Here is a 55,667-nt window from a genome sequence, read left to right on the forward strand (position 1 = left end):
CAATTACAAGACGGCGTTGAAATGGTTATGCCAGGCGACAACGTTGAAATGTCAGTAGAATTAATCCACCCAATCGCAATGGACCCAGGTCTACGTTTTGCGATCCGTGAAGGTGGTCGTACTGTAGGTGCTGGTGTTGTTGCGAAAGTAACTGCATAAGCATATTATAGTGACGGATTACGTCTCAGGTTGAGGGCTTTGGCTCTCAACTTGCATTATAGGTCAGTAGTTCAATTGGTAGAGCGTCGGTCTCCAAAACCGAATGTTGGGGGTTCGAGTCCCTCCTGACCTGCCATATTTTGAAATAAAAAGCTTGATGCTGGCTTAGTTGTTCATATAATAAGTCGCGAGTTCTACGACGAGTACAAAAATGTCGAATGATAAATCGCGTGACGCATTGAGCGACGCGCCAATTCCTCAAAGAAATAATTCTGCTGAAGTTGTTCGTTCTGGTTCGCCTTTAGATATTGTTCTATGGGTGATTGCAATAGCATTGTTGCTTTTAGCTACCATGGTGAATCAACATTTGCCAGCGTATTGGGCACCTGCAAATAATGTTTGGGTGCGCGTTGGGGCAATTTTTGCTTGTATCGTTGTGGCTTTAGGTTTATTATACGCCACCCATCAAGGTAAAGGCTTCGTTCGCTTGCTAAAAGATGCACGAGTCGAATTGCGTCGAGTAACTTGGCCAACAAAACAAGAAACAGTCACTACATCGTGGCAGGTTCTATTGGTTGTAGTTGTCGCATCATTGGTTTTATGGTGCTTTGACTATGGTTTGGGTTGGTTAATTAAGTTGATTATCGGGTAAAAGAGCTATGAAACGTTGGTACATTATTCATGCCTACTCTGGCTATGAAAAACAAGTGATGCGTTCACTTACAGAACGAATCCAGCGTAGCGCTGTTGCCGATAGCTTTGGTGATGTCCTTGTTCCTACCGAAGAAGTGGTGGAAATGAAGGATGGTAAGAAACGTAAATCTGAGCGTAAATTCTTTCCTGGCTATGTGTTAGTCGAAATGGAAATGAATGATGATACTTGGCATATCGTTAAAGAATGTCCAAAGGTTCTAGGTTTTATTGGTGGCACACCTGAAAAACCAGCACCAATCACTCAACGTGAAGCAGATGCGATTCTTGCGCGTGTACGTAATACTGGTGAAGCGCCACGTCCTAAAACGATGTTTGAGCCAGGTGAAGAATTACTTGTTATTGACGGTCCATTCACAGACTTTAAAGGTGTGGTGGAAGAGGTTCAATACGATAAGTCACGTTTAACGTTGACGATTAATGTATTTAATCGACCAACTCAGGTTGAACTCGAGTTTCGCCAAGTCGAAAAAACGATTTAATCTCAATTGGTTGAAAAGCGCCCGATTTTATCGGGCATTGTTGTTGTAACAGTAGTGTTGCGTAAAGATTGGGGAGCCTAGCGGCGTTTGTACCCAGAGGTATTTTAAAATGGCTAAGAAGATTGACGGCTATATCAAGCTGCAAGTTCCAGCTGGTAAAGCAAATCCATCTCCACCAATTGGTCCTGCGTTAGGTCAACGTGGTGTAAACATCATGGCATTCTGTAAAGAATTCAATGCTGCTACACAAAAAGTTGAACCAGGTCTTCCAATTCCTGTAGTGATTACTGTGTACAACGACAAGTCGTTCACATTCATCATGAAAACTCCTCCAGCTTCTATTCTTCTTAAGAAAGCTGCTGGTATTCAAAAGGGTTCATCTGTACCAAACAAAACTAAAGTTGGTAAGTTGACTCGTGCTCAGTTAGAAGAAATTGCGACTACTAAAGAACCGGATTTAACTGGTGCTGATTTAGACGCACGTGTTCGTACCATCGCTGGTTCTGCACGTTCTATGGGCTTGGAAGTGGAGCTATAAGACATGGCAAAGTTAACTAAACGTCAAAAAGCCATTGCTGCTGCTGTTGAAGCAAACAAAGTTTACACTTTGGAAGAGGCAGTACAAGTTCTTAACAGCCTACCTGCTGCAAAGTTCAAAGAATCTTTGGATGTAGCTGTAAATCTTGGTGTAGACCCACGTAAATCTGACCAGGTTGTTCGTGGTGCAACTACATTACCTGCAGGTACTGGTAAAACTGTACGTGTAGCTGTATTTGCTCAAGGCGCGCAAGCAGAAGCTGCTAAAGAAGCTGGTGCTGATGTTGTAGGTTTTGATGACCTTGCTGAAAGCATCCAAGGTGGAAACCTTGACTTTGATGTTGTAATCGCTGCTCCTGACGCTATGCGTGTTGTTGGTAAGCTCGGTACAATTCTTGGTCCACGTGGTTTAATGCCAAACCCTAAAGTTGGTACTGTAACTCCTGACGTAGCGAATGCTGTTAAAAACGCTAAATCTGGTCAGGCTCGTTACCGTGTAGACAAAGCGGGTATTATCCATGCTGCGATCGGTCAAGTAGGCTTTGATGCTGCTGCTATCCGTCAAAACGTTGAAACTTTAGTTGCTGACTTGAAAAAGTTAAAACCTGCAACTTCTAAAGGTGTATACATCAAAAAGATCACTTTGAGCTCAACTATGGGTCCTGGTCTTACTGTTGATGTAAACAACGTTTCTAACTAAGTTTAGACTTAGTAAAGAATTTTAAAGTCCTGATTGGGGACAGAACTTAAATAGAAATATTTTTCTATTTGGTTGGGTAGGGCAAAGCTTTATCCCTTACTCATCAGGCGGACTTTGAATTGATAAATGAGAATTTATCAGCGTCAAAGACCTCAGGCGAAAAGATGTCATTTTCGAATAGCACTTTTCTTAATAAACCAGCCTGCGTAGACGCGGTGGTGTGATTTGTTCCTCCTCCGCGTGTAAGTCGAAAGGCTTACGAATTGGGAGTGTGCCCATTGGGTACATAAATCACCTTAGGAGGTTTTACAATGGCTCTTCTTATTGAAGACAAAAAACAGATCGTTGCGGAAGTAAGTGAAGTTGCTTCTAAGGCGTTTGCAGCCGTTGTTGCTGACTACCAAGGTTTAAGCGTAGAGCAATTAACAACACTTCGTGTTGAAGCTCGTAAGTTAGGTGTTTCTACACGTATTGTACGTAACACTTTAGCTAAACGCGCACTTCAAGATACTCAATTCAATATCTTGAACGACAACCTTGTTGGTCCAACAATTCTAGGTTTTTCAACTTCTGAAGATGACATGGGTGCAGCTGCACGTTTGTTCGAAGATTTTGCTAAAACTAACAAAGCATTTGAATTAAAAGCTGCTGCATTTGACGGCAAAGTTTATCAAGGTGCTGACGTTAGCGTAATTGCAAACCTTCCGAACCAAGAGAAAGCTCTTACTATGCTTGCCTCTGTCCTTCAAGCTCCTATTTCGAAATTGGGTCGCCTTATTACAGCGCTCAAAGAGAAAAACGAGTCAGAAGCTGCTTAATCAATTTTACACACCATTCAATATCCATTTGGAGTTATTCTCATGGCTTTAACTAACGAAGAAATCTTAAACGCAGTTGCTGAAAAAACTGTTCTTGAACTTGTTGAATTAATTTCTGCTTTCGAAGAGAAATTCAACGTTTCAGCTGCAGCTGTTGCTGTTGCTGCTCCAGCTGGTGGCGCTGCTGCTGCTGCTGAAGAACAATCTGAATTCAACGTTGAGTTGACTTCTTTCGGTGCTAACAAAGTAGCTGTAATTAAAGCAGTTCGTGAAGCAACTGGCCTTGGTCTTAAAGAAGCTAAAGACCTAGTTGAAGGTGCTCCTCAAGTTCTTAAAGAAGGCGTTTCTAAAGAAGAAGGCGAAGAACTTAAGAAGAAACTTGAAGAAGCTGGTGCTACAGTTACACTTAAGTAATTGTAAAAGGAGTCGGTTTTTAAATCGGCTCCATAAAATGGCTGATGGCTCTTGGGTCATCAGCCTTTTTGCGTTACAATAATCGGCTCGATTTTTGTTAGTTTTGTTTGATTTTTGAGAAAATCAAAATAAGACAAGTAATTTCAAATGTTTACCAATATTTTTCTTTTTTAAAAATATTGTTAAGCGTTTTTATACCACTAAAAATTGCAGCATTTGTAAACAGTGGTGGCCATATCGGCCTGCGTAATTCCTTCTGAGCCCGTTCTGCAGGCGGGCTTAGTTTACTTTCCGAGGACTCCAGATGGCATACTCATATACCGAAAAGAAACGGATCCGTAAGAATTTTGGTAAATTGCCCCAAGTAATGGATGCACCGTACTTACTTTCGATTCAGGTCGATTCGTACAGAACATTCTTGCAAGATGGCAAAACTCCAAAAAACCGCGAAGATATCGGTCTCCAAGCCGCATTTCGTTCAGTTTTTCCTATCGAAAGTTATTCTGGCAATGCTGCTTTAGAATTTGTTGAGTATAGCCTTGGTAAACCTGAGTTCGATGTACGCGAATGTATTCTTCGTGGTTCGACTTATGCGGCACCAATGCGCGTTAAAATTCGTTTGATTATTAAAGATCGCGAAACTAAATCAATTAAAGACGTAAGAGAACAAGAAGTCTATATGGGTGAAATCCCACTCATGACTGAAAATGGTACATTCGTCATTAATGGTACTGAGCGTGTAATCGTATCTCAATTACATCGTTCACCAGGCGTTTTCTTTGATCACGATAAAGGTAAAACCCACTCAAGTGGTAAAGTGTTGTATTCAGCACGTATCATTCCTTACCGTGGTTCATGGTTAGACTTTGAATTTGATGCAAAAGACTTAGTTTACGTACGTATTGACCGTCGTCGTAAATTACTTGCTACTGTTGTGTTACGTGCACTAGGTTATAACAACGAACAAATCTTGAATTTGTTCTATGAAAAAGTACCTGTGTATCTTGATATGGGCAGTTACCAGATTGACCTAGTCCCTGAACGTTTACGTGGGGAAATGGCTCAATTTGATATTGCTGATAATGACGGTAAAGTTATTGTTGAGCAAGGTAAACGTATTAATGCTCGTCACGTACGTCAAATGGAAGCTGCTGGTTTAACAAAACTTTCAGTTCCTGATGAATACTTATATGAGCGTATCACTGCTGAAAATATTACTTTGCGTGATGGTGAAGTAATTGCTGCGAATACTTTGTTAAGCCATGAAGTTATGGTGAAGTTGGCAGAAGGTGGTGTTAAACAGTTCAATATCTTGTTTACGAACGATATTGACCGTGGTTCGTTTGTTGCTGACACTTTGCGTGCAGATACAACAGCTGGTCGTGAAGAAGCATTAGTTGAAATTTATAAAGTAATGCGTCCAGGCGAGCCGCCAACAAAAGAAGCTGCTGAAAACTTATTCAATAACTTATTCTTCTCTTCTGAGCGTTATGACTTATCTCCAGTAGGTCGTATGAAGTTCAACCGTCGTTTGGGTCGTCCATACGAAGTTGGTACTGACCAGAAGTCACGTGAAGTAGAAGGTATTTTATCGCACGAAGATATCATTGATGTATTACGTACATTAGTTGAAATCCGTAACGGTAAAGGTGAAGTCGACGATATCGATCACTTGGGTAACCGTCGTGTACGTTCTGTTGGTGAAATGACTGAAAACCAATTCCGTGTTGGTTTAGTTCGTGTTGAACGTGCAGTTAAAGAACGTTTAAGCCAAGCAGAAACAGATAACTTGTCTCCACAAGATCTAATTAACGCTAAACCAGTTGCAGCTGCAATCAAAGAATTCTTTGGTTCAAGCCAATTATCTCAGTTCATGGACCAAAACAACCCATTATCTGAGATTACGCATAAGCGTCGTGTATCTGCGCTTGGGCCTGGTGGTTTAACACGTGAACGTGCGGGCTTTGAAGTACGTGACGTACATCAAACTCACTATGGTCGTGTATGTCCAATTGAAACGCCGGAAGGTCCAAACATTGGTTTGATCAACTCGCTTTCAGTATATGCAAAAGCAAATGACTTTGGTTTCTTGGAAACACCTTACCGTAAAGTTGTAGATGGTCGAGTAACTGATGCAGTTGAATACCTTTCTGCGATTGAAGAAGTAGGTACTGTTATTGCACAGGCCGATTCTGCAGTAGATAAAGATGGCAACTTAACAGAAGAGTTTGTTTCTGTTCGTCATCAAGGTGAATTCGTACGTATGCCACCAGAAAAAGTGACGCATATGGATGTTTCTGCTCAGCAGGTTGTATCTGTTGCTGCATCACTTATTCCATTCCTTGAACACGATGACGCGAACCGTGCACTTATGGGTTCAAACATGCAACGTCAGGCAGTTCCTACTCTACGTGCGGATAAACCGCTTGTAGGTACAGGTATGGAAGCGAACGTTGCACGTGACTCAGGTGTGTGTGTAATCGCAAACCGTGGTGGTGCAATTGAATACGTAGATGCTTCTCGTATCGTTATTCGTGTAAACGAAGATGAAATGATCGCTGGTGAGGCTGGTGTAGATATCTACAACCTCATTAAATATACGCGTTCTAACCAGAACACTTGTATCAACCAAAATATTATCGTGAATTTGGGCGACAAAGTTGCTCGCGGTGATATCTTGGCAGACGGTCCGTCTACAGATATGGGTGAGCTTGCGCTTGGTCAAAACATGCGCGTTGCGTTCATGACTTGGAATGGTTACAACTATGAAGACTCGATCTTATTATCTGAGCGCGTACTTCAAGAAGACCGTTTAACTTCTATTCATATTCAAGAATTATCTTGTGTAGCGCGTGATACTAAGTTAGGTGCAGAAGAAATTACTGCCGATATTCCTAACGTTGGTGAAGCTGCACTTTCTAAACTTGATGAATCAGGTATCGTTTATATCGGTGCTGAAGTTACAGCAGGTGACATCCTTGTTGGTAAAGTAACGCCTAAAGGTGAAACTCAGTTAACTCCTGAAGAAAAATTGCTTCGTGCAATCTTTGGTGAGAAAGCAGCTGACGTTAAAGATTCATCTTTACGTGTTCCATCTGGTACAAAAGGTACAGTTATCGATGTTCAAGTCTTCACTCGTGATGGCTTAGAGAAAGATGACCGTGCATTAGCGATCGAAAAAGCACAACTTGATGCTTACCGTAAAGACTTGAAAGAAGAATACAAGATCTTTGAAGAAGCAGCTCGTGAGCGTGTAATTCGTTTGCTTAAAGGCCAAGAGTCTAATGGTGGTGGTTCAACTAAACGTGGTGACAAACTCGTTGAAGAAGTGTTGTCTGGTTTAGAGCTTGTTGATTTACTTGAAATTCAACCGGCAGATGAAGCAATCGCTGAGCGTTTAACTCAAATTCAAGTGTTCTTAAAAGAAAAGAGCGCAGAAATTGACGAGAAATTCGCTGAGAAGAAACGTAAGCTTGCAACAGGTGATGAATTAACAACTGGCGTATTGAAAGTTGTTAAAGTTTACTTAGCTGTTAAACGTCGTATTCAGCCTGGTGATAAGATGGCTGGTCGTCACGGTAACAAGGGTGTTGTATCTAACATCTTACCTGTTGAAGACATGCCACACGACGCTAATGGTGTACCAGTAGATATCGTATTAAACCCGTTGGGCGTACCATCTCGTATGAACGTGGGTCAGATTCTTGAGACTCACTTAGGTATGGCGGCTAAAGGGCTTGGTGATAAAATCGAGAAAATGTTGAAAGAACAGCGTACAGTTTTAGAACTGCGTGAATTCTTAGACAAGATTTATAACAAAGTCGGTGGTGAGCAAGAAGATCTTGATAGCTTAACTGATGCTGAAGTCTTGGCACTTTCAGGCAACTTACGTGCTGGTGTACCTTTGGCTACTCCTGTATTCGATGGTGCTGAAGAAAGTCAAATTAAAGACTTGCTTGAGTTAGCTGGTATCTCTCGTACAGGTCAAACAGTATTGTTTGATGGCCGTACTGGTGAACAGTTTGATCGTCCTGTAACTGTAGGTTACATGTACATGCTCAAATTGAACCACTTGGTTGATGACAAGATGCATGCGCGTTCAACAGGTTCTTACTCTCTTGTTACACAGCAACCGCTTGGTGGTAAAGCACAATTCGGTGGTCAGCGTTTCGGTGAGATGGAGGTCTGGGCACTCGAAGCTTACGGCGCAGCATATACTCTCCAAGAGATGTTAACTGTTAAGTCGGATGACGTTGAAGGTCGTACACGCATCTATAAGAATATTGTAGATGGTAACCATTATATGGATCCGGGTATGCCTGAATCGTTCAACGTATTGACCAAAGAGATCCGTTCTTTAGGTATCAACATTGAACTGAAAAATGGTGATTAAGTCGTAAGACTCACGATTTTTTAGGTAAAAACAATATTTGTGACCCAGTCGGGTAAGCGTTGCTTCCCGACACACGGAGAAAAAAATTGAAAGACTTGCTCGATATCATGCGTAAGAAAACGGACTCAGATGGTCATGCACCAATTGAGTTTGACCGTATCCGTATTGGTCTTGCGTCACCAGAAATGATTAAGTCATGGTCTCATGGTGAAGTTAAAAAACCTGAGACAATTAACTACCGTACTTTTAAACCAGAACGTGACGGTTTGTTCTGTGCCAAAATTTTTGGTCCAGTAAAAGATTACGAATGCTTGTGTGGTAAATACAAGCGTATGAAATACAAAGGCGTCATTTGTGAAAAATGTGGCGTTGAAGTAACTACAGCGAAAGTTCGTCGTGAACGTATGGGTCACATTGAACTTGCTTCTCCAGTTGCACATATCTGGTTCTTAAAATCGTTACCGAGCCGTATCGGTTTATTATTAGATATGACACTTCGTGATATCGAACGTGTATTGTATTTCGAATCATACGTTGTAACTGACCCAGGTATGACTCCGTTTGAAAAGTATCAACTTTTAACAGACGAAGAATACTTCAATGCACTTGAAGAACACGGTGATGAATTCACTGCGAAAATGGGTGCAGAAGCGGTTCAGGACTTGTTGAAAGATATCGATCTTGAAGCTGAAATCGCACGTTTACGTGAAGAAATTCCTCAAACAACTTCTGAAACGAAGTTGAAAAAAGCGTCTAAACGCTTGAAATTGATGGAAGCATTCAAAGATTCAAACAACAAGCCAGAATGGATGGTGATGAATGTACTTCCAGTACTTCCACCTGATTTACGTCCATTAGTTCCACTTGAAGGTGGTCGTTTCGCGACTTCTGACTTGAACGATTTATACCGTCGTGTCATTAACCGTAACAACCGTTTGAAGCGTCTTCTTGACCTTGCTGCTCCAGATATCATCGTACGTAACGAAAAACGTATGTTACAAGAATCTGTAGATGCATTGCTTGATAACGGTCGTCGTGGTCGTGCAATTACTGGTTCTAACAAGCGTCCATTAAAATCTTTGGCAGATATGATCAAAGGTAAACAAGGTCGTTTCCGTCAGAACTTATTAGGTAAGCGTGTTGACTATTCTGGTCGTTCGGTAATTACTGTAGGTCCTACTTTACGTCTTCACCAATGTGGTCTTCCGAAGAAAATGGCACTTGAATTATTCAAGCCATTCATTTTCGCGAAATTACAAGCTTCAGGTCAGGCAACAACCATTAAAGCTGCGAAGAAAATGGTTGAGCGTGAAACTCCGGAAGTTTGGGACGTTCTTGCTTCTGTAATTCGTCAACACCCAGTAATGTTGAACCGTGCGCCAACACTTCACCGTTTAGGTCTTCAAGCATTTGAACCTATTCTTATTGAAGGTAAGGCAATCCGTCTTCACCCACTCGTTTGTGCTGCGTTTAACGCCGACTTCGATGGTGACCAAATGGCGGTACACGTTCCATTGACACTTGAAGCACAGTTAGAAGCTCGTGCATTGATGATGTCAACAAACAACATCTTGTCACCAGCAAACGGTGAGCCAATCATCGTTCCTTCTCAGGACGTTGTCTTGGGTCTTTACTACATCACACGTGATGCTGTAAATGCCAAAGGTGAAGGCATGGTGTTTGCGGATACTCATGAAGTAAACCGTGCACTTGCTACTGGTCAGGTTGCGATCCATGCGCGTGTTAAAGTACGTGTACACCAAACTGTTATCAATGAAAATGGTGAACGTGAACACCAAACTATTATTGTTGATACAACACCTGGTCGTTGTTTGCTTTGGGAAATTGTTCCACAAGGCTTAAGCTTTGACATGATCAACCTTGAGATGACTAAAAAGAACATCTCTAAATTGATCAACTCTTGCTACCGTAAACTTGGTTTGAAAGATACAGTTATCTTTGCTGACCAATTAATGTACTTGGGCTTCCGTCAAGCGACTCGTTCAGGTGTATCTGTAGGTATGGAAGACATGCTCATTCCACCTACTAAGCACACAATTATTGATAAAGCAGAAACAGAAGTTCGTGAAATCGAACAACAGTTCGAACAAGGTTTCGTAACTGCTGGTGAGCGTTATAACAAAGTTGTCGATATCTGGGCGCGTACAAACGACCAAGTTGCTAAAGCAATGATGGATAACTTGTCTTATACACTTGTTAAAAACAAACAAGGTGAAGACGAGAAACAAAAATCATTCAACAGCATCTATATGATGTCTGACTCTGGTGCCCGTGGTAGTGCGGCACAGATTCGTCAGCTTGCTGGTATGCGTGGTTTGATGGCAAAACCGGATGGCTCAATTATTGAGACTCCGATTAAAGCGAACTTCCGTGAAGGTTTAACAGTACTTCAGTACTTTATTTCAACACACGGTGCGCGTAAAGGTTTGGCCGATACAGCATTGAAAACTGCGAACTCTGGTTACTTGACTCGTCGTCTTGTAGACGTAGCGCAAGACTTGGTAATTACTGAACCTGACTGTGGTACAGCGGGTGGTTTAGTAATGACTCCATTCATTCAGGGTGGTGATGTCATCGAGCCATTACGTGACCGCGTATTAGGTCGTGTAACTGCTGAAGACGTACGTCGTGCATCTGATGATGAAGTTGTATTACCTCGCGGTACGTTAATTGACGAGAAAATCGCAGCTCAGCTTGAAGAAGCTGGTGTCGATGAAGTTAAAGTACGCTCAGTAATCGCATGTGAATCAACATTCGGTGTTTGTGCCCGTTGTTATGGTCGTGACCTCGCACGTGGTCACTTGGTGAACCCAGGTGAGTCAGTCGGTGTAATGGCTGCACAGTCAATCGGTGAGCCAGGTACACAGTTAACGATGCGTACGTTCCACGTTGGTGGTGCTGCGAGCCGAACTTCTGCTGCGAACAGTGTTCAAGTACGTAACAAAGGTACTGTACGTTTCCATAACGTGAAAACTGTACAACATGCAAAAGGCCACTTGGTTTCAGTTTCACGTTCAGGTGAAATTGGTATTGCCGATGATTTAGGTCGTGAGCGCGAGCGTTATAAACTTCCGTACGGTGCAAGCATCTTGTTGAAAGATGGTGAAGCTGTAGAAGCTGGCGGTATCGTAGCGACTTGGGATCCGCATACACATCCATTAGTAACAGAAGTTGCTGGTAAAGCGCGCTTCAGCCAAATCGCTGATGGCGTAACTGCAACATCGAAAACTGATGATGCAACTGGTATGACTACTGTTGAAATCTTGCCTGTAACAGCTCGTCCTGCTTCTGGTAAGGATTTACGTCCTGCAATCGTGTTGGATACAACAGATGGCGGTGAACAGTTCTACTTCTTGCCACAAAATACAATCGTAACTGTTCGTGATGGCGAAACGATTGGTGTGGGTGACGTTATTGGTCGTGTACCACAAGAAACATCACGTACTCGTGATATTACCGGTGGTCTTCCGCGTGTAGCTGACTTGTTCGAAGCGCGTAAGCCAAAAGAGCATGCAATTCTTGCTGAAGTATCAGGTGTTGTAAGCTTCGGTAAAGAGACTAAGGGTAAAAACCGTTTGGTAATTACTCCTGATGATGGTTCTGAGATTTACGAAGAATTGATTCCAAAATGGCGTCAAATCAACGTATTCGAAGGCGAGCATGTGAACCGTGGTGAGACTATTTCTGATGGTCCACAAAACCCACATGACATCTTGCGCTTGAAAGGTGAAGTTGCATTAACTAACTACATCGTGAACGAAGTTCAAGACGTTTACCGTCTCCAAGGTGTAAAAATCAACGATAAGCACATTGAAGTTATCGTACGTCAAATGTTGCGTAAAGTTGATATCACTGATGGCGGTGATACAAGCTTCATTAAAGGCGAGCAAGTGGATTACATCCGCGTTGTTCAAGAGAACCAAGCTGTCTTGGCTCAGAACAAGTTCCCTGCGAAGTTTGAACGTCAATTGATGGGTATTACGAAAGCATCGCTTTCTACTGACTCGTTCATCTCTGCTGCATCGTTCCAGGAAACAACTCGTGTGTTAACTGAAGCGGCTGTAACAGGTAAAGAAGATGATTTACGTGGCTTGAAAGAAAACGTTGTAGTAGGTCGTTTGATTCCAGCAGGTACTGGTCTCGCGTACCACTTAGAGCGTCGTCGTCAAGAAGCAGAAGCTGCAGAGCATGAGCTTCATAATGACTTCAGCGAAGTAGACCAAGCATTTAGCCAAGCATTAAACTCTGAACAATTCTAAGTTTAGACTGGCACTAAAAAAGGCACCTTAGGGTGCCTTTTTTATATACATTTATTTATAACAATTTTAAATTGTAATTACATAAACATATTAAAGAGCCATTATTTTATTACTTAAGCGGGATAAATACTCCACAAAAACACACTAGGCTACCTGCTTATGAAGACTGGAGTAAATCTAATGAAAAAAATGATGATGATTGTTAGTGTTGGCCTGATGTCTACAACTTTGTTTGTTGGTTGTCAGAATGCAAGCCCAGAAAGTCAACGTATTGGTTCAGCTGCTATTGGTGGTGGCGCAGGTGGTGCAGTAGGAAAACACGTGGGCGGTAATATAGGTGCAGGTCTAGGAGCGGCACTCGGTGCAGGTGTTGCGGCTAATGCAAAAGGGTCTAGCAGTAAAACCGTACGTAATAGTGCAATTGGTGCTGGTGTCGGCGCTGTATTAGGTGGAGCAATTATTGGTGGTGACGCTGGTGCTGCTACAGGTGGAGCATTGGGTGGTAGTGCCGGTGCAGCCTATGAAGAGAAGAAAGGGAAGTACTAAAAGTATCCTTAATAATTGTTAAACTATAGAAGTCTTTATGTGATTAAAGACTTCTTTTTTATAATTAAAATTTTGCTTAATAAATATAAAAGGCAGAGCTTTACAAAATATCAATCGATTAGGACAGACGGATAACACAATCTGATCAAATTCCTCATAAAAGGGGATTATTCTTTTCTCTAGAACAGATCATTGTGAGAACGGTCATGAAAAAAACAATTGGATTAGTTTCTGCTTTAATGTTGTCTACACTTATGTTCACAGGCTGCCAAAATATGAGCCCATCTGACCAACGTATTGGTGCAGCAGCAGCAGGTGGAGCACTTGGTGGTGGTTTAGGTAACCATGTAGGTGGTGGTATTGGTGCAGGCTTAGGCGCAGCGGTAGGTGCAGGCGTAGGTTCTAATACCCAAGGCGGCAGTAAACAGACAACGACTAAGAGTGCGATTGGTGCTGGTATCGGTTCAGTCGTAGGTAAAGCACTGATTGGTGGTGACTCTGGTGCTGCAATTGGCGGTGCGATCGGTGGTGGTGCTGGTGCTGCGATTGAAGAGAAAAGATAAAAAATTAACAAATAAAAAAATAAGCGCTTTTAGCGCTTATTTTTTATTGAGGAAAAGGTTTCGCTTTTTTACGTCTGATATAAAGCGTTTTTTGAACCTCTGCAATTCTTACCCCAGATTCATCAAAAATGTTTAGATGATATGTTCTTAAAACAGGTTCATAGTTCTCGGCAAGTTCACGAATTTGTTCTATTTCAGCTAAATCAACTCGAATATCTGCATGTACAGTACTGCGTCCTGGAGAAAGAAAATTGATTTCGGCAGCTTTGTCCCAAACAATATATTTTGATCCGAGATGATGCATAAGAATCATCATATAAAATGGGTCAACCATTGAATAAAGGCTTCCACCAAAATGTGTACCGACTAAATTTTGGTTTTTCCACGTCAGCGGCATTTTTACACGCACATGGCAAAGTTCTAAATTCATGATTTCAATATAAATCCCTGCGCCACGATAAGGGGGATAGTGATTAAATAGAAATTTTGAAATCGTAGGATTGTTCTGAAGTCTTCTTAAAATAGCCATAATAGTCAATTTTTTTTATTGCAACAGTATTCATACTAGATAAGTATCATCTTTTTTATATTGATGGCAATGCTCTATCCGACTAACGACATGATCGATTGAAAAACAAGATAGGAAATGATTATGCAGCCAAAAGTTCATACAGTAACAACAAGTGATCAACAAACGCTTTGTGCTAAAACATGGGGTGACGAAAAAAATACTCCCTTGGTTTTAGTACATGGCTATCCAGACAATCAAGAAGTATGGGAATCAATCATTGAGCATTTGATTAATGACTTCTACATTGTTACTTACGATGTACGTGGAGCTGGTTTGTCATCTATACCAAAACGTATACGTAATTACCGTTTAGAGCGTTTATCTCTAGATCTCCAAGAAGTTGTTGATGAGTTATTACCAAATCGTCAATTCCATATGGCTGCACATGATTGGGGATCAATTCAGTCTTGGGAGTCTGTCACCGAGCCTAAGTTCAAAGGTCGTTTATTATCATATACCACCATTTCTGGACCATGTCTTGATCATGCTGCTTTATTTTTACGTGATAAATTTAAATCTTCACCAGCTCAAATCTTAAAAATATTAACCAAATCTTGGTATATCGGGGCATTTCATCTTCCGTTATTAGCACCCACCGTATGGTCTCTATTTAGTCCTGAAAAATGGGGTAAAGTTCTTACTCAGTTGGAAAGGAAAAGTAATTTACCTTTAAATAATAATATTAATGCTGATGGTAAATATGGCATTAATTTATATCGTGCCAATTTTATTCCTCGCTTAACTGGCCCACGTCAACGTTATGCACAGTGTCCAGTTAAGGCTGTTATTTTAAAATATGATACTTTTGTGAGTCCTGAATACATCACTGAGGCTATGCCAAAGTGGGTTGAAAAATTTGAATATGTAGAGCTTAATGCAAATCACTGGGCAATTCTGAGTGAGCCAGAGAAAATAGCAACTCATATTCGTGAGTTTATTAAATCTCAAGCTTAACAGTGAAATAACTGCATAAAACTGTTAATTAGGCGATATTTTCGGCTTCATAGATATGAATCTGCTAGAATATCGCCTTTTGTTTTGCTCTGAACTTATTCATGAATGCTGTCGTTATTGCGATTGCAGTGATGTTCTTATTATCACTGGCGCGCGTTTCTGTCGTACTGACTTTAGTGGTTTCTGCCATTGTGGGCGGCCTCGTAGCAGGTTTAAGCCTTTCTCAAACCGTTGAAGCTTTTAACGCTGGTCTTGGCGATGGTGCTGAAGTTGCACTTGCCTATGCAGTGTTAGGGGCATTTGCTCTGGCACTTTCAAAATCTGGATTACCTGATTTACTTGCCCATAAGCTGATTGGTCTATTGGGAATGGAAGCTGGAAAAAGCCGTCAGACTAAAGTGAAATATCTCCTCTTAGGTATTTTATTAATTTCTGCTATTTTCTCTCAAAACCTTATTCCAGTTCATATTGCCTTTATTCCTGTACTGGTTCCGCCACTGTTACGGGTAATGAACCATTTAAAATTAGACCGCCGCGCCGCAGCCTGTGTACTTACGTTAGGTTTGGTTGGTACTTATATTTTTCTTCCGGTTGGATTTGGTGCAATTTTCCTTGAACAGATTCTGATGGGAAATATCAACAAAATTGGGGCAGCGTATGGCTTGCATGTTGATCGGGCAATGATGCCAATTGGCATGGCCATTCCTGTTTTAGGTATGGTGTTAGGCACCTTGGTTGCTGTATTTATTAGCTACCGTAAACCAAGAATTTATGCTGATCGTGCGATTACACCTGTGACCACGATTGATTTAGATAAACCTATTCGTGCAACTACTCAAGTTGAAACAGCCGACTTAAAAGCAGATGCTGAAGAGTTAAAGCATGAAGCAGAGCAAGCACCAGTTATTGCAAAGAAAACGATCTTGATGGCACTACTCGCGATTGGCTTGACACTTGCTGCGCAGCTGTATTCAGGTTCGATGATTTTGGGTGGTTTAGTCGGTTTTGCTGTTCTATCTACTGCCGGAATTTTTAAATGGCAAGATGCAGATGATGTTTTTGTACAAGGCATGCGAATGATGGCTTTAGTGGGCTTTATCATGATTTCTGCTGCCGGTTTCGCTTCAGTAATGACTCATACTGGTGATATTAATCAGTTAGTAAATGGTGTAGTCGAGATTATTGGAGATAACCGTGCACTTGCAGCATTCTTAATGCTTTGTATTGGCTTATTTGTGACAATTGGTATTGGTTCATCTTTCTCAAGTGTTCCTGTATTAGCTGTTATTTATGTGCCTTTATGTGTGCAGTTTGGTTTCTCACCATTAGCAACAATTGCACTTATTGGTACAGCAGCAGCATTAGGTGATGCTGGATCGCCAGCCTCTGACTCAACCTTAGGGCCAACAGCTGGTTTAGGGGTAGATGGGCAACACGATCATATTTGGGATACAGTCGTACCTACCTTTATTCACTTTAATATTCCGCTATTAATTTTTGGCTGGATCGCTGCAATGGTTTTATAAAGTTTTTATAAAATATTAAAGTGTAAACCTTCTTAATAATGATCTTTAGATTTAAATTAAGAAGGTTTTTTATTGTTTAAATAAAACATGTATTTAAAATAAATTATATTAAAATACTCGGAATTTAAAAGTATATTAAAATGGTTGGTAATATAAAATAATCTTGATTAATAAGGTTGGAATAAAAAACCTATTAAAATGGTTGGATAATATATAATTTTATTTAAAACAGTAATTTAAAAATAAACTATAAAATAATTTTATAATGAGTATTGCATGGTTTTAAAATAAATGTTTATTATAAATATAAATAAGGTTGGAGATATTAAAGTGTTCAAAAAAGCTTTGGTTATTGCATTAATGGGGATGTCTTCTTTTACTTTTGCTGGTAACTGGCAAGTGAAATTTGGTGGTAGTGTTATTGCGCCATCTGAAGATACAACAACACCTTTAGGCGTAGTAAAAGCAGATCATGAATATGCATTTACACCATCGGTGGAATACTTTTTTGGTCAGTCTCCTTTTTCGGCAGAATTATTATTAGCAACACCTATTAATCATGATGTATTGCTAGATGGTAAAAATGCAGCACGTATTAAACAATTACCACCAACAATTACTGCAAAATATCATTTTAAGAACTCTACACGTTTCACACCGTATATTGGTATTGGTGCCACAGCATTTATTCCTTGGGATGAAGAAGGGGCAGCAGTAAAAGTTAAAGAAGATTTTGGTTTGGCAGGTCAAGTTGGTTTTAATTTCCAACCTGCTGATGCTAAAAACTGGGGTGTATTTGTAGATGTACGTTATGCTGATATTAGTCCTGAAGTAACAATTGATCCATCAATTGCTAACTACAAGTTTGATCTAGATATTAATCCTTTTGTTTATACTTTGGGTTATAGCTATAAATTTTAAGCATAATAATAAATAGAAAAATATAATAATAAACCTAGACTCAGGCACCTCACATATATTTTATGTGAGGTTTTTTTATGGATTTTATTTGCACTAAAAAAAGCATAAAACAGACAGTTTTACACATATTTTCTGCAAGTTTTTTTCTAAACTAATTTCTATTCATTACAAGCATGGGAATAAAAACATGAATAACAAATTAGCGATTTGTTTAGCACTTTTGAGCGGTATTGCTTTTAGTCAAAATTTACAAGCTGCAAGTTTTTCGTGCGATGCTGCAAAAACGAAAACGGAAAAAAGTATTTGTAAAAACCGTTCTTTAAATGATGCAGATGTAAAAATGGCAACGACGTATCAAATCGTTTTACATGCTTTACCTATGGGTGGGCGAGATAACCAGAAAGATACTCAGCAGCAATGGCTGAAAAAAAGAAATGCTTGTGCTGCCAATGTCAGTTGTATTAGCACAGCTTACCAACAACGTCAAAAGCAGTTAGATACGATATTGCAAGATAGGGTGTTAAGCCACGGCCCATTTTAATTAGAGTAAAAATTTTTGATATTCAGGATTGAAAAATTCTAGAAGTACTCCATTCATAAAGCATTCGAGAACAAACAGCTTCAAAATTTAAGGAGTGATTTATGAGTGAACAAGCATCACAAAATTATAGTTTCCAAGCAGAAGTTGCCCAGCTTTTACATTTAGTGACGCATTCTCTCTATTCTAACCCTGAGATTTTCTTACGTGAGCTTATCTCTAATGCATCAGATGCATGTGATAAGTTACGTTTTGAAGGAATTAATCATCCTGAATATTATGAAAATGATCCAGACTTACATGTACGAATCAGTTTAAATAAAGAAGATAAAACGTTAACGATTTCTGATAACGGTATTGGTTTAAGCCAGCAAGAAGCAATTGATAACTTAGGTACAATTGCTAAGTCAGGCACTAAAGATTTCATGTCAAAATTGACGGGTGATCAAAAAGCAGATGCTCAGTTGATTGGTCAATTTGGTGTTGGTTTTTATTCAGGTTTTATTGTTGCCGACAAAATTACGGTTGAATCACGCCGTGCAGGTCTAGATGCATCTGAAGGGGTGCGCTGGATTAGTGGTGGTACAGGCGAGTTTGAAGTTCAGCAAATTGATAAAGCGTCACGTGGTACTGACATTATTCTTCACTTACGTGATGATGCGGTTGATTATTTAGAATCTTATAAAGTTAAGCAAATCGTTAATAAATACTCTGACCACATTAGCTTGCCAATTGAAATGCAAAAAGAAGTTTGGCAAGAAGAAGAGGTTGCAGAAGGTGAAGAGCCTAAAGGCGGCCAAATGGTCAAAACTGACGAGTGGGAAGCGATTAACTCGGCAAGTGCTTTATGGACACGTAATAAAAGCGAAGTGACTGAAGAGCAATATATTGAGTTCTATAAAAACTTAACTCATGACTTTGAAGCACCACTGGCTTGGGCACATAACCGTGTTGAAGGTAGTACGGAATATACCCAATTACTCTATATTCCAAGTAAAGCACCACATGACATTTTTACTCGTGAAGCAAAAGCGGGAATTAAGCTATATGTAAAACGCGTCTTTATTATGGACGATGCAGATAACTTAATTCCAAACTATTTGCGCTTTGTCCAAGGTGTAGTGGATAGTGCTGATTTACCGCTTAATGTTAGCCGTGAGTTGTTGCAAGAAAGCCGTGATGTCAAAACGATTCGTGAAGGTAATGCACGCCGTGTATTAACTGTACTTGATGGTTTGGCTAAATCGGAAGATGAAAAAGACCAAGAAAAATTTAAGACCTTCTATAGTGAGTTTGGTTCAGTACTTAAAGAAGGCTTGGGCGAAGACTTTGGTAACCGTGAACGTATTTTAAAATTATTACGTTATGCGACTTCAACAAATGATGAAGTAACGACTTCTTTTGCTGACTATAAGGTACGTATGAAAGAGGGCCAAAAAGCCATCTATTATGTGACTGCTGACAGTCTGGCAGCAGCGAAAAACTCGCCGCAGCTTGAGTTGTTTAAGAAAAAAGGCATTGAAGTGTTATTAATGGCAGAGCGTGTTGACGAATGGGCAATGAATTTTGTCCAGGAGTTTGACGGTACGCCATTAAAGAATGTGTCGAAAGGGGCTGTTGATTTAGGCGATTTGCAAGATGCTGAAGAGAAGAAAGCACTTGAGCAAGCAGCTGAACAGTTTAAGCCTGTTGTTGAGAAACTAAGTGACTCATTAAAGGCTAAAACTAAAGAAGTACGTGTAACTACACGACTAGTTGATTCTCCAGCGTGTTTAGTAACAAGTGAAGGTGAATTATCTCCACAACTTATTCGCATGCTAAAACAAGCTGGACAAGCAGTGCCAGAAATCAAACCTATTTTAGAAATTAACCCTGAACATCCTTTAGTGAAAAAACTTGAAGGTTCAGAACAGTTTGATGATTTGGCAAACGTGATTTTCGATCAGGCTGTAATTGCAGAAGGTGGCTTACCAGAAGACCCAGCAGCTTATGTGAAACGTATTAATAGTTTATTACTCAAGTAATTTAGCTTTAAAAAAAGCCTCTGAACTATCAGGGGCTTTTTTTTGTGGATAAAGAAAGAGTTATCCACAATTCGGGAATTTATGATTAAAAATTAGCTTCTAGATTTATTTGAACGCTGAGTTGGTGTTTCGGATCATCATCAATATGGTTAAAAAAATTAAGATCATTTTGCATAAAAATCCAATCTCTCCATATCGGTTGGCGCCATGAAATATAAGGACCCCAGCTATTTAGTCGAATATCATTTTTAGTATATACGCCACCGCTATAAATACCGTAAGTCAGGCTATTATCTTTCACAAACTCAAATTGTTGAAAAGTCCAATTGCCCCAGTTGTAATCTTCATTTTCGCTCTTGTTCACATTAAATTTATTAGAAAATAATGTGTTATCTTGCATTTTTTGCGTTAGGTTTAGCGTGGTTTCAGTGTAGTTTCGGCTGGTAGAGCCGTAACGAAAGATCTGTTCTGTATCAATTCTAATGTTATGTCTCAAATTCCATTTCTTCTTTGCTAAAAATTGTACGTAGATATCACTATCTGAATTTGAGCCTAAATCGAGGTCATTTTCAAAAGGCATCCATGTTGAAATGGTGGCCCAGCTCGCACTCAGTGGATTTGTGACTGAAACCTGAGTTGATGAATTCTTCTTCTTTCTTTTACCCAAAGCTTTATACGTTTGTTCAGGTTGAGTCGCACGTTTCCATAACGTATCATTTCCAAATACAGCCATAAGCTCTTGAATTAAACCAGCATCAGATAAAGTATTGTTTGCTTCTACTTCACAAGGTGAGCGTGAAAGTGATTGTCTTTTTACTTTAGCGAAACTCGTAGAAGAATAGGGATAACGCCGTGACCGTTGGTGTTTTAAAGAGTTATAAAAAAAATGAGTATGTGGAAGTAAAGCTAATACACCTAAACTATAAATACAAATGAAGACTGTCGATTTATTTTGAAATGGAGAAGAAAATTGATTCATTTTTAAAGATAAGGAATCAAAAACAAAAATTAGAACAGTACTTTAGAAGGCTAAGCTTAAAATTTTATTTAAAAGTATTTTGTTATTTATCACCTTGGATGAGGTCCAAGGTGATGTTTGCTAGCTTAGAAAAGTGCTTCTAAACGTAAGAAGGTGCTGACAAAATGATTACGGTCTTCGCGGTGGTCATTAAAGTAATTTACATCGCCTTGTACAAAGAACCATTCACGTAAAACGGGTTGGCGCCATGAAACAAAGGGTCCCCAACTGTTTAAACGTAAGTCATTGTCGTTGTAATAACCGCTAGTATAAATACCATAGTTAAAACGGTTGTTTGCAAAGAAACTGTGCTCGCGGAATGTTCGGTTTTCCCAAGCTAGATCGTCATCTTGATCATCGGCATAGGTTAGGCTGAACTGATTGGATAAAATCGGTTGATTCGGTCTAGCATGGGTAAGTTCAAGATTAGTACGTAAGTAGTTTTCGCTGTCTATGCCGTAACGATAAATTTGTTCAGCATAAAACTTAAAATCATTACGAAGTTGCCAATCTCTCGATGCTTTTAAACGAACATAAATATCGTCCCCAGAACGAATACCTAAGTCGGCATCGGTTTCGAAAGGCAGTTTTTTAGAAAAATTTGACCAACGTAAGGCAATTGAGCTGTTGTCATCTCGAGTTCGTTTGCCATCTAATTTTTTATTTGGATCTTGATTCGGATTCTGATTAATATTGGCTGGACTGTTATTAAATTCATCATCTAAAGAATCATCACCAAATACCACGCTTAAACGTTTTTCTAGCGTAGGGAGCTTAATTTTACCGCGAATTCTGGGCTTAATTTCAAAGTTGTCGTATTCATTCCAATAGTTATCCACCATTACCCGAATAGTTGCACTAGCTGGTTTTTGTGGATCAACTTCACCAAACCAATTATCAATTTTTTCAGAAGTACGATCGGCCCAATTACGAATTTTCTTTTGCTTACGATCAACCCAGGTTTGATCTTCGGTTTGTTCGGTAGGCGGAACAATAGGCTCATTAGACTGCTCTGGAAAAATGGTTGGGGTTGCGTCTACCCAACGCGGAATTTGATCTAAGAGATTTTCGTCTGTGGTGACTTCAGTTTGTACTCCAGATGATGTACTTCCTATTTGTTGGTTTGCAGAAGAAGAGGCGGTCTCTGCATGAGCGATGCACACTGAACCAAATCCAATCGTTAAAAGTGCAAAAAGCTGCCGGTACGGCATTACATGAAATGTTTTCATATCTATCTTTATGTTTTGTTGTTGTTTCCACTTTTGTTGATTTTTCTAATAAAATCAAGAGGGAGACACAAAAGTTAAGTAAATTTAACTTTTTTTACATATTTGAAATAAATGAAAAAGTTTAAGCTATTAGCGATTATTTTTAGCCAAAAAAAATCCCCCAGTGAAGGGGGATGATAGATCAAGGAAACTTCAAATTCCGATCATTAAACACATAAAAAACAGAACATTACAGCGCGAATATTCTAAGCGGCAATAATAAACTGATTTTTAGCAATTAGATAGTTCTTTTTTTAGAACGCTCTATTGCTAAAATGATGATAAAACATACGATTTGATCACATTTTAATTGTGTTCATTTATTTCTTTGGAATATCGCAAGTTTCATCGGTACAAGCAGCTGCATCATCTTGCTCGACTTCTTCACTATCTGCTTTGATTTGTGCTTTTTCCAAAACTTGTAAAAAGACTTCACGTGGTTGAGCGCCAGCAAGAGCGATTCTTTGGTCAAATACAAAAAATGGCACGCCAGTTACATTAAGCTGCTCACGTGCAATTTTTTCATCATGACGGACAAAGTCAGATAGTTCGTTGGTATCTAGTACGTATTCAACTTCAGCATTGTCTAAACCAATACGAGATGCAATTTCTTCTACAACTTCACGTTCGCCAATTGCGAGACCTTCGGTCATATAAGCATGGAAAAAAGCTTCTTTAGCTTCATTACCTAAACCTTTGCTTTGCGCAAGGTGAATAATACGGTGTGCATTAAAACTATTGCCTGAGTTGGCTTTTTGCCATTGAAAATCAATACCTTCAGAAGCAGCCATGGCCGCAATATTGCGCTCCATTTCTTCCATCTCTTCATAGGTACGGCCATATTTTTTAGCTAGACGTTCAGTATTTGAAGTGTCATGTTTAGCTGGCGCATCAGGATCTAATTCAAAACTATGCCAGTGAATTTCAAGATCAATACCTGCTTCAGCAGCTACATGCTCAAGGCGTTTTTTACCAATATAACAAAAAGGGCAAACTACATCAGACCAGACATCAACACGCATGGGAGAATCTCATAAATTTTAATTACCCATCATAATAGGGATGATGGATAAGGATTTAAAGCTTTGGGTAGCGAATACAGTGTTGCGTATTGTGAAATAAATGGCATATAAAGAAGAATAAGCTCTATTTTATAACTATAAAGAGCAAAACTATAAGAAGGGAAATAGGAGGTGTGTATGCGCCGAGTTTTGATTGCGATTGCAAGTCTGATTGTTATCACAAGCATTATTTTTTTCACCTATCAACATATCAAACAGCAGCAGGCCAAAGACAGTAGTCAAATGTTTGATGTCGTCATGACTGAAAAAATGAATCAGCTTTATGACCAAGCACAAGACTGGTCTAAACCCGTCCAGCTCGATATTCACGATAAGCGTTTGGCAGGACACTATAAGCAAATTTCAGAATTTCTTTTAAGTTATTGGATTCAAAATATTAATGCACGTAATGCATACTTAAGAGAACTTAAAGCAGCTAAATGGGATACTTTTTTAAATGTGGACCGTTTAGATCTTGATAAAAAACAAAAATTTGCAGAAACCGAAAAGATGCTAGCTGATGTCCGTAAAGCGTCAGATCAGTATCAGACTGAATATGAAAAGATTCATAAAACTTTCTTAGCGAAGGTTCAAGAGTTATCTGTTGATGCAGAGATGAGGCAACTTCTTGAAATGAAATTGGGAACTCAACAAAAAGCAGATCAAGATCATGCAATTTTTATGATTGAGCTACAAATTTTAGATAAAGCAGAACAAATGTTTAAACTTCTAAAAAATTATGAATGGCAAAAGAAAGATCAGATGATTCTTTTTCATGAAAATGCTCAGGTCAAAAAATTTAACGGGCTTTATCAAGATGTTCTAAAGCTAAATGCAAAAATTGAAAAAATTAAGAAAAAGAATGTGGCCGCTCTCGAAGGAGATTTAAAAGAATAAGCAAAGCATGAGCATCAAAAATTATGGTTTGGTGCTTTCGACTTTTCCTTTGGTTAAAAAAGATTGTAATAAACTTTGAGAAGATTGTAGTTTGATTAACTGCTCAGACACATGCATGAGCTCAGTTTGCAGCTTTTCTTGAACTACTGAACATAGCGTAAATACGCGTTCATCTAAATCAAAACAAGGCAGCAAGACCTGAATATCTTTTAAGTTCATGCCTGCATCATTCAATATTTTAATTTTCTTAATATTTTCAATATCTTTTTGCGTATAACTTCGATAGTTATTACTTGCTCGATGAGGCTGTATAAGCCCTAAACTCTCATAATAACGCAGCATACGAGGGCTTACCTTTGTGAGTTCGGCAACTTTGGCAAGGTTCATAAAATAGGGTTGACCTTAACAGTGGTGTCATAGTTTAGCATGTTTATATCTTTCAAAATGGTACTTGTTCCATGATTAGAAAACTCATTTTATTGGTGTTATTCGGCTTCATGTCATTTGTTGCAAATGCCAAAACAATTGAACTTCAGGAGAAGAGCATGCGTCAAATATTTGTACTTCATGGTTATTCAGCTTCTATAGATGATCACTGGTTTTTAGACCTAAAACATCAAATAGAAGATGAGCATACAACCGTTACTTTAATTCCATTTCCAGATTCTGAGAATCCTGATGTAAATGCATGGCAAAAGGTTTTAGATCAACAGGTCCCTAAGGTGGATGAAAATACCTATTTTGTTGCGCACAGTTTAGGGGTGATTACGTTACTGCACTTTTTACAAAGACATGATTACCAAAAGATTGGAGGAATGATTTTAGTATCTGGATTTTCTGGACCAATCTTAGACTTTTCTCCACTCGATGCTTATATAACAAAAAGTAAAGTCAACACAAACTACTTTAAGGACATAAAGAAAAAGCTGGTGTATTTGTCTGATAATGATGATTTAGTTCCGCCCAAACTGACGATTGAACTGGCGAAAGAAATTGATGCGCCGTACATTACCGTTCCTAATGGTGGACATTTTTTAGGTCGTGAAGGTTATACGTCGTTTCCACAAGTCGTGAATTCTCTCAAAGAGATGCTAGATAGTAAATAAAACTTATAAGATCAATAGCACTCTATAATCTGAACACTTTTGTCCAAGTTATAGAGTGTTTATATTAATTTCATTCTTTAATAAATAAAATCCCTTACTATTACATTAAAAAATTTAATTATATTTACCGTTTATCTGAGCCTTACTGAATCAAATTCGACTTTGTTGTAGCCTATTTATAGATACTTTTAATTTAATCATCATCTTTTAATTGAAATAGGGTGACTGATTTTTGGAGCAAGTTATGAACTTTCTAAAACAATCAGCTTTCATTGCTGCATTTGCTTTTATGGGTTTACCGACTGTTCAAGCAGAAGAAGTGGCTACTTTACCAACAATTCGCGTTATGGCTGAATCTGAGTTACGTGAAGAGGTGGGTTTTGTACCTTTCCAAGAAGATAAAAAAGTGCGCCAGGCGCTGCAACATCATGAGTATAAAACACATTACGATATACAAAATGCTTTAGTCCCTGAAGGCATGACTACAGTAGATTATCAGCCAGTCATGGCACAGCCTGATTTGTCTCAACTTTCTCCATTCTTACAACAATATATTTTAGCGGTAGCTGGTGGAATACAGTCTTCTGATCCAACCAACGGTATTTTTGAAATGTTAAGACCTTTGAACATTAACCGAACTAATGTCGATGCTTATCGTGAAGGTACGATGAAAGTAAATATTAGTGACCTCATGAAATTACAGCAGCAAATACAAGATGGGTTAAAAGGCCGATAAAATAAAAATCCCCGCACTGAGCGGGGATTTTTTTATCTTGGTGTTAATTAAACACGTTCGATCACTGTTGCAATACCTTGACCAAGGCCGATACACATGGTCGCAAGGCCGATTTGAGTATCTTGTTGTTCCATTACGTTTAACAATGTAGTGGTGATACGCGCACCAGAACAGCCTAGTGGGTGACCCAAAGCAATTGCACCACCATTCAAGTTAATGATGTCTTGCTTGTCATAAATACCTAAGCCTTTCATTACTGATAAGCCTTGAGCAGCGAATGCTTCGTTTAACTCGATAGTTTGAATATCAGCCATCGTTAAACCAGCACGTTTAAGCGCTTTCTGAGTTGCTGGAACTGGACCGTAACCCATGATTGCAGCATCACAACCTGCAACTGCCATAGAGCGAATTACAGCGCGTGGTTTTAAACCTAACGCTTGGGCGCGTTCAGCAGACATAAGTAACATTGCAGAAGCACCATCAGACAAAGCTGAAGATGTAGCCGCAGTTACAGTACCGCCTTTCGGGTCAAATACAGGACGTAATGCTTTGAACGCTTCAAGGTTTGCATCTGGACGAATTACTTCGTCGATGTCGCAAAGGATTTTAAAGCCATTAGCATCGTGGCCTTCAACACCAACGATTTCGTTTTTGAAACGACCTTCTTGAGTTGCAGCCCAAGCACGGCGGTGAGATTCAACACCAAAAGCGTCTTGCTCTTCACGGCTAATGCCATTCATACGACCTAACATTTCAGCAGTTAAGCCCATCATGTTAGATGCTTTTGCATAGTGTTTAGATGCTTCTGGGTTTAGGTCGATGCCATGCATCATACCTACGTGGCCCATGTGCTCTACACCACCAATAATGAAAATATCACCTTGGTTTGTTGCAATCTGTGCAGCAGCAGTATGAAGCGCTTGCATAGAAGAACCACAAAGACGGTTTACTGTTTGACCAGCAACAGTTTTTGGTAAGTCAGCCAATAGGCCGATGTTACGGCCAATATTCATACCTTGTTCTAGAGTCTGGTTTACACAACCCCAGATCAGGTCTTCAACTTCGTTTACATCAAACTGGTTACGAGCAACGAGTGCACGAACCAATTCAGCAGATAAGCTGTCAGCACGTACATTACGGAACATACCGTTTTTGGTTTTACCCATTGCAGAACGTACGCCATCAACGATGACAACGTCACGTGGATTTAAAGTAGCCATTCACGTTGCTCCTTAACCGTAGAATTTTTTGTTGTTAGCAGCCATGTCACGCAACATTTGTGGCGCTTCATAAGCCTTACCTAAGTGTGCATATTTGTCGCAAAGTGCAACGTATTCAGCAACACCAGTCTGGTCGATATAACGACATGGACCACCACGGAATGGAGGGAAACCTACACCCATAATCATTGCCATGTCTGCTTCAGCAGCAGTTGCAACGATGTTGTCTTCTAAGCAACGAACTGTTTCGTTACAGAAAGCAAGCATCATGCGGTCAATGATTTCTTGGTTATCAAACTCGCGTTTCTCACCCGTTACGAAAGGAGCAATGATTTCATACGCTGTTGGATCAACAGTTTTTGCTTTTTTGCCTTTCTTATCGAGTTCGTATTTGTAGAAACCAACGTCATTCTTTTGACCAAGTCGTTTAGCTTCGTACATTGCTTGGATTGAACCTTTGTAGTCTGGCTTCATACGGTCTGGGAAACCTTCAGCCATGACTTCTGCACCATGTACACCTGTGTCGATACCTACAACGTCGATGAGGTAAGCAGGACCCATTGGCCAGCCAAACTTAGACATTACATTGTCAACTTGCTGGAAGTCTGCGCCGTCTTTTACAAGAAGGTCAAACGCACCAAAGTAAGGGAACAAAACACGGTTAACCAAGAACCCTGGGCAGTCGTTTACAACGATTGGTGTTTTACCCATTTTTTGAGCAAGAACAACAGTAGTTGCAATCGCTTCTTCAGAAGTCTTTTCACCACGAATTACTTCTACAAGCGGCATCATGTGAACTGGGTTGAAGAAGTGCATACCAACGAAGTTTTCAGGACGTTGTAATGCTTTTGCTAAACGCGTGATTGAAATCGTAGAAGTATTAGAAGCAATAATCGTATTTTCACGAACATTTTTTTCAGTGTCTGCAAGAACGATTTCTTTTACTTTTGGATTTTCTGTAACTGCTTCGATCACGATATCAACTTCTTTAAACTCATCGTAGCTTAAAGTAGGACGGATACGTGCAAGCGTTTCACCCATTTGCGCAGGTTTCATTTTCTTGCGTTCAACTTGTTTAGTTAATAAGCTGTTCGCTTCTTTCATACCTAGAGCAAGTTGTGGATTACCAATATCTTTCATGATAATTGGTGTACCTTTGCTTGCTGCTTGGTAAGCAATACCACCACCCATGATACCAGCACCAAGTACAGCTGCTTGGTTTACAGGGTGCGCACCTTTTTCATATTTTTTAGCAGTTTTCTTAACAACTTGGTCATTGAGGAATAAACCAATCAATGCACCAGCTTGTGGCGTAATCGCAGCTTTTGCAAAACCTTCCGCTTCAGCTTTTAATGCTTCGTCACGCGCAAGGCTTGCACCCGCTTGTAATGAATCAAGTAATAATTTTGGAGCAGGGTATTGAGCAGGATTTGCTTTCGCAAGTACTGCACCTTTTGCAGTATTGAACGCCATCATTTGTTCAAGCGGGTTCAATTTTACAGCTTCAAGTTTTTCTTGACGTTTTGCTTTCCAGTTTAAACGACCAGAAATTGCTTGCTGAACTAAGTCAGTTGCAGCTTCAAGTAATTTATCAGCAGCCACAACCGCATCTACAGCGCCATCTTTTAGAGCAGCAGCAGGTTTTTTAGGAGCAGCCATCGCCATCCATTCAACCGCGTTGTCGATACCGATCAGACGGCTTAAACGTACGCTACCGCCAAAACCTGGGTAAATACCAAGTTTAATTTCCGGTAAGCCCACTTGTGCAGCTTCTGACATCACACGATAGTCACAAACTAAACACATTTCAAAACCGCCGCCTAACGCCATACCGTTAATAGCAACAACTTTTGGAATTTCTAAATCTTCAAAGCTATTGAAGATTTCGTGAACAGGCATAAGCCAGTCAACAATTGCTTTTTCGCCTTGTGCGAAGTTTTCACCAAATTCGGTAATGTCTGCCCCAACAATAAATGTCGATTTGCCCGAGGTAACAACTAAGCCTTTAATATCATTATTTGCTTTTACCGCAGCAATAGCAGCTTGGAAATCTTCAATTGTTGCACGGTTAAATTTATTGACCGACTCACCTTGTAAGTCAAAGCGGAATTCTGCAATTCCGTCCGAAAGCATTTGGACGGTAATGGCATTGCCAGCGTGGATCATGCCTGATCTCCTTAGTTTTGGAGGACTTCTAAGTTGATGTTATGAAGCGTGTGCACATCTTAGGTACACATTTATGCTTCGCTAATCTTACGATAACTATATCTAAAAAAAACCTGACAAGTTGTATCAAGCCGTGACGCAAGGGTCATCTTATTTATTATTCAATTCATCTATATGAAATGCATAAAAGAAATCATAAAGATAGCTAATAACGAAAGACATTTGTTTTAATTTAACTTTTTCTTGATAAAGCATTGGAATTATCAAATTTTTATATAAAAACGAATAAGTTTTAAAAGTTAATTTTTTGTCAAAAATGTCAATTGTTAGTGGGATCATCTGTAAATAACAGTAATAATAGTAATAAATTTTAACTTCCTTAAATTTATGGAAAAATACACTATATTTAAAATTTTTATTACAACAGCGCTGTCTATTATTTGACTTAATTTTTTTACATTCGCTTTTTCTAAGTCAATTTTGTTAAAATTTGCGCCAATTAAATAAACTTCCGGTTTCTCTCTCCTTAAATATAAGGTGAAGTTGCCCCTAATCTTTTGAAAGAGTAGCAATATGATTAAGTGGATCATATTAGCGATTTTTGTGATATCAGCATTGTATATCCAACATCGCGGCAAAGTGCGTCACTCGTTTTATCGTCAATTTTTTGACCATTCAACCTTGCTCGCACCGATTAACTTTTTAATGTACATCTTTTCAAAGGTGCCGAATCAGCCTTATATCGACACACAGCATTTTAAAGATTTAAAAGTGCTGGATGAAAATTGGGAAATGATTCGTGATGAAGCGAAGGCGTTATATAAGCAAGGCGGAATTAAAGCTTCAAGTACCTATAATGACTTAGGTTTTAACTCATTCTTTAAAACAGGTTGGAAGCGTTTTTACCTTAAATGGTATGAATCTAGTCATCCATCTGCTGCTGAGCTTTGCCCAAAAACTACAGCACTTCTTAAAACATTGCCGACAATTAAAGCAGCAATGTTTACCGAACTTGCACCTGACAGCCGTTTGGTAAGACACCGTGATCCGTATGCAGGTTCATTGCGTTATCACTTAGGTCTAATTACACCAAATGATGATCGTTGTTTTATTGACGTCGATGGCGAAAGATATTCTTGGCGTGATGGTCAAAGTGTTGTGTTTGATGAAACTTATATTCACTATGCTGAAAATAAGACTGATCAAAACCGTATTATTTTCTTTGCAGACGTTGAACGTCCAATGAAAGTAAAATGGATGGAGCGTTTCAACCATTGGTTTGGTCGTAATGTGATGACTGCGGCAAGTTCACCGAATGAAACAGGTGACCAAACAGGTGGCCTAAATAAAGCTTTTGGTTATGTCTATCAAATTCGTATTAAAGCTAAAGCATTAAAAGCTAAAAACCGTAAGTTGTATTACTTCTTAAAATGGTTCCTCATGCTTGGGATTTTCTTCCTGATTTTTGTTCGACCATATGTATTTTAATTAAAGCGCCCGAAAGGGCGTTTTTTATTTTGATTATTTAAATAATTTGCATTTATTTTATGCATTTAAAAAAGATTATTGGCATGAATAGTACTTTATTTAAGATTTTAGGTGAATTTTATATTAATTATTGGGATGATAATACAACTGGTAAATATATACCTTTCTTGTACTTAATAAATTTAAAAATTTGCGTGGAATATAAATGAATACGGTGATGAAACAAGCTTTAGTAATAACTACATTCAGTGCAGCAGTAATATTGACTGGATGTGGTAAATCTAAGCCAGAGCCAAAATCAAAAACAGAAAAAGTTGAGGTAGTTTCGGATTGGAGTTGTACACACCCTGAGAATTTAAATCAGATTCAAACTTCTTTGAAAAAAGAATATTTGAAGCAAATTGAGCGTAGCTTAAGACAAAGTCAATATCAGGTTGATGCAGATATTCTTAATAAAATTAATCAAGGTTTGAAGTTTGAAATTAAAAATATCCGCACTTTACCATTAGAAGACGAAAGCCAAAAAAATACACAATTAAGTTGTGAAAGCCAATTGGTCATTTCACTGCCGAAAGGTTTACAAAAACGTGCGGAAAAAGCATATATTGAAGAGCTGCGTCATTCTGATGAAGAATCGCAGACGCTCAATGACTATTTTTCGGATAATGAATCATCTTTGACTCTTGAAAATGACCAATTGAAAGGTGACTTTTTCTATAACATCACAAAAACAGATAAAGAGGGTTTGGTGTTTGACTTGCCAACTCAAAATAGTGTGATTGAAGGATTGGTTTTTGTTGCCACTAAAGCTGTGCAATATGCAGCTTATGTTAAAGAAAATGAGTTGATTGAAGAAAATATTGAAGAAAATCAGCAAATATCTGAACAAAATAATGAAGAGCAGACTGCTTTGGCTCAGGAAGCCATGGATGTTCGTAAAAAAGAATTGGATAGTGACAAAGCGAAGCAAGTGGAACGCTTAAATCAGACTTGGGACAAATTGAGTGCTGAGAAAAAAACCCAATTTAAACAAGACCAATCGGATTGGTTTAAAAAACGTGATGTTGAATGTAAGGTTCTGGCACAAAAGACTGTAGATGAAATTCCTGAAAAAGACTTAGAAACTTACCAAAAGCAATCCGATTATTGGACTGCTGACATGCGTAAGCAAAACCAAGAGATGCAATATACGCAGTGCTTTACTCAAAAAACGATAGAGCGAACGGTTTATTTAAATAATTTAAATTAATCCTAAAACTCTTTATAAATGCTTGGTCAGTCGTATTGAAAGGAATGCGATTAACCAATTACGGGCAAATATTCTACTTTTGCAAGTAGGGGCTTAAGCTCAGTAATTGAATTTCATTTGTAATGTATATTTATACAAATACTAAAACGCCCGAAAGGGCGTTTTTCTGTGGCATAAAGTATCTAATAACTTTTGTGATCTATTTCACGGTGCTGGTAATTTGTTACAACTATTAAAAGCCAATAGGCAATTTTGATTCTACAATGGCGCGGTTTTTTCGAAGACTGGTCAGCGGAAGTAGGTTTTAAAATGGCTCATGCTCATCACGCAGCTCATGCACATGTTCATCATATCGAAGAGAGAAAAGAAGAAAGTTCTCAAGGCGATTTAAAAACAAAAGTGATGTTAAGACAAGCAGCTTCGACAACTGAAAAATCTAAACGATCTAAAACTCAAAATCATAAAACTGAAGATCAAAATATTAATTTGCACAAGTTCTCGAGTAAGCTCGAAAGTATCTCTGCCAACCATAGTAAAGAGAAGTGCGCCAAAAATATTCGCATTGCTCTACAAGCGGCTGGAGCAGATGTGTCAAAGCATCCTGTAGCTGCTTCTGATTGGGGGCAAACGCTAGAAAAGAATGGTTATAAGAAAATTAAACCTGCTTTTAACCGTCCACAAGAAGGTGATATTTACATTATTGAGCGGACTAGTGGCCACACTTATGGTCATATTGCAGGCTATACGGGCAATGGTTGGTTCTCGGATTTTCGTCAAAAAACCTATGCGGTCTACAAAGAAAAAGACGTTAAATATAGTTACTATCGTCTAGATTCTTAAGCAAGTACGACACAGTCTGTCGGGTCATATCTAAATCTATTTCCAAATTTATGTTCTGGCACAGTAAAGCACTTGAAAAATAGGGGTGAAAACATCACATTAGGTATTCAGTATTAAGCCATGCATGCCAATAGTGAATCAAAACGCTCGTCCTCATATTGAAAAAATTTTAGCTAACATGACCCAGCTTCCAGGTGTTTATAAAATGCTAGGGAAGGAGGGTGAATTGTTATATGTCGGTAAAGCAAAAAATCTAAAAAATCGGGTGTCGAGTTATTTTGTTAAAACGATTGAGCATCCTAAAACACAAGCTTTAGTTGCGCGAATTTATGATATTGAAACTTTGGTTACTCGTTCAGAAACCGAAGCTTTACTCCTAGAACAAAACTTAATTAAACAGCATCGTCCGCCGTATAACATTATGCTGCGAGACGATAAGTCCTATGTCTATATTTTTGTTTCGGCTGATAAGCCTTATCCTCGGCTTGCCAGTGGGCGTGGTAAAGGTAAGCACCAAATTGGTAAGTTTTTTGGCCCGTACCCAAGTGCCTATAGTGCACGCGATACGTTACTGGTTTTGCAAAAACTTTTTAATGTGCGTCAGTGCGAAAATAGTTATTTTTCACAGCGCAAGCGTCCATGTTTACAATATCAAATCAAGCGTTGTTCAGCCCCTTGTGTAGGTCTGATTTCACCCGAAGATTATAAAGAAGACGTTAATAATAGTATTCGCTTTTTGCAAGGTGATACCAAAGAGCTTAATCAAGAGCTCATTGCCAAAATGGAACAAGCAGCGGCTGAGCTTGAATTTGAAAAAGCTGTTTTTTACCGTGATCGATTGTCTTTACTGCGTGAAGTTCAAGCGCAACAAGCCGTGTTTAAAGTCAAAGGCGAAGCGGATATTCTGGCAATTGCATATCAGGCAGGTGTGACATGCGTGCAAATTATGTATGTACGCAATGGGCGAATGCTGGGTGGAAAAAGTTATTTCCCAGACATGCTCGGTGATGATCTTGGGCAAATGCTGAGTGACTTTATGGCGAACTTTTACTTTCAGGTTGCAGATGAAGTTCCCAATGAGCTTATCGTAAATATTGCTTTGCCTGATTGTAAAGAACTAGAGGAAGCGTTGGCACAGCAGTTTGGCAAAAAGGTTCAGATTAAGAGTAATGTTCGAGAAACTCGTGCCGAGTGGCTGGAACTAGCCGAAATGAACGTTCAACATGCCATTAAGGGGCAGTTGAGTAATCATTTAGAACTTAATGAACGTTTCCATCAGTTAGAGCAAGTGGTGGGAAGACCCGTTGATCGTATTGAGTGTTTTGATATTAGTCATACCATGGGTGAAGCTCCAATTGCCTCATGTGTCGTGTTTGACCAAGGTGGCGCTCGTAAGCGTGACTATCGCCAATTTGCGATTCAAGACATTACAGCAGGCGATGACTATGCTGCTATGCGTCAAGCCTTAACACGCCGTTATAAAAAGGCCATATTGCCTGATTTGCTGCTGATTGATGGTGGTAAAGGCCAGCTCTATATGGCAATGGAAGTCATGCAAGAGCTTGGGCTGGACGCTTTTATGGTGGGTGTATCTAAAGGTGAAGGGCGTAAACCCGGACTTGAAACCCTGCATTTTACCGATGGCACAAAAATCCAATTACCGGAAGACCATAAGGCATTGCATTTGATTCAGCAGGTGCGTGATGAGGCCCATCGTTTTGCGATTACCAAGCATCGTGCTAAACGTGATAAACGCCGAAGTACCTCAGTTTTAGAAGCAATTCCAGGGTTAGGGCCAAAGCGCCGTCGAGATTTATTAACCCATTTTGGTGGGATTCAAGGTGTTTTAAAAGCATCTGAAAAAGAGCTTACTCTTGTGCCTGGTTTTGGTGAAATGATGGCAAGAACGATTTATAAAATTCTGCATGAATAAAGATAGGTTTCTATGCCGAGTGACCAAATAGTTGGCATATAAGTACAAGAATGATCATTCACATTCCTTTTAAAATGATGAAAGATGTTTCATCAAAAGTCAGAGTGCTTTAGGGAAGTGAATGTCATTATTGCAATTATTTGAAGAAATAAAACAAAAGGAATGGATTGAAATACCTGAAGGGTGGTTGCAGGGGCGAACTGTTTTTGGTGGTCTTGTTGCTGGACTACTCATGCAAAAAGCCTGCTGCAATATTCAAGATCCAAATAAAAGATTATTAAGTTGTAGTGTTACTTTCGTGGGCCCTGTACAGCAGGGAGCTGCCCAATTGACTATTGAAATTTTAAGAGAAGGAAAGTCGGTCACTACGCTTGAAACCCGTTTATGGCAAGATGGTGCGGTACAAACGATTTTGGTGGCAAGCTTTGGTGTACCGCGTGCGTCGAATATTGAAGTGCGACATGAGCCTATCGTTCCAGTTTATAGGCAACCTGAAGAGTTACAACCTATTCCTTTTGCTAGACAAATGCCAGAATGCTATCAACATTTTGATGTATGCTGGGCAGAAGGTCATTATCCTGTTACAGGAAGTCAGTATGCTGACTTTGGAGGATGGTCAAGGTTTAATCCCGATAAGCATGAAAATCGTCAAATGACTTTGCCAGATTTAATTGTCTTAATGGATATTTGGCCACCTGGTGTATTGCCGATGTTTAAGCAAGTTGCTCCTGCAAGTTCTTTAACTTGGCACATTACTCATGTCCATCCGTTCCAACATCAATTGTGTGACTGGTTTAAATATAAAGTGGTAACCGAATATGCAGGTGAAGGTTATTCCACAGAATATGCCCATCTTTGGGACCAAAATGATCATTTAATTGCAATTTTACGGCAAACTGTTACGGTATTTACCTAAGCAGTCCACTTCCTCGATTCATATATTTCGTATAAAGTGGCTGTTACAGATAGATACAATATTGAAGAAAGTATTTTTGTCTGTTACAAGATGCATGAAGACTTAATTGGCGGTGTTTATGAACACAGGGCGAATCCTGAATATCCCAAATATCCTAACATTAGCGCGTATCGCGCTTATTCCTGTATTTTTGGTGATCGCGTATTGGCCGCCTGCAATGGGTATTGGTGAGCATGAAGGTAGTATGAGTCGTCATATTATCTTGACGGCTATTTTTGTGTTTGCTGCTATTACCGATTGGTTTGATGGCTATTTAGCACGAACTTTAAACCAGACTTCAGCATTTGGCCGTTTCTTAGATCCAGTTGCAGATAAACTCATGGTGGCGGCTGCACTTATTGTTTTAGTACAGTGGAATCCAACCATTTCAATGGCTTTTGCAGCAATTGTGATTATTTCACGGGAAATTACAGTTTCTGCTTTACGTGAATGGATGGCAGAACTTGGCGCACGAACCAGTGTAGCAGTATCGACTGTAGGTAAATATAAAACAGCCTTTCAAATGATTGCCATTAGTGTGTTCTTACTCAATTGGCAGCCTTTAGAAATGCTTGCCTATGCTTTGTTATATACAGCGGTCATTTTAACTTTATGGTCTATGTTTATTTACCTCAAAGCAGCTTGGCCTTATTTAAAGCAGCCTTAAGTGCATATTGAATGATGAAGCCTTTCTACGATGAAAGGCTTTTTTATTTTTGAAGAGTGCAAGAATCGGGTCGTCATAGGGCTTTGGCTACTTTAATGTAAGATATAAGTGCTAAGGAGGTGACACATGCAAATGCTTTCTTCTCGGCAATTTGCTGTAATTGCCACTGTGATTGAATATTTATATGAACATCTAGATCAGCAACCCAGTCTGGACGATGTTGCGAGCCATATGAATTTAAGTTCAGGTTATATTCAACGCCAGTTTCAGGAATGGGTAGGGATTAGCCCCAAAAAATTTGTGCAATATATGAGTTTGCAACAGGCCAAATATCATCTGTTGCAACAACGGAGTTTATTGGAAACTGCTTTAAATACGGGGTTATCTGGCACAGGACGTTTACACGATCTGTTTATTCAGCTTGAAGGCATGACGCCTGGTGAATATAAACTGCAAGGTGAAGGGGTTACACTTAATTATTCGATTGAGGCAAGCCCATTTGGTGAGTTGTTGGTTATAAGCAGCGAAAAGGGAATATGTTCTGTTCGCTTTCTCGATACTCGTGAGAATATCGAAGAAATAATTAAACAGCAGTTCCCTAAAGCTCAATTAAAAAATCAATCGCCGATTTGGCATCAACAAATTGCAAAGTGGTTTGAACAGGATTTTTCAGAACATTTACAGCAAAAACTCCCTCTTAATTTGGCTGGAACCCCATTTCAGCTACAAGTATGGGAAGCCTTGCTCACCATTCCAGAAGGACAATTGCGGACTTATCAAGACATTGCAGAGCAAATTGGAAAGCCTAAAGCAGTTAGAGCCGTTGCTACTGCAATTGGACAAAATCCGATTGCATATCTAATTCCTTGCCATCGAGTGATCCGTGCCACAGGTATGGTTGGAGAATATCATTGGCAAAAGGGGCGTAAATTGGCATTGTTAGCTTGGGAGATGTCAAAGCAACATGGAGAAACTGTATGACCTTGGATTTATTTTCTCCAGAGCCTTGTGAGAATTTATTACCCTACGATGGTGAAGTTCAGGACTATGGTTGTATTTTAAGCCCAGAAGAAGCTGAACAATATTTTGATTATCTTTACCAGCACCTCGCATGGAAACATGACGAGGCTAAGTTGTATGGCAAGCACTTTATTACAGCTCGAAAAGTTGCATGGTATGGAGATGACTACTATCAATATAAATATTCGGGTGTCGCACGTGATTCTTTACCTTGGGACAAAGCACTCGCCAAACTAAAACAACAGGTAGAGCAAATACTTTCAGAAAAATTTAATTCTTGTTTGGCAAATCTTTATGAGGATGGAACTCAAGGTATGGCTTGGCACAGTGACTCGGACGTTTCTTTGGCAAGAACGACAACAATCGCTTCTTTAAGCTTTGGTGCTACCCGTAAATTTTCTTTTAGGCATATTCAAAGTAAAGAGAAAGTTGAATTGTGGCTACAGCCAGGCCAACTCATTGTGATGCGTGGTGAGACTCAACAATATTGGCAACACCGTTTAAATCGCTCAACAAAGATTTTACAACCACGTATTAATCTTACTTTTCGGCAATTTAAGTTTTTATAAAAATAGGGCAAGAAAAAAGCCCATGATGGCAACATGAGCTTATTCCTCTGAGGGGGATGCTTCTACTAATGAGCTGCTGATGAAAAGAATCACCAATAGGAGCTAAAATCATAATATGAGAATATTTTGAGATATTCAATGTTTTAAAGTGTAAGAAAAGTTTAAATTATCATAAGGTGGGTGTTTTAGATTTCCCCTTTTTCAGATAATTCCATAAAACGTTGTTCAATAAGTGCTGCATTTTCTTGCAAAATTTCGATGAGCTTTTCAACATTTAAAAAATCAAAACGATTTTTAGAGGCAACTAAGGTCAAAGCCAAAGGTACTTCTTTAGTTGAAAATCGGACAGGAACCGCTAGACCTGAAACATTTGGGTCAATCTCACCTTGTGAGAAATAGAACCCTTGTTTTTTAATTTTACGCATACGCTGGATAAAGCTTGGTTCATCTTCAGCAAAACCTGATTGTTTTAATTCTTGCTGGTAACGGTGGTAGTAGTCTTGCATGCGTTGTTTACTTAAATGCGAAACCATTGTTTTTGGAGATGATCCAACGTAAATCGGTCTTGGGCAGCCTCGGCCATATGAAAGTAGCTCAGTGTCTTTAAATATTTCATGATGTATGTCAATGCAATAGTCATCATTTAAATAGGTAAGCAAACAGCACAGTTCGGTACGTTCTACAATATTTCGCATAAACGGTGTGCTGATCTGAACTAATGGATCGGTTGTTCTGGATATATAGTCAAGAACAGCAATTTTTGAGCCTAAGGTATAATCGCCAGAGGTTCCATTAATACGCTTTAATAGATCAGCCGATACTAGTTCTTTGAGGTAACGGTAACTCGTTGGTTTGGACAAGCCAAGTTCTTCGCAAATAATATCGACATTAATGATTGGACGCGAAACTGAAAATAGATCCAGTACGGTTAAAATTTTGCCAAAACTTGAAATTGCCATAATGTCTTGTTCGTATCCTTTAACAACGAGTCATCTTTGAGTTTTTATAACAGAAAAAAAGAAGGTTTGTCTCAATTCTAAAATAAATGCCTGATTTGAGTATTTTACTCTGACAAAGAGAAAACTTCTCTTGGCTTATACATCATATACGATAATTAAAAAATATATCAAATTATCAAATAGAGATATTTTAGTTGACTAAATCGCTTTATTTTGAAAAAATTGGCAAACAAAATATCTAATCGAGAAATTGGTCGGTTCCAGATTGATTTCTTGATACCTCTTCTTTCCAAAGCTTGGCCGTTTAAATGGCGCCCAAACTGAAATCATCTCGGCCAATCAGGCGAGATGTGGAAAAATCATTGTATTGAAGGATGCTCCTCATATCATTTGCTTTGAGGCAAATGGCAAAGTTGTGTTGTCTTTAGAAAGACAATCAAATATTGAAGGGCATGCTCATCAGTTCAAATCTGTATTTGAGATGAGTTCATGTTATTAAAGCAAATACTGGCGTTCCGCCCGAGTAGGCTTGATCTGATCTTTGCCTTAAAAACATTTATTGCCGGAATGTTGGCACTATTTGTTTCATTTGAATTAGATCTGATTAATCCGATGTGGTCGATTGGTACGGTCCTGATTATTGCGAATCCATATTCAGGAATGGTGTCCTCTAAATGTGTCTATCGGGTGGTAGGGACAATTGGTGGAGCTGTGATTGCCTTAACTCTCACACCACATTTAATTAATACACCTTGGATATTTACCGTGGTGTTATCGTTGTGGGTGGGTTTTGCGCTTTATGTGTCGTTACTTGATCGTACTCCACGTAGTTATGCTTTTATGCTGGCGGGTTACTCGACAGCCATGATCGTCTTCAATGCGATTACCTATATTGATCAATACAATATATTCGATATTGCTTTAGCTCGGGTTATAGAAATTTCGATTGGCGTGATTTCAAGTGCAGTGGTTTCTGCCACGATTCTTCCAATGCATATTGGCTCAGCAATTAAACAGAGGGTGATAAAAGCCCTAAAAGATACAGAAAATCTGTTTGCTAATTTATTAAATACAGATTCGCAGCAGAACAATACTCAGCTTTTGGCTGCCATTACTCGCGACACCACAGATATTCATGCCTTGGCAGTACATTTGAGCTATGAAAAGGGCGAACTGCATGGCATGACCAAACCCTTGCAGGAAATGCTTCATCAAATCTCAATGGTGGTCGCTAATCTAGTCGCTTTATCTGAGCGTATCAAGCAACTCCAAGAACTGCGATTCATCGAGACTCATGCAGAAAAACTGCAACAGCTTTCAGCTCACGTTGTACAGTTTTTAGAGCAAAAAGATCTGATTATTGATGAAAATATTTTGCAGTTGCCTGATGATTTTGAAAGTGATTTTGCAAGTTTGATGGAGTCGGCTTCTACACATCAACAAGTTTTGGTTGCAGCTATGAAAATGGATGTGCGCCATTTCATTAGCAATGTGTTGGCCGTTAAAGTCTTGTGGCAGCGAATTCAGCAAGGTAATAAAGAAATTCCTGACAACATTACCCCAATGACGACCAAATATCCAAGTTTGCACCGTGACCATGGTGTGGCGATACGGGGCGGTATTAGTGCAGTTCTTATTACATTTATTGTGACTGGGGTCTGGATTGTTTCGGGATGGAAAGCTGGATTTATGATGGCACAAATGGGTGCAGTAACCGCCTGTATTTTAACGGCCTTAGATAACCCCGTTCCGGTTCTGCGTATTTTTATCTGGGGCAGTATTGCTTCAGCAGTTTTAGTTTTCGTTTATGCGTTTGGTATTTTTCCACATGTCACAACTTTTTGGGAACTTGGACTGGTTTTATTACCGATGTTCTTATTCGCAGTGTCTATGATGGCTAACCAGATGCTAATGCCAGTAGGAATGGTTTTGGGTATTAATACTATGATGGGACTAAACCTGCACAATGCTTATAGCATGGATGCGGTGTCTTATCTTGATAGTTCATTTGCCATGATCTTAGGTGTTTTAGTGTCTTTGATTGTCATTGATGTTGTTCGTGCCATGTCACCAGACACGAGTGCCAGCCGTATTTTAGCCTTGCATTATCGTGCCATGCGACAAGCGATCTACCTGCCATATGGCCTTGATTTTAAAGTTCATCTACGCAGTATGTTAGATCGGATTGGGATTCTGAACAGCAAAATGGTGCAATCGGATGAGATTAAAGCCTCAATTCAACAAGCACTAATTGAGTCGAGTAGTATTGTTGATTTAAGCCGATTACAAGAGTTGGCTAATCAGTTTCCTCAAACATCCGAACTCACCCAGCATATTGGTGATTTGCAACAAAATCTGGATGAGCTGTTTAGAGCTAAAGAAAATGACGGAAACGATACGACAGCTTTAGTAGAGAAAATCTACCGAGCATTATTTGAATTAAAACAGCTTGCTTCAAATGTTGAAGATATGACTATGCGACAAAGACTACTCATTTCACTGAACAATATTGCTTATAGCATGTGCCATGTTTCATCAGAGCAAATGAATGAAAGCAGCACTCTGAGAGGAGCCACAGCAAATGGGTGAGTTTAATGTTTATGGTATTTATGTGCCTTCTTTGCTCGTTCAAGCACTCTTGGCATATATCTGTTTCCGTGGGTTAAGTCCTTTAACAAATAAGTTGATTGCACAAGGCTGGATTGCATTACCTAGTATTTTTAATTTGTGTTTTTACCTCTTATTACTTTTGGTAATACATCAAATTTTTGTTGGGGTCGGTGCGTAGAGATGTTTGCGAAATTAAAGATTGAGTTAGGTGAGTGAAATGAATCAGGTGGATTTGAAAAAAGTCATCCGTCCAGTAATTTTGATTGTCGCATTAATGGTGGCGGTCTATACCATTGTGCATTTATGGAATTACTATAATGCAGCGCCGTGGACGCGTGATGGTCGAGTTCGTGGTGACGTTATTCAAGTATCTTCGGATGTTGCTGGGCTTGTGACAGAAGTATTGGTTCAAGATAACCAGACTGTGAAAAAAGGTCAGGTGCTCTTTAAAATTGATGTTTCTCGCCGAGCTTTAGATGTAGAGCAGGCAAAATCTGATTTAGCAAAAGCAAATGCAGCTTTTGCACAAGCGCAAGCTGGTTTAGCACAAGCAAAAGCGAACCTGATTAAATCAGATACGAATATTAAGTTAGCCGAGAAAAACGCAAGCCGCTATTCAAACCTCATGGATGGCGCTATCTCTAAACAAGAACAAGATCAGGTTTTCGCAACACGTGATCAATCTCACGCTGAACATGAGCAACTCCAAGCTGCTATTCAACAAGCGGAAGCAACTGTTAAGCAACAACAGGCTCTGATTGAGGCGGCAACGAGTAATTTGCATTTGGCCGAGCTTAATATGCATCGTGCTGCGGTAATTGCTCCAGCTGATGGTACTTTATCTAACTTTGATATGCGCCCAGGTAACTATGTTCAAGTTGGGCAGGCTGTTGCGGCATTACTTGACCGTAAACAACTCTATGTTGTGGGTTATTTTGAAGAGACTAAATTAAACCGTATTCATGTCGGCGATCAGGCCAGTGTACAGTTAATGGGTGATAGCCAAAAAATTAAAGGCCATGTACAAGGTATTGCATCTGGTATCGAAGATCGTGAACGCTCAAGCAGCTCTAAACTTCTTGCCAATGTAAATCCAACGTTTAGTTGGGTTCGTTTAGCGCAGCGTGTGCCTGTAAAAATCGTATTGGATGAAACACCAAAGAACCAGCTTGCTTTTGTCTCTGGACGTACGGCAACTGTGCATATTATCGAGAACTAAAAAAGGAAGGTTTTAGCCTTCCTTTTTTAAATCTTACGGTATTAAACCGACTGAATTTCGATACCAACTCTGAATGAGTAAGGCGGCTGCAAAACTATCTGCCGAAAGCTTTTTTGCTCGACCTTGCTCTTGGTAGAAACCGAGTTCTTCTCGTGCTTCACGTGTAGTTAAACGCTCATCTACCATTAATGTTTCAATATTGGTTTGATGGCGTAAACGTCTCGCAAATTTGCGGGCACGTGTAGAAAGTTCTGACTCGCTATCATCCATATTCAAAGGCAAACCAACCAAAAATAGATCAGGTTGCCATTCTTTCACGATTTTTAAGAGCTGATCCCAGTTTGGAATACCATCTTTCATCACAAATAGAGGGAGGGGATTGGCACTTTCAATTGAAGACTGGCCAATCGCCATTCCCATTTTTTGAGTACCAAAGTCAAAAGCCATAATCGATTTTGATTGTGTTTCGGTCATTAAGCATGTCCGATTTCAGATGCTAACCATGCACGATCTACACCGATTTTTTTATAAGCTGCATCCCAACGATCGTCATAAGGCAGGTTAAAAATCAGATCCATATCGGCATCACAAATGAGCCAGTCACCGCGCGTAATTTCATCTTCTAACTGGTTTTTACCCCAGCTCGCATAACCTAAAGCAATTTGATATCGACCAACACCTTCATTGTGGGCAATCGCATCAAGAATATCTTTACTGGTGGTAATACAAACATTTTCACCTACAGCGATAGATGAATGCCATGTCGGTTGTCCAGTATGAAGAACGAATCCAGCTTCGGGACGTAATGGGCCACCTTGTAAAACCACATGTGGATTTACATTGTCTGCTTCAATGTCGAGATCATTGAGTAATTCTTTAATTTGAATGCCGGAAGGGCGGTTAATAATAATGCCTTGAGCACCTTCTTCATCATGACGGGCAAGATAAATTACAGTGTTTGCGAAAAAGTCATCTGCCATTTCTGGCGGGGCAATCAGACAACGGTGAGTCAGATATTGTTTGGTCACCTAAGCGGTTCTCCCTCAAAAAATGTCACTAGAGGGTCTCTCGACCCTTTTATCTATATAGGTTCTTTTTATCAACATACAAGAGTTAATCGGATTTCGCCAATCTTTTTCTCTCATTTTTTATTAATTTGAAGAAGCCTGAAATTTAAGTTGGCGTAATTGTTTTGCGTGTTGCAAGGTTGTTTCATTAATTTCAACACCGCCTGACATGCGTGCTAACTCAGAAATAATTTGATTTTCATCAAGTTGTACAATGGTACTACTGGCTGGGTCAGTTTGCTGTTTCTTCACTAATAAATGCTGATCTGATTGTGCAGCAACTTGTGCCTGATGGGTAATACATAAAAGTTGAACATGTTGGGCTAAGTCGGCAAGTAAACGACCTACAACTTCTGCGGTTCCACCACTAATCCCGACATCAATTTCATCAAACACTAACACTTCTGCTTCGGTTTTTTCAGCGTTCATGACTTGCATAACTAACGCAATACGTGAAAGTTCACCACCTGAAGCGACGCGTGCTAATGGTTGAGGAGGAATACCCTTATTGGCAGTAAATAATAGTTGAATAAAACTCAAACCTTCAGCGGTAGGTTGCTCTAATGGTTCAAACTTAAACTCGAAGTGTGCCTCTGGTAACGCTAAAGGCTTCACTTGTTCAGTTAATTGCTTCGCAAGAGGAGCGGCAGCTTCACGACGAATATGGTCTAAATGCTGAGCTTTTTCTAAGAACTCCTCATGCGACTTTTCAACTTGTTCTGCCAATGTTTCTGGGTCTTCAAGTTGATGTAATTGCTCAAGCTCACTTTGCCAAGCTTCATATTCTTCTTTAAGTGTTTCTGGTTGAGTGCGGTATTTACGTGCCAGACGGTGGAAAACTTCCAACTTGGAATTTAGTTCTTCCATTCGCTCTGGATCAAAACTTTGACGATCAATAAATTGACGCAAGTTTGCTGTTGCATCATCTATTTCACTTTGAGCATTCAGTAAAGAATTATAAATCTCGGAAAGTTGTTCGCTACGGCCCGCGTGGGATTCTAATCTACGAATAATCGAAGACATTTCTTGAGTAATGTTTTGCTCAGCTTCATCAAGCACATTTAGGCTATAGCTACAATCTTGCATGATATGTTCATGATGACTAAGGCGATCGAACTCTTGCTCAATTTCTTTATAGTCAGTTTGAATGACCTCTTCGAGCTCTTCAATTTGATGCTCTAAAGTACCAATACGTTGAAGTCGGGTTGCTTGTGCATCTAAGGCTGCTTGATGCAAACGAATGGTACGTTGCCATGTGCTATAGGCTTCACGTACATCATTTGCTTCAGCATAAAAATTGTTATAACGATCTAGCCAATGCTTTGGATAAGGTGGTTCAAGCAGCTGCTGCTGGCTGTGCTGACTATAAAGTTGAACCAGCAAACGCCCTAATTCTTTTAGTTCAGAGAGACTGCTCGGGCGTCCATTGACCCATGCTTTACTACGGCCAGTTGCAAAAATAACACGACGTAAATGAATTTCCCCAGAATCATCATCTAGCTCGTGGTCTTGGAGCCATTTTGCTTCAGGACTATTATTTTGATAGGTAAAAACAGCGGTGATATCCGCTTTATCCGAACCATAACGGACATAATTTGTATCTGTACGTTCCCCTAGGCAGGCAGAGAGTGCATCCAGTAATAATGATTTTCCGGCACCTGTTTCGCCTGTTAGAACATTAAATCCTTGTTCTATATCAATAGCCAAATGATCAGCTAATGCAAAATTAATTAAAGTTAAATGTGTGAGCATAAACGCATCCAACGCGCCAAATTATGGGTTAAAGATAGAGAAGTTTTGAATTTGCTACAAGTGATCTATTATTCTAACTGAAATTATAGAACAGCAAGATTGCGGATATTTACAATGAAAAAAACATTAAGCTTACCGAAACCACCAATAGGGATGATCAACCGCCATAAAAAAACCAATCCTGCGGAAATGAATAAAATTTTAAATCAGCATTTTAATGCATTTAAACAGGCAGCAGCACAAGGGGATTATGCCAAAGCTTATCAACATGTTAAACAAGCTGTTAATTTGGTTCCCAAGCATGCTGGCGCCTTATCAGATTTAGCTTATACCGAATTACGCTTAGGCCGTTATAACGATGCCTATCAACATTATTTACAAGTGATTCAAGCAAGTGGAGCTAACGTAAATACAAATTTATATGATGGACTCACAGAAGTTTGTCATCATTTAAAGAAAAAAGAAGAAACAATCAAATTTGGACGTTTGGCAATTGCAACCAAAAAAGAATTAGCGAAGAAAGAACCTGTTTTGGCAATTCCAGATCAGGTACCACCAGCATTTAGTGCAAACCCTCAAGAAAATATTATTGCTTTTTCTTTGTTTGGGGCAAATCCTCGCTATTGTGAAACCTCTATTTTAAATATTCAGTTAGCCAAACAAATTTATCCTGAATGGACGTGTCGCTTTTATGTCGATGATACTGTGCCAGTACTGGTGCAACAGCGTTTAAAAGAGAAGGGCGCGCAAGTTATTCAGGTTACAGATTCTCAAAAACAGCTATCTGGTTTGTTTTGGCGCTTTTTGGTGATGGATGATCCGACAATTAAGCGTTTTCTGATACGTGATGCCGACTCCATTGTCTCGCACCGCGAAAAAGCAGCTGTAGATGCTTGGCTCAAGAGTGATAAATGGTTTCACTTAATGCGAGACAATTATTCTCATACCGAGTTAATTTTGGCGGGAATGTGGGGTGGATGTACGGGGATTTTTCATAATATTGAAGCACATATAAGGGATTATGTTGCCACCGGACGTTATCTGGATAATCGGGTGATGGATCAGCATTATTTGCGCTACTGTATTTGGCCGACTTTAAAACAAAGTGTGCTTATACACGATAGCCAGCAATTCGATTCAGAAGCTATCGATTTTCCAGTTTATGATCTGGCGTTAATGCAAAACGACAGCGAAAATTTTCATGTAGGAATGAATGACGGTTCACCGGTAGTTGCTACAGCAGTTGCCCATCCAACTGCACAGAGAGTGTGTTGGGTACTTCTAGATGAAAATCAGGTCGAAGTTTGCAGATACGATGCAATTGTGTCGAATAGTCGAAATATTGAGATTAACTTACCTTATGCTTTTGCCAAAAAAATTCAGGCACAGCAGTGGAAATTACAAGTCTATCCGTATGAAAACTGATTGATTAGTTATTTAGGCACAATTAAACTACATTCATCATAATTTATATAAATACGGCATTATCTGGAGAGTGTGCATGAGTTCAACCCAATTTGATCATGTAACGGTCATCAAAAAATCAAACGTTTATTTTGGTGGAGCATGTATCAGCCATACCGTGCAATTTGAAGATGGAACAAAAAAAACACTAGGTGTTATTTTGCCGACTGAGCAAGCTTTAACTTTTGAAACCCATGTTCCTGAGCGTATGGAAATTATTTCAGGTGAATGCCGTGTAACAATCGCGGACAGTAATGAAAGTGAGTTGTTCCGTGCAGGCCAATCATTTTATGTGCCTGGTAATAGTCTTTTTAAAATCGAAACTGATGAAGTGCTCGATTACGTGTGCCATTTAGAAGGCTAAGAAATTCCTATTCAAATCGGGTACACTATGCCCAAAGAAATCCTGTGAAGTTGGCTTTGCAGGATTTTTATTTTTTTGCTCAAACGTTGTTAGAGGTCATGCATGGCAAAACCGGAATATTATTATGGCGTTCATTCAGTGGAGTCATTGTTAGAACTTGAGCCGGAACGTGTGCTAACCCTGTTTACTTTAAAAGGACGGGATGACCAGCGTTTGCAAAAGATTTTGCAATTGGCAGAGCCTTTTGGAATTAGTGTACAAAAAGCAAGCCGTGATAGTCTCGAAAAGCTTGCAGGTCTACCGTTTCATCAAGGTGTGGTTGCAGCAGTACGTCCGCATCCGACTTTAAATGAAAAAGATCTAGATCAGATCTTGGCTGAAACCCCAGATGCTTTATTGCTGGCATTAGATCAGGTGACAGACCCGCATAACTTAGGGGCTTGCATTCGTACCGCTGCTGCAATGGGCGTGCAAGCAGTGATTGTACCTCGTGATCGTTCGGCAAGTTTAACCCCAACAGCTCGTAAAGTTGCAGCGGGTGGAGCTGAAAAAGTTAAATTCATTCAAGTAACAAATTTGGCTCGTACATTAGCCCATCTAAAAGAGACGACTCATACACGTGTGATTGGCACTATGCTTGATGAAAATGCAATGCCAATTCAAAAATGTGATTTCTCTGGCCCAGTCGTGATCGTAATGGGAGCCGAAGATACAGGTTTACGCCCAATTACACAGGCACAGTGTGATCATAAAGTTTATATTCCGATGTCTGGAAATTTACAGAGTCTAAATGTGAGCGTGGCAACAGGTATGGCACTTTATGAGGCTTGCCGTCAGCGTTCTGAGGTATAATCTAGCTGCCTTTCTAGTTTGTAAGCAGTCTTGATATGTCTCCCCGTAAGCAAGGTTATTTTTTTGTATTGGTGACCATGTGCATTTGGGGCGGGTTTACACTTTTTGCCCGTTTAAATGCACAATGGCACATCAGTGCTTGGGACATTGCTGCACTACGCTTTGCTATCGCCTTCCTGATTTTGATGCCTATTCTAATCTATAAGAAAGATCTTGCTTTTTTATGGAGTAAGCACGCTGTTATTTTGGCGCTCATTGGCGGAGTTATTTATTGTCTTACCGTCTATACCGCGTTTCTCTATGCTCCCGCTGCACATGCTGCCATTTTTTTAAATGGTTGTATTCCTATTTGTACTGCAATTGCAGCATACATTTTATTTAGACAACCATTTGATAAGCATACATGGGTGAGTCTGGCAATTATGATCACTGCCTTGGCTCTCATGAGTGTGTTGATGTTGCAAGGTAATGCTTCTGCTTTTGGCATGGGGGATTTACTTCTTTTTATTAGTGCGATTTGGTGGGGCATTTTCACTGTATTACTTAAACAGTGGAAACTTTCCGCATGGCACTCTATGGCGAGTGTTGCGATTTGGTCTGCAATTATTTACTTACCCATCTATGCTTTATTTTTGCCTAAACATTTCATGGAAGTCAGTCCTGTTCATCTAGCGATACAGGGCATTTTCCACGGTGTGTTTGTTGTTATTATCGCAACTTTGACTTATGTAGCAGCGATTCAGCGACTTGGTGCTTTTAAAACGGGAAGTATTGTTACTTTGGCGCCGTTTATTGCTGCCATTTTAGCTGTACCTTTACTTGGCGAATCATTAAGTCCATCAATTGTTGTGGGCTTGGTTGGAATGGGAATCGGTGCCTTACAACCTTGGCGCTGGTTTCGACAAGATAGCTTGGCACAAAAGATTCAGCAGCAAAATAAGCAAGATTAGTTGGCGCGCTTCAAATAGCTTTGATGTAAAGGTTCTAATTGCTGATATAAATGTTCAAGTAATCCGTCATTAAACACAATGTCATTGGCAAGTTCACGTTTACGTTCGCGTGGCATTTGCGCTGCAATAATTTTCTGAATTTGTTCTTGGTTTTGCCCATCACGTTGGCTTGCACGCTGAATTTGAGTTTGTTCACTCGCATCAACTAATAAGGTGTGGTTCACCAATTCATGCTGGTTAGTTTCAAAAAGTAGGGGTGAAACTAAAATCACATAAGGACTTTTTGGGTTTTGTAGCTGTTGAACAATAGATTGGCGAATGGCTGGATGCGTGATTTTCTCAAGTGTTTGTCTTGCTTCAGGGGTTTGAAAAATATATTCACGTAGGGCACGACGATCTAGATTGCCATCGGGTTGAAGTACCCAATCTCCAAAAGTTTGTTGGATTTTTTGGAGGGCAGGTTGGCCTTTTTCAACCACTTCGCGAGCAACAATATCGGCATCGACGACTTGGATTCCTTGGGATTCAAACCATTGTGTTGCAGCAGATTTCCCACTGCCAATACCACCTGTGACTCCCAGAATAAAAGCCATCTTAACCTCCCAAATAAATTTTCATAATTTGGTCACCCCATAAAAAGGCAACCCAACCCGCAATGGCAATATATGGCCCAAACGCAAACGGCTGATTATCATTACGTAATTTTAGTAAAATGATGCCAATAATTGCACCTAGTAAAGATGACAATAGCACAATTAATGGCAGCATCAATGGCCCCATCCACGCGCCTAATGCGGCAAGCAGTTTAAAGTCGCCATAACCCATACCTTCTTTGCCTGTAATCACTTTAAATAAGTAATACACAATCCAAAGACATAAAAAGCCGATTAAATATCCCCAAATGGCTGAGTTAGGCGAGGTGTAAATACTAAAGGTATTAATACCTAAGCCGAGAGCAGCCAAAGGTAGGGTGAAACGGTCAGGTAGTAGCTGAGTATCAACGTCTATAAATGTTAAAGCAATCAAAATCCAAGTGAGCACTAGCCCCCAAAGCATTTGTAGGGTTGGACCAAAAACCATGACGACTACTAATGAACATAGCATCGTGAGTAATTCAATCGCTGGATAACGAATGCTAATAGGATGTTGGCAATGGCCACATTTTCCTCTTAACATTAACCAGCTTATAACTGGAATATTTTGATACCAACGGATCGGTTGATGACATGCAGGACATGATGAAGCAGGTTTACTTAATGTCAGCTTTTCATGCTCAATGATGGGTAGTTCGGGATTAAGCAACATTTGACATTCCTGCTGCCAATCTTGTTCCATCATTTTGGGGGTGCGATAAATTACCACATTCAAAAAGCTACCAATACATAGGCTCAATAGTGCGACTGCAATATAAAGTGCAGTTAAGTTTTGAATAAAATAAGCAATAATTTCTTGCATTATATGACTGAGCCCATTTGGAAAATTGGAAGATACATAGCAATCACTAGACCACCTACGAGCACCCCTAAAATTGCCATGATTAAAGGTTCCATCATTGAAGTTAAACCATCAACGGCATTATCAACTTCATTTTCATAATAAGTGGCGACTTTATCGAGCATGCTGTCTAGTGCACCAGATTCTTCACCAATTGCGACCATTTGTATAGCCATAGATGGAAAACGATTTGAAACACGCATTGCAAATTGAAGTTGTTGGCCTGTAGCTACATCTTCACGAATTTTCATGACGGCTTCTTCATAAATGACATTGTTGGTTGCACCAGCCGTTGACTCAAGCGCATCAATGAGCGGAACACCAGCGGCAAACGTGGTGGCTAAAGTACGGCTATAACGGGCAATAATCGCCTTATAAACCAGATCGCCAAAGATAGGTAGTTTCAGTGTAAGTTTATCTAATCCATCACGGAATTTTTTACTGCGCTTCTTGGCTTCCAGAAAGGCAGCAATCACTGCTCCAATCACAATAATCATAATGAACCAGTATTCCTGCATCCATTTCGACATATTCACGACCATTTGGGTAAATGCAGGTAAATCTGCACCAAAAGAAGAAAACAGGTCTTGGAAAACAGGCACTACTTTAACCATCAAAATAATGGTAACAACCACAGCAACTACAATAACCGTTGCTGGATATTTCATAGCCTTCTTAATTTTCTGCTTAAGCAATTCACTTTTTTCTTTGTAAATTGCCACACGGTCCAACATGGTTTCAAGCGCACCAGATTGTTCGCCAGACTCTACAAGAGAACAAAACAAGTTATCGAAGTGTTGAGGATACTTCCTTAAAGCTGAAGCAAAGGTACTACCACCTTCAACTTCACCTTTAATCCCGAGTACCACCTCGCGCATGGCTGGGTTTTCCAGACCCTCCGCTACAATTTCAAAGCCTTGTACCAGTGGCACACCTGCTTTCATCATTGTTGCAAGTTGCCTAGTAAAAATTGTGATATCGAGTGTTGATACTTTCTTCTTGAATAAACCCTCAAGAATATTTTTACGCTTTTCCCGAATATTACGGACAGTTACACCTTGTTTGCGTAGGGTGACTTTGGCTAAGGCCATATTCTTAGCTGGAAGTTCGCCCTTAATTTTTACGCCCTTACGGTCAACCCCTTCATAAGCAAAAGTCGGCATCATTTGTGCCTTTTTGACAGTCATGAATTATCCTTATTTTAAATTGTCTTTTATTCACTGGTCACACGGTTGACTTCTTGTAAAGAAGTAACCCCTTGCATGACTTTCTTTAATCCTGAACGACGCAGATTATTAAACCCCAGTTTTTCAGAAGCAGCAGCGATTTCTAAAGCATTGCCATCTTCCATAATAATCTTGGAAATTTCAGGTGTAACTTTCATCACCTCGTAAATACCTACTCGACCTTTGTAGCCTTCACGACACTCAGTACAACCCACAGGTTGAAAAACTTGAAAATCGGGATGGGTTAAATCTTGGTCGGTAAAGCCCATTTCTAATAGGCTCTGTTTAGGAATGTCGGCAGGTGTTTTACACTGTGGGCATAACCGACGCGCCAAACGTTGAGCAATCACCAGATTGACAGACGTTGCGATATTAAAGGATGGAACACCCATATTACGTAGGCGAGTAAGTGTTTCAGGCGCACTATTGGTATGCAGTGTGGACATGACCATGTGACCGGTTTGTGCAGCTTTAATCGCAATTTCAGCCGTTTCTAAGTCACGAATCTCACCGACCATAATAATGTCAGGGTCTTGACGTAAAAATGATTTCAGTGCGGCCGAAAAAGTAAGACCTACTTTCGGGTTAACGTTAACTTGATTAATACCTTCAAGGTTGATTTCGACTGGATCTTCGGCAGTGGAAATATTAGAGCTTTCAGTATTTAAAATATTTAAGCCAGTATATAAAGATACCGTTTTACCAGAACCAGTAGGACCTGTAATTAAAAGCATACCTTGTGGCTTATCCAGTGCTTCTAAAAAAAGAGCTTTCTGATCTTCTTCATATCCTAAAGCATCAATGCCGAGCATTGCGCTAGATGGATCGAGAATACGCAGAACCAGTTTTTCACCAAACAAGGTTGGAAGTGAGTTCACACGAAAATCGATTGCTTTAGTCTTTGATAACTTAAGCTTGATACGACCATCTTGAGGCACTCGTTTTTCGGAAATATCCATTTGAGACATGACTTTTAAACGTGAAGCCAAACGGTTAGCCAATTGCAAAGGTGGATTTGCAATCTGACGTAACACGCCGTCGACTCGATAACGGACCCGATATGATTTCTCGTATGGTTCAAAATGTAAGTCTGAAGCCCCCATACGAATTGCATCGATGAGTAATTTATTAATATATTTAACAATAGGTGCTTCATCGCCTTGAGGTGTTTCTTCCTCATCCTCTTGTGAGGGTGGAGTTTCAAGGTCTACATCAAGATCAAACTCTTCATCACTAAATTCGAAGCTACTTTCTTCGGTAAATTGCTGCGCCAGAATTTTCTCAAGCTTATGGTGCTCGACAATAACTGGCTCAACCATGAGCTTGCTATTAAAGCGAATGGCATCAATCGCTTCAATATTACTCGGGTTGCTGGTCGCGACATATAAAATCTGTCCTCTTTGTATGAGAGGTAAGACCCGATGTTTTAAAACCAGTTTCTGATCGACCAAATCCTTGGGAATTTGGCTTGTATCGTAAACATCCAGATCAAAATATGGTTCAGCAAATTCAATAGAAATTGTTTCAGCTAATAAAGAAGGGGAGAGATTAACCTCTTCAATCAGGTACGCAACTGTATCCCGTTTAGCTCTCTTTGCTGCATCTAATGCTGTTTGCATGGTCGCTGCCGACACATGTTTTTCTTCGACTAATCGTCGAAAAAACCCCGAAAATTTTGGAGATGTATGTATGACTGACATCTGCCTACCTGTGCTCATATGTTTATAATTGGTATATAAAAAATTATACTTTTGTTATCTAAAATTACTACCTGAGAAAATGATGCTCTGGTCTTGATCCACTCGCTAAAGCTTGAACTAGTCGAAGTTTTTATTCATTAATTTTTAAGAGACGATTCTTTAGACTCAATAAAGTTTTATAACTGTTTTCAATTAGTAGAAAAGATATGAGTAACGCCGTTAAAGAAAAGTATCTGAAATTTGTATAAATGCGTGTAGAATGTGCTGCATTTTTGATGAAAGGTGAGCCGTATGTCGGGTTCGACGATTACGCCTTGGGTAGTTGGCAACTGGAAAATGAACCCAATGCGTGCCAATGCCAAACAACTTATAGAAGAATTTAAACAACTATTGCAACAAAACCAAATTGCAGATGAAAGCTGTCATGTAGGGGTTGCTCCGGTTTCTATTGCGCTTGCAATGGTACAAACACAATTGCAAGATGCTGCAAGAACAGTATATACAGTTGCACAAGATGTATCACGTGTAGCGGGTACTGGTGCTTATACTGGCGAAGTCAGCGCAGAACTATTAAAAGATAGCCAAATTAATTTTGTACTGGTTGGGCATTCTGAGCGCCGTGATATTTTTGGCGACAACGTTGAAATTTTGAAAGCTAAACTCCAAAATGCATTAAATGCGGGCTTGACTGTCATTTATTGTGTTGGTGAAAGCCTCGAACAACGTGAACAAGGTTTGGCAGAGCAAGTTGTATTGCAACAAATTTGTGATATTGCTCCTGTAGTAACTGTTGAGCAGTGGCAAAAGCAAATTGTAATTGCTTATGAGCCAATCTGGGCAATTGGGACAGGTAAAACTGCTTCTCCACAAGATGCACAGGCAATGCATGCTAAGATTCGTGAAGGTTTAAGTCAGATTACCCCAGCGGGTTCAGACATTGCGATTTTATATGGCGGTAGTGTAAAAGCTGAAAATGCAGTTGAATTGGCGGCATGTCCAGATATTAATGGTGCGTTGGTAGGCGGTGCTTCATTAAATGCAGCATCTTTTTATCAAATCGTACAAGCCTTTGCACAAAGTAAATAACGAGGATAGGGTATGCACTCTTTTGTACTGATCGTACATATTATTTTAGCGGTACTGATGATTGCCTTAATTCTAGTGCAACACGGTAAAGGTGCTGATGCCGGTGCTTCTTTCGGCGGTGGCGGAGCAGCAACTGTATTTGGTGCATCAGGTTCAGGTAACTTCCTTACTCGACTTACTGCTATCTTAACAGCGTTGTTTTTTGTGACGAGTTTAACTCTAGCTGTTTTTGCGAAGAAACAGACTACTGATGCATATAGTTTGAAAACTGTACAAACTACAGCGCCAGTTCAAACGACATCGCCTGAAACTTCACCAAATGCACCAAAATCGAGTCAATAATTCGAAATAGGGCTTTCCTTTTGCAGTGGGAAGGACTAGAATGCGTCCCACAAGCTGCGGTGGTGGTGGAATTGGTAGACACGCTACCTTGAGGTGGTAGTGCCTTCGGGCGTGGGGGTTCAAGTCCCCCCTTCCGCACCAACTTTGAACCAGAAAGTTGAGTGCAAGCAGTTTTTTGATGCGGGATGGAGCAGTCTGGTAGCTCGTCGGGCTCATAACCCGAAGGTCGTTGGTTCAAATCCAGCTCCCGCT

Annotated in this window: 53 protein-coding genes, 3 tRNA genes and 1 pseudogene; 41 read left to right on the plus strand and 16 right to left on the minus strand. The window is 39.7% G+C overall.

Going from position 1 to position 55,667, the window contains the following annotated elements:
* From RMA94_RS00005 to RMA94_RS00060, 12 genes and pseudogenes are all read left to right on the plus strand, one after another.
* Positions 1-159, plus strand: a pseudogene (locus RMA94_RS00005) (elongation factor Tu); the annotation flags it as partial.
* Positions 160-219: 60 nt separating this feature from the next.
* Positions 220-295, plus strand: a tRNA-Trp gene (locus RMA94_RS00010).
* 75 nt (positions 296-370) lie between these two features.
* Positions 371-811, plus strand: a complete 441-nt coding sequence (gene secE, locus RMA94_RS00015; protein ID WP_002114837.1) for a preprotein translocase subunit SecE — start codon at positions 371-373, stop codon at positions 809-811.
* Positions 812-818: 7 nt separating this feature from the next.
* Positions 819-1,352 carry a transcription termination/antitermination protein NusG gene (gene nusG, locus RMA94_RS00020; protein WP_002115092.1) on the plus strand — a complete coding sequence of 178 codons (534 nt, stop codon included), beginning with the start codon at positions 819-821 and terminating at the stop codon, positions 1,350-1,352.
* A 109-nt stretch (positions 1,353-1,461) separates the two neighbouring features.
* Positions 1,462-1,890 (plus strand): 50S ribosomal protein L11, encoded by a 429-nt coding sequence (gene rplK, locus RMA94_RS00025; RefSeq protein ID WP_001074682.1) that lies wholly within the window; start codon positions 1,462-1,464, stop codon positions 1,888-1,890.
* A 3-nt stretch (positions 1,891-1,893) separates the two neighbouring features.
* The gene (gene rplA / locus RMA94_RS00030) at positions 1,894-2,589 is read left to right on the plus strand and encodes a 50S ribosomal protein L1 (protein ID WP_005804118.1); all 696 of its coding nucleotides are present in this window, start codon (positions 1,894-1,896) and stop codon (positions 2,587-2,589) included.
* A 311-nt stretch (positions 2,590-2,900) separates the two neighbouring features.
* A complete protein-coding gene (gene rplJ, locus RMA94_RS00035) occupies positions 2,901-3,407 on the plus strand; it encodes a 50S ribosomal protein L10 (protein WP_002115099.1) in 507 nt (168 codons plus the stop codon).
* A 42-nt stretch (positions 3,408-3,449) separates the two neighbouring features.
* Entirely contained in the window at positions 3,450-3,821 is a 372-nt protein-coding gene (rplL, locus tag RMA94_RS00040; RefSeq protein ID WP_001229360.1) for a 50S ribosomal protein L7/L12, read from the plus strand.
* 304 nt (positions 3,822-4,125) lie between these two features.
* The gene (rpoB, locus tag RMA94_RS00045; RefSeq protein WP_002114857.1) at positions 4,126-8,214 is read left to right on the plus strand and encodes a DNA-directed RNA polymerase subunit beta; all 4,089 of its coding nucleotides are present in this window, start codon (positions 4,126-4,128) and stop codon (positions 8,212-8,214) included.
* A gap of 86 nt (positions 8,215-8,300) precedes the next feature.
* Entirely contained in the window at positions 8,301-12,494 is a 4,194-nt protein-coding gene (gene rpoC / locus RMA94_RS00050; protein WP_002114988.1) for a DNA-directed RNA polymerase subunit beta', read from the plus strand.
* Positions 12,495-12,674: 180 nt separating this feature from the next.
* Positions 12,675-13,040 carry a hypothetical protein gene (locus RMA94_RS00055; RefSeq protein ID WP_005065793.1) on the plus strand — a complete coding sequence of 122 codons (366 nt, stop codon included), beginning with the start codon at positions 12,675-12,677 and terminating at the stop codon, positions 13,038-13,040.
* 206 nt (positions 13,041-13,246) lie between these two features.
* Positions 13,247-13,603 carry a hypothetical protein gene (locus RMA94_RS00060; RefSeq protein ID WP_002115127.1) on the plus strand — a complete coding sequence of 119 codons (357 nt, stop codon included), beginning with the start codon at positions 13,247-13,249 and terminating at the stop codon, positions 13,601-13,603.
* 43 nt (positions 13,604-13,646) lie between these two features.
* Here the strand turns inward: RMA94_RS00060 and RMA94_RS00065 are convergent, their stop codons facing one another.
* On the minus strand, positions 13,647-14,132 hold the full coding sequence (locus RMA94_RS00065; protein WP_005079397.1) for a DUF4442 domain-containing protein: 486 nt from the start codon (positions 14,130-14,132) through the stop codon (positions 13,647-13,649).
* A 117-nt stretch (positions 14,133-14,249) separates the two neighbouring features.
* Here RMA94_RS00065 and RMA94_RS00070 point away from each other — a divergent pair, with 117 nt between their 5' ends.
* From RMA94_RS00070 to htpG, 5 genes are all read left to right on the plus strand, one after another.
* On the plus strand, positions 14,250-15,128 hold the full coding sequence (locus RMA94_RS00070) for an alpha/beta fold hydrolase (RefSeq protein WP_311081381.1): 879 nt from the start codon (positions 14,250-14,252) through the stop codon (positions 15,126-15,128).
* 101 nt (positions 15,129-15,229) lie between these two features.
* Positions 15,230-16,654: a Na+/H+ antiporter family protein gene (locus RMA94_RS00075; RefSeq protein WP_002114813.1), complete on the plus strand. Its 1,425-nt coding sequence runs from the start codon at positions 15,230-15,232 to the stop codon at positions 16,652-16,654.
* A gap of 330 nt (positions 16,655-16,984) precedes the next feature.
* Complete coding sequence (locus RMA94_RS00080; RefSeq protein WP_005065804.1) at positions 16,985-17,575, plus strand: OmpW family protein; 591 nt, start codon at positions 16,985-16,987, stop codon at positions 17,573-17,575.
* A gap of 187 nt (positions 17,576-17,762) precedes the next feature.
* Positions 17,763-18,116 carry a lysozyme inhibitor LprI family protein gene (locus RMA94_RS00085; RefSeq protein ID WP_311081383.1) on the plus strand — a complete coding sequence of 118 codons (354 nt, stop codon included), beginning with the start codon at positions 17,763-17,765 and terminating at the stop codon, positions 18,114-18,116.
* A 101-nt stretch (positions 18,117-18,217) separates the two neighbouring features.
* Positions 18,218-20,137, plus strand: a complete 1,920-nt coding sequence (gene htpG, locus RMA94_RS00090) for a molecular chaperone HtpG (RefSeq protein ID WP_311081385.1) — start codon at positions 18,218-18,220, stop codon at positions 20,135-20,137.
* Between the two features lie 85 nt (positions 20,138-20,222).
* On the opposite strand, the gene RMA94_RS00095 is transcribed toward htpG, so the two are convergent.
* From RMA94_RS00095 to RMA94_RS00105, 3 genes are all read right to left on the minus strand, one after another.
* On the minus strand, positions 20,223-21,116 hold the full coding sequence (locus RMA94_RS00095) for a hypothetical protein (RefSeq protein WP_032053017.1): 894 nt from the start codon (positions 21,114-21,116) through the stop codon (positions 20,223-20,225).
* A 125-nt stretch (positions 21,117-21,241) separates the two neighbouring features.
* Positions 21,242-22,384, minus strand: coding sequence for a hypothetical protein (locus tag RMA94_RS00100; RefSeq protein WP_005804130.1), 1,143 nt, complete (start codon positions 22,382-22,384; stop codon positions 21,242-21,244).
* A 359-nt stretch (positions 22,385-22,743) separates the two neighbouring features.
* Positions 22,744-23,445, minus strand: a complete 702-nt coding sequence (locus RMA94_RS00105; RefSeq protein WP_002114847.1) for a DsbA family oxidoreductase — start codon at positions 23,443-23,445, stop codon at positions 22,744-22,746.
* Between the two features lie 177 nt (positions 23,446-23,622).
* On the opposite strand from RMA94_RS00105, the gene RMA94_RS00110 reads away from it, so the two are divergent.
* Positions 23,623-24,381, plus strand: a complete 759-nt coding sequence (locus tag RMA94_RS00110; protein WP_005065816.1) for a hypothetical protein — start codon at positions 23,623-23,625, stop codon at positions 24,379-24,381.
* 21 nt (positions 24,382-24,402) lie between these two features.
* Here RMA94_RS00110 and RMA94_RS00115 read toward each other — a convergent pair whose 3' ends face one another.
* On the minus strand, positions 24,403-24,768 hold the full coding sequence (locus RMA94_RS00115; RefSeq protein ID WP_032063681.1) for a MerR family transcriptional regulator: 366 nt from the start codon (positions 24,766-24,768) through the stop codon (positions 24,403-24,405).
* Between the two features lie 71 nt (positions 24,769-24,839).
* Between RMA94_RS00115 and RMA94_RS00120 the strand changes: the two genes are divergently transcribed.
* Together RMA94_RS00120 and RMA94_RS00125 are read left to right on the plus strand one after the other, a co-directional pair.
* Positions 24,840-25,487 (plus strand): alpha/beta hydrolase, encoded by a 648-nt coding sequence (locus RMA94_RS00120; protein ID WP_078224382.1) that lies wholly within the window; start codon positions 24,840-24,842, stop codon positions 25,485-25,487.
* A 244-nt stretch (positions 25,488-25,731) separates the two neighbouring features.
* Positions 25,732-26,223, plus strand: a complete 492-nt coding sequence (locus RMA94_RS00125; protein WP_213034051.1) for a hypothetical protein — start codon at positions 25,732-25,734, stop codon at positions 26,221-26,223.
* Positions 26,224-26,270: 47 nt separating this feature from the next.
* Here RMA94_RS00125 and fadA read toward each other — a convergent pair whose 3' ends face one another.
* The 3 genes from fadA to RMA94_RS00140 all read right to left on the minus strand — a co-directional run bounded on the left by fadA (position 26,271) and on the right by RMA94_RS00140 (position 29,876).
* Positions 26,271-27,443 (minus strand): acetyl-CoA C-acyltransferase FadA, encoded by a 1,173-nt coding sequence (fadA, locus tag RMA94_RS00130; RefSeq protein ID WP_005065826.1) that lies wholly within the window; start codon positions 27,441-27,443, stop codon positions 26,271-26,273.
* Positions 27,444-27,455: 12 nt separating this feature from the next.
* The gene (gene fadB / locus RMA94_RS00135; RefSeq protein WP_078224384.1) at positions 27,456-29,609 is read right to left on the minus strand and encodes a fatty acid oxidation complex subunit alpha FadB; all 2,154 of its coding nucleotides are present in this window, start codon (positions 29,607-29,609) and stop codon (positions 27,456-27,458) included.
* 150 nt (positions 29,610-29,759) lie between these two features.
* Positions 29,760-29,876, minus strand: coding sequence for a hypothetical protein (locus RMA94_RS00140; protein WP_078210141.1), 117 nt, complete (start codon positions 29,874-29,876; stop codon positions 29,760-29,762).
* 306 nt (positions 29,877-30,182) lie between these two features.
* Between RMA94_RS00140 and lpxO the strand changes: the two genes are divergently transcribed.
* The 9 genes from lpxO to RMA94_RS00190 all read left to right on the plus strand — a co-directional run bounded on the left by lpxO (position 30,183) and on the right by RMA94_RS00190 (position 38,330).
* Positions 30,183-31,097, plus strand: a complete 915-nt coding sequence (gene lpxO, locus RMA94_RS00145) for a lipid A hydroxylase LpxO (RefSeq protein ID WP_311081386.1) — start codon at positions 30,183-30,185, stop codon at positions 31,095-31,097.
* A gap of 83 nt (positions 31,098-31,180) precedes the next feature.
* Positions 31,181-31,306 carry a hypothetical protein gene (locus tag RMA94_RS00150; protein ID WP_014208213.1) on the plus strand — a complete coding sequence of 42 codons (126 nt, stop codon included), beginning with the start codon at positions 31,181-31,183 and terminating at the stop codon, positions 31,304-31,306.
* On the plus strand, positions 31,303-32,346 hold the full coding sequence (locus RMA94_RS00155; protein ID WP_130173271.1) for a lysozyme inhibitor LprI family protein: 1,044 nt from the start codon (positions 31,303-31,305) through the stop codon (positions 32,344-32,346). Before RMA94_RS00150 ends, RMA94_RS00155 begins: the two co-directional genes overlap by 4 nt.
* Positions 32,347-32,655: 309 nt before the next feature.
* The gene (locus RMA94_RS00160; protein WP_078221361.1) at positions 32,656-33,186 is read left to right on the plus strand and encodes a CHAP domain-containing protein; all 531 of its coding nucleotides are present in this window, start codon (positions 32,656-32,658) and stop codon (positions 33,184-33,186) included.
* A 133-nt stretch (positions 33,187-33,319) separates the two neighbouring features.
* Positions 33,320-35,119 (plus strand): excinuclease ABC subunit UvrC, encoded by a 1,800-nt coding sequence (uvrC, locus tag RMA94_RS00165; protein WP_311081406.1) that lies wholly within the window; start codon positions 33,320-33,322, stop codon positions 35,117-35,119.
* A 121-nt stretch (positions 35,120-35,240) separates the two neighbouring features.
* The gene (locus RMA94_RS00170; RefSeq protein WP_130173270.1) at positions 35,241-36,035 is read left to right on the plus strand and encodes a thioesterase family protein; all 795 of its coding nucleotides are present in this window, start codon (positions 35,241-35,243) and stop codon (positions 36,033-36,035) included.
* A gap of 118 nt (positions 36,036-36,153) precedes the next feature.
* Complete coding sequence (gene pgsA, locus RMA94_RS00175; RefSeq protein ID WP_019768060.1) at positions 36,154-36,741, plus strand: CDP-diacylglycerol--glycerol-3-phosphate 3-phosphatidyltransferase; 588 nt, start codon at positions 36,154-36,156, stop codon at positions 36,739-36,741.
* Positions 36,742-36,867: 126 nt separating this feature from the next.
* On the plus strand, positions 36,868-37,722 hold the full coding sequence (locus RMA94_RS00185; RefSeq protein WP_404976513.1) for a methylated-DNA--[protein]-cysteine S-methyltransferase: 855 nt from the start codon (positions 36,868-36,870) through the stop codon (positions 37,720-37,722).
* Entirely contained in the window at positions 37,719-38,330 is a 612-nt protein-coding gene (locus tag RMA94_RS00190) for an alpha-ketoglutarate-dependent dioxygenase AlkB (protein ID WP_104080656.1), read from the plus strand. Before RMA94_RS00185 ends, RMA94_RS00190 begins: the two co-directional genes overlap by 4 nt.
* Before the next feature lie 185 nt (positions 38,331-38,515).
* Here RMA94_RS00190 and RMA94_RS00195 read toward each other — a convergent pair whose 3' ends face one another.
* Positions 38,516-39,289 (minus strand): IclR family transcriptional regulator, encoded by a 774-nt coding sequence (locus RMA94_RS00195; RefSeq protein WP_016142387.1) that lies wholly within the window; start codon positions 39,287-39,289, stop codon positions 38,516-38,518.
* A gap of 367 nt (positions 39,290-39,656) precedes the next feature.
* Here RMA94_RS00195 and RMA94_RS00200 point away from each other — a divergent pair, with 367 nt between their 5' ends.
* Genes RMA94_RS00200 through RMA94_RS00215 form a run of 4 tightly spaced genes read left to right on the plus strand, consistent with a single transcriptional unit; the run spans position 39,657 to position 43,118 of the window.
* Positions 39,657-39,788, plus strand: a complete 132-nt coding sequence (locus RMA94_RS00200; RefSeq protein ID WP_002115031.1) for a hypothetical protein — start codon at positions 39,657-39,659, stop codon at positions 39,786-39,788.
* Positions 39,779-41,878 (plus strand): FUSC family protein, encoded by a 2,100-nt coding sequence (locus RMA94_RS00205; RefSeq protein ID WP_311081391.1) that lies wholly within the window; start codon positions 39,779-39,781, stop codon positions 41,876-41,878. The genes RMA94_RS00200 and RMA94_RS00205 overlap by 10 nt, the downstream gene beginning before the upstream one ends.
* Positions 41,871-42,077 (plus strand): DUF1656 domain-containing protein, encoded by a 207-nt coding sequence (locus tag RMA94_RS00210; RefSeq protein ID WP_002115096.1) that lies wholly within the window; start codon positions 41,871-41,873, stop codon positions 42,075-42,077. Before RMA94_RS00205 ends, RMA94_RS00210 begins: the two co-directional genes overlap by 8 nt.
* Before the next feature lie 39 nt (positions 42,078-42,116).
* Positions 42,117-43,118 carry an HlyD family secretion protein gene (locus RMA94_RS00215; protein ID WP_311081392.1) on the plus strand — a complete coding sequence of 334 codons (1,002 nt, stop codon included), beginning with the start codon at positions 42,117-42,119 and terminating at the stop codon, positions 43,116-43,118.
* Positions 43,119-43,151: 33 nt separating this feature from the next.
* Here the strand turns inward: RMA94_RS00215 and ruvX are convergent, their stop codons facing one another.
* From ruvX to recN, 3 genes are all read right to left on the minus strand, one after another.
* Positions 43,152-43,592 (minus strand): Holliday junction resolvase RuvX, encoded by a 441-nt coding sequence (ruvX, locus tag RMA94_RS00220; protein ID WP_311081393.1) that lies wholly within the window; start codon positions 43,590-43,592, stop codon positions 43,152-43,154.
* On the minus strand, positions 43,592-44,146 hold the full coding sequence (locus RMA94_RS00225; RefSeq protein WP_002114753.1) for a YqgE/AlgH family protein: 555 nt from the start codon (positions 44,144-44,146) through the stop codon (positions 43,592-43,594). The genes ruvX and RMA94_RS00225 overlap by 1 nt, the downstream gene beginning before the upstream one ends.
* A gap of 123 nt (positions 44,147-44,269) precedes the next feature.
* Complete coding sequence (recN, locus tag RMA94_RS00230) at positions 44,270-45,937, minus strand: DNA repair protein RecN (RefSeq protein ID WP_069122154.1); 1,668 nt, start codon at positions 45,935-45,937, stop codon at positions 44,270-44,272.
* A gap of 114 nt (positions 45,938-46,051) precedes the next feature.
* Between recN and RMA94_RS00235 the strand changes: the two genes are divergently transcribed.
* The 4 genes from RMA94_RS00235 to RMA94_RS00250 all read left to right on the plus strand — a co-directional run bounded on the left by RMA94_RS00235 (position 46,052) and on the right by RMA94_RS00250 (position 49,567).
* Complete coding sequence (locus RMA94_RS00235; protein WP_311081394.1) at positions 46,052-47,362, plus strand: tetratricopeptide repeat protein; 1,311 nt, start codon at positions 46,052-46,054, stop codon at positions 47,360-47,362.
* A 76-nt stretch (positions 47,363-47,438) separates the two neighbouring features.
* The gene (locus RMA94_RS00240) at positions 47,439-47,765 is read left to right on the plus strand and encodes a pyrimidine/purine nucleoside phosphorylase (RefSeq protein ID WP_002115102.1); all 327 of its coding nucleotides are present in this window, start codon (positions 47,439-47,441) and stop codon (positions 47,763-47,765) included.
* Positions 47,766-47,867: 102 nt separating this feature from the next.
* Positions 47,868-48,617 (plus strand): 23S rRNA (guanosine(2251)-2'-O)-methyltransferase RlmB, encoded by a 750-nt coding sequence (rlmB, locus tag RMA94_RS00245; protein WP_213688957.1) that lies wholly within the window; start codon positions 47,868-47,870, stop codon positions 48,615-48,617.
* A gap of 35 nt (positions 48,618-48,652) precedes the next feature.
* Positions 48,653-49,567 carry a DMT family transporter gene (locus tag RMA94_RS00250; RefSeq protein WP_039763523.1) on the plus strand — a complete coding sequence of 305 codons (915 nt, stop codon included), beginning with the start codon at positions 48,653-48,655 and terminating at the stop codon, positions 49,565-49,567.
* Here the strand turns inward: RMA94_RS00250 and coaE are convergent.
* From coaE to pilB, 4 genes are read right to left on the minus strand one after another with little or no spacing between them, the layout of a single operon-like run.
* Entirely contained in the window at positions 49,564-50,160 is a 597-nt protein-coding gene (gene coaE / locus RMA94_RS00255; protein WP_311081396.1) for a dephospho-CoA kinase, read from the minus strand. The genes RMA94_RS00250 and coaE overlap by 4 nt on opposite strands.
* Before the next feature lies 1 nt (position 50,161).
* A complete protein-coding gene (locus RMA94_RS00260; protein ID WP_311081397.1) occupies positions 50,162-51,022 on the minus strand; it encodes an A24 family peptidase in 861 nt (286 codons plus the stop codon).
* On the minus strand, positions 51,022-52,248 hold the full coding sequence (locus RMA94_RS00265; protein WP_005079343.1) for a type II secretion system F family protein: 1,227 nt from the start codon (positions 52,246-52,248) through the stop codon (positions 51,022-51,024). Before RMA94_RS00265 ends, RMA94_RS00260 begins: the two co-directional genes overlap by 1 nt.
* A gap of 26 nt (positions 52,249-52,274) precedes the next feature.
* Positions 52,275-53,987, minus strand: coding sequence for a type IV-A pilus assembly ATPase PilB (gene pilB / locus RMA94_RS00270; RefSeq protein WP_311081400.1), 1,713 nt, complete (start codon positions 53,985-53,987; stop codon positions 52,275-52,277).
* Between the two features lie 291 nt (positions 53,988-54,278).
* Here pilB and tpiA point away from each other — a divergent pair, with 291 nt between their 5' ends.
* The 4 genes from tpiA (at position 54,279) to RMA94_RS00290 (ending at position 55,667) form a co-directional block, all read left to right on the plus strand.
* Complete coding sequence (tpiA, locus tag RMA94_RS00275) at positions 54,279-55,073, plus strand: triose-phosphate isomerase (RefSeq protein WP_017398730.1); 795 nt, start codon at positions 54,279-54,281, stop codon at positions 55,071-55,073.
* Between the two features lie 12 nt (positions 55,074-55,085).
* The gene (secG, locus tag RMA94_RS00280; protein WP_002115012.1) at positions 55,086-55,415 is read left to right on the plus strand and encodes a preprotein translocase subunit SecG; all 330 of its coding nucleotides are present in this window, start codon (positions 55,086-55,088) and stop codon (positions 55,413-55,415) included.
* 56 nt (positions 55,416-55,471) lie between these two features.
* Positions 55,472-55,556 (plus strand) — tRNA-Leu (locus RMA94_RS00285).
* A gap of 39 nt (positions 55,557-55,595) precedes the next feature.
* Positions 55,596-55,667: transfer RNA gene (locus RMA94_RS00290), tRNA-Met, on the plus strand.

The sequence above is a fragment of the Acinetobacter sp. V115_6 genome (assembly GCF_031799025.1).
Classification (GTDB): Bacteria; Pseudomonadota; Gammaproteobacteria; order Pseudomonadales; family Moraxellaceae; genus Acinetobacter; species Acinetobacter pittii.

Excerpts from the sequence above, each read along its gene's own strand:
- secE (WP_002114837.1), top strand. The coding sequence starts at position 371 with ATGTCGAATGATAAATCGCGTGACGCATTGAGCGACGCGCCAATTCCT.
- nusG (WP_002115092.1), top strand. The coding sequence starts at position 819 with ATGAAACGTTGGTACATTATTCATGCCTACTCTGGCTATGAAAAACAA.
- rplK (WP_001074682.1), top strand. The coding sequence starts at position 1,462 with ATGGCTAAGAAGATTGACGGCTATATCAAGCTGCAAGTTCCAGCTGGT.
- rplA (WP_005804118.1), top strand. The coding sequence starts at position 1,894 with ATGGCAAAGTTAACTAAACGTCAAAAAGCCATTGCTGCTGCTGTTGAA.
- rplJ (WP_002115099.1), top strand. The coding sequence starts at position 2,901 with ATGGCTCTTCTTATTGAAGACAAAAAACAGATCGTTGCGGAAGTAAGT.
- rplL (WP_001229360.1), top strand. The coding sequence starts at position 3,450 with ATGGCTTTAACTAACGAAGAAATCTTAAACGCAGTTGCTGAAAAAACT.
- rpoB (WP_002114857.1), top strand. The coding sequence starts at position 4,126 with ATGGCATACTCATATACCGAAAAGAAACGGATCCGTAAGAATTTTGGT.
- RMA94_RS00055 (WP_005065793.1), top strand. The coding sequence starts at position 12,675 with ATGAAAAAAATGATGATGATTGTTAGTGTTGGCCTGATGTCTACAACT.
- RMA94_RS00060 (WP_002115127.1), top strand. The coding sequence starts at position 13,247 with ATGAAAAAAACAATTGGATTAGTTTCTGCTTTAATGTTGTCTACACTT.
- RMA94_RS00065 (WP_005079397.1), bottom strand. The coding sequence starts at position 14,132 with ATGGCTATTTTAAGAAGACTTCAGAACAATCCTACGATTTCAAAATTT.
- RMA94_RS00070 (WP_311081381.1), top strand. The coding sequence starts at position 14,250 with ATGATTATGCAGCCAAAAGTTCATACAGTAACAACAAGTGATCAACAA.
- RMA94_RS00075 (WP_002114813.1), top strand. The coding sequence starts at position 15,230 with ATGAATGCTGTCGTTATTGCGATTGCAGTGATGTTCTTATTATCACTG.
- RMA94_RS00085 (WP_311081383.1), top strand. The coding sequence starts at position 17,763 with ATGAATAACAAATTAGCGATTTGTTTAGCACTTTTGAGCGGTATTGCT.
- htpG (WP_311081385.1), top strand. The coding sequence starts at position 18,218 with ATGAGTGAACAAGCATCACAAAATTATAGTTTCCAAGCAGAAGTTGCC.
- RMA94_RS00095 (WP_032053017.1), bottom strand. The coding sequence starts at position 21,116 with ATGAATCAATTTTCTTCTCCATTTCAAAATAAATCGACAGTCTTCATT.
- RMA94_RS00100 (WP_005804130.1), bottom strand. The coding sequence starts at position 22,384 with ATGAAAACATTTCATGTAATGCCGTACCGGCAGCTTTTTGCACTTTTA.
- RMA94_RS00105 (WP_002114847.1), bottom strand. The coding sequence starts at position 23,445 with ATGCGTGTTGATGTCTGGTCTGATGTAGTTTGCCCTTTTTGTTATATT.
- RMA94_RS00110 (WP_005065816.1), top strand. The coding sequence starts at position 23,623 with ATGCGCCGAGTTTTGATTGCGATTGCAAGTCTGATTGTTATCACAAGC.
- RMA94_RS00115 (WP_032063681.1), bottom strand. The coding sequence starts at position 24,768 with ATGAACCTTGCCAAAGTTGCCGAACTCACAAAGGTAAGCCCTCGTATG.
- RMA94_RS00120 (WP_078224382.1), top strand. The coding sequence starts at position 24,840 with ATGATTAGAAAACTCATTTTATTGGTGTTATTCGGCTTCATGTCATTT.
- RMA94_RS00125 (WP_213034051.1), top strand. The coding sequence starts at position 25,732 with ATGAACTTTCTAAAACAATCAGCTTTCATTGCTGCATTTGCTTTTATG.
- fadA (WP_005065826.1), bottom strand. The coding sequence starts at position 27,443 with ATGGCTACTTTAAATCCACGTGACGTTGTCATCGTTGATGGCGTACGT.
- fadB (WP_078224384.1), bottom strand. The coding sequence starts at position 29,609 with ATGATCCACGCTGGCAATGCCATTACCGTCCAAATGCTTTCGGACGGA.
- lpxO (WP_311081386.1), top strand. The coding sequence starts at position 30,183 with ATGATTAAGTGGATCATATTAGCGATTTTTGTGATATCAGCATTGTAT.
- RMA94_RS00150 (WP_014208213.1), top strand. The coding sequence starts at position 31,181 with ATGAATAGTACTTTATTTAAGATTTTAGGTGAATTTTATATTAATTAT.
- RMA94_RS00155 (WP_130173271.1), top strand. The coding sequence starts at position 31,303 with ATGAATACGGTGATGAAACAAGCTTTAGTAATAACTACATTCAGTGCA.
- RMA94_RS00160 (WP_078221361.1), top strand. The coding sequence starts at position 32,656 with ATGGCTCATGCTCATCACGCAGCTCATGCACATGTTCATCATATCGAA.
- RMA94_RS00170 (WP_130173270.1), top strand. The coding sequence starts at position 35,241 with ATGTCATTATTGCAATTATTTGAAGAAATAAAACAAAAGGAATGGATT.
- pgsA (WP_019768060.1), top strand. The coding sequence starts at position 36,154 with ATGAACACAGGGCGAATCCTGAATATCCCAAATATCCTAACATTAGCG.
- RMA94_RS00185 (WP_404976513.1), top strand. The coding sequence starts at position 36,868 with ATGCAAATGCTTTCTTCTCGGCAATTTGCTGTAATTGCCACTGTGATT.
- RMA94_RS00190 (WP_104080656.1), top strand. The coding sequence starts at position 37,719 with ATGACCTTGGATTTATTTTCTCCAGAGCCTTGTGAGAATTTATTACCC.
- RMA94_RS00195 (WP_016142387.1), bottom strand. The coding sequence starts at position 39,289 with ATGGCAATTTCAAGTTTTGGCAAAATTTTAACCGTACTGGATCTATTT.
- RMA94_RS00205 (WP_311081391.1), top strand. The coding sequence starts at position 39,779 with ATGTTATTAAAGCAAATACTGGCGTTCCGCCCGAGTAGGCTTGATCTG.
- RMA94_RS00210 (WP_002115096.1), top strand. The coding sequence starts at position 41,871 with ATGGGTGAGTTTAATGTTTATGGTATTTATGTGCCTTCTTTGCTCGTT.
- RMA94_RS00215 (WP_311081392.1), top strand. The coding sequence starts at position 42,117 with ATGAATCAGGTGGATTTGAAAAAAGTCATCCGTCCAGTAATTTTGATT.
- ruvX (WP_311081393.1), bottom strand. The coding sequence starts at position 43,592 with ATGACCGAAACACAATCAAAATCGATTATGGCTTTTGACTTTGGTACT.
- recN (WP_069122154.1), bottom strand. The coding sequence starts at position 45,937 with ATGCTCACACATTTAACTTTAATTAATTTTGCATTAGCTGATCATTTG.
- RMA94_RS00235 (WP_311081394.1), top strand. The coding sequence starts at position 46,052 with ATGAAAAAAACATTAAGCTTACCGAAACCACCAATAGGGATGATCAAC.
- RMA94_RS00240 (WP_002115102.1), top strand. The coding sequence starts at position 47,439 with ATGAGTTCAACCCAATTTGATCATGTAACGGTCATCAAAAAATCAAAC.
- rlmB (WP_213688957.1), top strand. The coding sequence starts at position 47,868 with ATGGCAAAACCGGAATATTATTATGGCGTTCATTCAGTGGAGTCATTG.
- RMA94_RS00250 (WP_039763523.1), top strand. The coding sequence starts at position 48,653 with ATGTCTCCCCGTAAGCAAGGTTATTTTTTTGTATTGGTGACCATGTGC.
- coaE (WP_311081396.1), bottom strand. The coding sequence starts at position 50,160 with ATGGCTTTTATTCTGGGAGTCACAGGTGGTATTGGCAGTGGGAAATCT.
- RMA94_RS00260 (WP_311081397.1), bottom strand. The coding sequence starts at position 51,022 with ATGCAAGAAATTATTGCTTATTTTATTCAAAACTTAACTGCACTTTAT.
- RMA94_RS00265 (WP_005079343.1), bottom strand. The coding sequence starts at position 52,248 with ATGACTGTCAAAAAGGCACAAATGATGCCGACTTTTGCTTATGAAGGG.
- pilB (WP_311081400.1), bottom strand. The coding sequence starts at position 53,987 with ATGTCAGTCATACATACATCTCCAAAATTTTCGGGGTTTTTTCGACGA.
- tpiA (WP_017398730.1), top strand. The coding sequence starts at position 54,279 with ATGTCGGGTTCGACGATTACGCCTTGGGTAGTTGGCAACTGGAAAATG.
- secG (WP_002115012.1), top strand. The coding sequence starts at position 55,086 with ATGCACTCTTTTGTACTGATCGTACATATTATTTTAGCGGTACTGATG.